The organism is Bradyrhizobium sp. SSBR45G, assembly GCF_030159255.1.
Lineage (GTDB): Bacteria > Pseudomonadota > Alphaproteobacteria > Rhizobiales > Xanthobacteraceae > Bradyrhizobium.
In genome coordinates, this window is the sequence record NZ_BSCT01000036.1 from 1 (window position 1) to 57195 (window position 57195).

The following is a 57195-nucleotide window of genomic DNA, read 5'->3' on the forward strand; positions in this document are numbered from 1 at the left end:
ATGATGCTAAAACTATCTTAGCGCCTATGGGGTCAAGCCCGGGACGACGGCGGAGGGTGGCGTGGACATCACTCATCTCATTCGCAATCGATGCAACGCGCAGCCCCCGCACGACGCTCACTTCGCCGCCACGAAGAAGAAATCCTCGCGTCCCGGCGGCGAGCCGTAGGTGAAGGGCTGCTGGCGCTGCTTGGTCGCCGCCCAGACGTCGTCGCGGACGATGTCGAACAGCTTGCGCACCTCGAGGCGCGGCTCCTTGATGGTGCGGGCGAGCGCGGTCGCGAACGGGCTGTTGCCGTTCTCGCCGTCGAGCGCGGTGGCGCCGTGCTTGGCGGCGTAGACCACCATCATGCCGGCGCCGGGCTCGATGTTGGAGAAGCCCTTGTCGACGAGCTTCAAGGCCAGCGTCTGCTTCATGCCAGGCGCAAACGGGTTGTCGCGGCAGGCATCGAGGATGACGAGCCGCAGCTTGCGCGCGGCGCCGACCGCGGCCAGCACCTGCTCCAGTGCGACCGCCTCGGTCTCGGCATCCTTGTCGGCGGCGAGCTTCGCATCAACAGGCACGAGATAGTTGACCCCGCCGATCTCGAAGCCGTGCCCGGCATAATAGACCACGGCCCAATCGGCCTTCTCGGCCTCGGCCTCGAAGCTGCGCAGCGCAGCGAAGAACTTGTCGCGCGACAGATCATTGGCGAGCATGACCGACTGGAAGCCGAGCCCGCGCAGGGTGTCGGCGATCAGCCTGGCGTCGCGCGGCGGGTTGGGCAACACGTGCACCGACTTGTAGTCGCCATTGCCGATCACGAGCGCGACCCGGCGCACCGTCGCCGACGCCCCCGGCCCTTGCGGACTCAGCGCCGCAAGCCGGTCCCGCGCCAACTTGCGCGCATTGGCGACGTCGATCTCGTCGAACGGCATCAGCGCGAACGCCGCCGAGCGATAGTCCGCGCGCGCCTGGGCGAGATCCCGCCTGCGCTCGAACAGCTGGCCGCGATCGGCATGGGCGCGGACATTGTTGGGGTTGAAGGCGAGCACCGTGTTGAGGTCCTTCAGCGCGGCGTCGAGATCGCCCTTGGCGAGAGAGGCCTCGGCCCGCGCGCACAATGCCCCCTGATGTTTCGGGCTCCTGGCGAGCACCGTGTTGCAGGCCGCGAAGGCATCGTCGAACCGGCCCATCGCGGTCAGCGTCTCACAGCGGTGGAACGGCGCGGTCGTCGCCTCGGAATCGATCTTGCCGGCTTCGTCGAAATCGGACAACGCGCCGTCAAAGTCCTTCATCAGGGTTCGCACGTGACCGCGGTTGGAATAGGCCACATACATCTTCGGCGCGTAGCGGACGGCCGCGTTGAAATCGTCAAGCGCGCTCTGCAGCGCGCCGTGGCGCAGCTGGATCGTGCCCCGGTTGTTGTAGGGAGCGGCGAACGTCGGCCGCTTCTGAAGGGCGAGGTTGTAGTCGGCGACGGCGAGGTCATCCTCGCCCTTGCGCTGATGGACGATGCCGCGGCGATCGACCAGATAGGCATTGTCGGGGTCGGCGGCGATGGCGGCCGTAAACGTCTCGATCGCCTTGTCGAAATCGAGCTTCGTCATCGCCGCACTTGCGCTCACATCGAGCGCCATCGCGAGGTCCTTGCCGGTCAGGCCGCCGCGGGAGATCAGCCGTTCGCACGCCTCCACCCGCGCCTTGGGCTGGATGCTGGCATTGGAGTTGATGCTGGTATCGGCCGGCCGGGTGCGGCAGGTGACGAGGTCGTCGGTCAGCAGCGGACCGGCCGCAGCCGGCGTGGCGAAAGCAACCAGGAGCAGCAACGAGGCAAGTCGGGGCATGTGCGCGGCGAATCTCGAATGGAGCTGGCGGGACATCGATTGGTCGAACGAACTGCGCTCCGGTTCGAGCCGGGCCAGCGGGCCCGGCAGCGCGGCCCGCCGCGGGGGACCGGGCGGCGTTCACGCAGTCGTGTGGCCGCTCCCGTAACGCCGCCGGGGATGCAACGTATCTTGCGACAGAGGCCCGGCCGGGCCAGTGTTTCGGCCGGCGAAATGAGACACAGATAACCCAAACCGAGGATCGAACATGCGCCTCACCCGCTCCCTTTTCCTGAAGACGGCCGTGCTCGGCGCCATCGCCGCCGCCGGCATCCTGGCGTGGCAGCCCCTCCATGCCGCCGAGGAGGCGGTGGTGATTCCGCCGCCGGCGCAGGATCAGCCGGCGTCCGACGGGCTCGAGACCGCGGTGGTGGCCGGCGGCTGCTTCTGGGGCGTCCAGGGCGTCTACCAGCACACCGCCGGCGTCGTCAGCGCGGTGTCCGGCTATGCCGGCGGCACCAAGGCGACGGCCGACTACCGCACGGTGTCGAGCGGCAGCACGGGGCATGCGGAGTCGGTGCAGATCAAATACGACCCGAAGAAGATCTCCTACGGCAAGATCCTGCAGATCTTCTTCTCCGTCGTGCACGATCCGACCCAGCTGAACCGCCAGGGCCCGGACTCTGGCCCGCAATATCGCTCGGCGATCTTCACCACCTCGGAGGCGCAGAAGAAGGTCGCAGAGGCCTATATCGCCCAGCTCGACAAGGCCAAGCTGTTCGGCAAGCCGATCGTCACCAAGGTCGGCAAGCTCGAGGCGTTCTACCCGGCCGAGGACTATCACCAGGACTACCTGACGCTGCACCCGAGCCAGCCCTATATTGCCTATAACGACCTGCCGAAGATCGACAATCTCAAGAAGATCTTCGCCGAGAACTACATCGAGAAGCCGACGCTGGTCGGCAACGCCAAAGCCACCAACTGAGGCGATCGACCGGAACCGACGCGCACAATGACAGGGGCGGACCATTCGGGTCCGCCGGAGGGATGAAGAATGAGCGACACCAAGACGAGCGACAAGGTCGTGAAGAGCGAGGCGGAGTGGCGCAAGGAGCTGTCGCCGATGCAATACGCCGTGCTGCGCGAGAAGGCGACGGAGCGTCCGTTCTCCGGCGAGTACGAGCATGAGCATCGCGCGGGCACCTATATCTGCGCCGGCTGCGGGCAGACCCTGTTCGAATCCGACGCCAAGTTCGATTCCGGCTGCGGCTGGCCGAGCTTCACCCAGCCGGCCAAGGAGAGCCATATCGACGAGGAGACCGACACCACCCACGGCATGGTCCGGACCGAGGTGCTGTGTTCGAAATGTTCGGGTCATCTCGGGCACGTCTTCCCGGACGGTCCGGGGCCGACCGGACTGCGCTACTGCATCAACTCGGCGGCGCTGAAGCTGAAGCCGCGCTGAGGTGCACCTGGTTCCTCCCGGCGCCGCTCATCGGGCGGTACCGGGGGGCCACCAGGCCCCGAGCCGCCGCTTCGGGGCGGTCAAAATCGGTCACAATGCGCGAGATTTTCGCCGTGCGCAGCGGCCTCTCCTGCATTCACAAGTTGCAGATCAATTAAGTTGTTGAAAAAATAGGATATTTCATCAGAGCCCGAAGCAGGCCAGATTTACGATGTGAGCCGGCAGGATTCGCATTTCTGTCAAATCGGCCTATATTAGGGGCCGTAACTGACATGCAGGGCCGGGCCGCCTGGAGCGGCAAAATACCGCCCTCCACCCCCGCAAACGCTGGCGCGATTGCCAAGCTGGATCGTTCGAAAGCTCGCGTCAGCGTTCTAAGCCGACAAGAAGAGGTCTCAGACCATGCGTCCACTGCGTCCGTTCAACTTCAACACCTCTGCCGAACTGTTTCCCGCCGCCATTCGCAAGAAGAAGCGGGCGGGCTTTGCCTATCGGCGGTTCGGCACCGCGGCTGAGGCCGTGCGCTTCGCCATGGAGGAGTTGCCCGCGGATTCGCTGAATGGCGCCTATCTGCAGGTCGAGGAAGCCCGGTTCGACCAGAACGGCATCCGCACCCTGTATGAGAGCGAGGCATTTCCGCTGCCGCGCCGCGCCGTCGAGGACAAGGCGCCCGACGCCGATGCCGCCTGACGGCCGCCAGACCATCAGACGACACCCTGCCCCGCCTCGAGCGGGGCAGTTTTTTTCTGGGGCCCTTTTAATATTAGCTTCTGGCGCTCGTTACCGGGGCTGGGTATCCAGCCACCGCCTCAGGATCTTGGCGTTGCGCATGTTGGCGCGGAACAGCACGTCGAACGCGTCACCCGCGATCGGGACCATGCCGATGACGCCCTCGACCGCGACGTTGCCGAGCATGCGGGTGATGACGTGCCAGGGCGCGCCGAGCGCACGGGCCTCGCGCACCAGCCACAGCGACAGCGCAGTCGCGATGAGGTCGCCGACCACCGGGATCAGGCCAATGATGCCGTCGAGGCCGTAGCGGATGTTCGTGCCGGGCACGACGAAGGCGACGTCGAGCAGCTTCGCCACCGCCTCGAGCCGGGCAATGCGCTGCTCGCGGGTCAGGTTGCCGAACGGATTGGCGGTGTTGAAGTCGAAGCGCACCCCGCCGGGTCCGACGAAGGCGCCATTGAACGAGGACTGGAACGGCCCGTGCGGAATCTCGCGCCCGTCCTGGTCGATGACCGGACCACGTGCCTCGTTGGCGTCGAATTGCGCCTGGGAGGCGCGCCCGGACGCGCGACGGGACGAGGTCGGAATGTGATCTTGCATACCCATCACATAGAAACGCACAGGCCCGGGCACAAGTTGCGTCGGATCGTCGCCGGAATCGGGCTATCGGCCCCTGGCGCCGGTCGGGGTCAGCCCGAAGCGGCGCCTGAAGCAGCGGTTGAAGTAGGACAGGTCGTTGAAGCCGCAGGCAAACGCAATATCGCTGATACGACCTCCGCCCGCCAACATGTCCATCGCCTTGCGCAGGCGCAACTCGTTCAGCCGGGCGGAGAAGCCCGCCCCGGCCTCGTAGAGCAGGTCGTTGACGTAGCGCTCCGACAGGCCGGCGGCGGTCGCGAGCTTCTGCGCCGAAAAGTCCGGCTCGGCAAAGCGCGCGTTCAGGATCGCGAGCACGCCGGTCAGGCGAACGCTGCGCAGCCCCCCGCGCCGGGCCTTGAGCGCGACCTCGCCGCGCACGCCGAGGCCCAGGGCGACCAGGTCGAGCAGGTGCTGGGCGACGGCCGTGCCCGCTTCGTCGGCCGCGGCGGGCCGGGCGAGCAGCAGCTCGCTATAGTCCATGGCAAGCGAAAGCGCCCCGCCCGGCTCCAATTCCTGTCCGACCAGATCGTCGACATCAGGCACCATCGATCGCAACGTCATCATCGGCAGGTGCACGTTGACGAAGCGCTTGTGGCTCGCACCGTCGGCGCTGAAGAACGGCTCGTCGAGCTTGAGCAGCACCATGGCGCCCGGCCGAAGCACGAATTCGCGTCCGCGATGAACGACCATCGCCTCACGGCTGCCGGCGTTGCGCGCCAGGCAGTAACGGTCGTCATTGGTCGCGAGGACCTGGCGCCGCTCGCGTCTGACACGGGTGAAGGTACCGTCGCAACGGCCGAGCAACGTCGTGCCGATATGGATCGCGTTCATTGCGGCGCGAAATGGCACGTCCTCGGCGGGATCAAGTTCACCGGTGTTGGAGAAGTGCTCGAACAATTCGGCAAAGCACAAGAAGCGCTGCCTGTCGTCGAGCGCTTTCGGCAGCATGTCGGTCGACAGCACTTTCCTGACAATGGTCATCGAAATCGGACCCGGAAATGCGAAAACTCAAAATCAACGCAGTCATTGTGGCAGCAGCGGGATGAACCGCGGCTGAAGTCCAGGGAGCGTCGGGATGGCAGAGGAGAGCGCCGATCAGTCCAAATCGTTCGCCCGTTGATGCCGATTAGTCCAAGACAGCGCCAACCGGTTCAACTAGCGATGCGGACGGACGCACGCCAACGTGCGCTGCGGCCTCCACCTTCCACGTCGAACGACCATGAGTGCGAGGAGAGATCGAAAATGACCATGTCTTCCGCGACTCGCAAGCTCGGCGCAGGCGCCGCTTTGGCGGCCTGTCTAGGGATCGGCTATGCGCTGGGGGCTCAGCCGCACATGACCGAGACCATTGCCCTCCTGCAATCCGCGCGGGCCGAGCTGGCGCAGGCGACCCCGAACAAGGGCGGACATCGCGAGCGCGCGATGGGACTGATCGATCAGGCCATTGGCGAGGTGCGCGCCGGCATCGCCTTCGCCGCCGGCGGTTAGCTCATTCAGCTTCAGGGAGATCATCGATGCGGACCATTCTCACCAGCGCCCTGCTGATGGCGGCGATGAGCGCCAGCGCATCCGCGCTGCCGCTGGCCTCGATCCAATCCCGGCCGGAGCCGGCCGTCATTCAGGTGGCGGGCGGGTGCGGCCCGGGCTGGCACCGCGGGCCCTATGGCGGCTGCCTGCGCAACTTCGCCAATCCGGCAGCCCACGCCTGCCCGCGCGGCTTTCACATCGGCCCGGGCGGCCGCTGCCGCGGCAACGGCCGATAGGCCCCCATGCGCGCCTACGCCGCTGGCGGCTCGGTGACGACCGCCGGCGGCGTCTCGTCGACATAGATGTGCACCAGCCAGGACGACACCGTCGCCGGAATGAAGCCGACCAGGCCGTACAGGATCCATTGGACGGCCCCGTTTTCCGAGCCGTGCGATGCATAGTTGAAGCCGGCGAGCAGGAAGGCGATGCCGCCCACGATCAGCATCCGCGCAACCGGCGGGATGCGCCGGACGTGGAACAGGATGTCATCGATCGCGCACATCATCAGCGCCGGCAGGAAGCCGAACAGATAGCTGAACTGCAGCGAGGTGACGAACACCTTGAACAGCTTGGCGACCTCACCCGGATTCGTATCGGTCCAGTAGCCGGACATGTAGGTGGTGACCAGCAGCAGCGCGAACCCGCCGAGCGCCGGCCCGACGGCAACGAAGATCAGATATCGCTTCATGCCAAACCTCCTGGCTCGCCGATCAGGCAAGCGCACAAAGCGCGTGCCGACTGCTCAGTCCCCCCACACCGCAAAGGCGTCGTTGAAGGCGCGCTCGCCGGGGGCTCCCTTCTCGATCGCGATGATCGCCCGGCGCTGGTTGCTGTAGACCAGGGGAACGTCGAACCAGGAACGCTCCTTCAGGAGCTGCACGTTGCGGGTCCGGTCGGCGTCGACATTGGACAGGCCGACCAGGAAGAAGCCGTCGGTGACCTTGACCGCGAGGCCGGCCAGCGGCGTGCCGCGCGCCTGCTCGTTGGATTTCATCAGGATGCCCGGCACGTTGCCGACGCCGCCGCCGGTGAAATCCTGCGGCAGGATGAAGGTCAGCTCGGCGGTGTGGCTCGCCGGCAGCGAGGTATCCGTGTTGCGGCGGAACGACATCGTCATCTTGAACTTGCGATCCGGAATGTCGATGTCGGCGCGCACAGCGATGTCGGCCTTCTGCGTGCCCGTGGCCTTGATCTGCTCAGTGCGCCAGACCACCGAGCCGAGATATTGCTTGCCTTTCGGGTCGGCCGGATCCTCGTCATAGAGCACGACCTTCTGGGCCACCGGCGCAATCTGGTCCGAGGATGGCGATTGGCCGACGCGGTCGGTGATCTTCGGCTTGCTCAACGGCGCGCCGGTGTCCTTGGGCGCCTCGACCGTCGAGGACGATTTGAACAGGCCCGTGACGGCGCCGACCAGCGGCCGGCCCCACAGAATTCCGGCGCCGATCAGAATCAGCACGATGCCGGCGGCAATCGCGGCCTTGAACGGGAACGTCGAGCCGGATCGCTCCGGCTTCTTCTTGGCCTCGCGCTCCGCCGCGGCCCGCGGACGGGTCGAGGTGGCCGGCACCGAGTATCGTTCGGCCTCCTGGACCGATTCGTCGTAGGAATAAGGTGCCTCGGGCAATGGTGGACGATCATCGTCGTCCTCGAGCCGGTCGAGGTCGGTCGCCGGAACATTGGCGTAGGTCTTGCGCGCGGCACGATTGGCCTGGGCGGTGGCCTTGCCGAGATCATCGACATCGGCGGTGATGTCGCGGAAACCGCGCATCGACGGCGTCGACGCAGCGGGGATGTTGTTGTCCTGGCCCCGTCGCGGAGCAGCCGGACGCTCGCGTAACTGCGGTGCATCCGGGGCTGCGGCCTGGGCCGGCTGCGGCCGCGGCGGCGTGGCGGGTGCTGCGGCTGCAGGAGGCGGCTCGGCTGGCCGTGGGGAGCGGGCTGGACGGGCCTCTGCCGGCTCGGCACCGAGTGGCGGACGCTCGTTGCGAGGAGCGGGAGGTGCAGCAGCCGGTCGCGGCCGCGGGGCGGGAGCCGCCGCCGGATCGGACGTCGCCCCGGGCTGAGCCGCGGGCGTGGCCGGAGCCTCCGGATTGCGCGCGCCGGCCCGGCGCAGCGCATCGCCCGGACGGGCAGCGCCGCCCGACGCCCGCTGCGCATCGCGGGCGCGCTGGGCCGCTTCAGCCTCGACCTTGCGGACCGCCTCCTCGAGCGACAGCCGCTCGCGCGTGATCTCGGATTCGCTGAGCGGCGGCTGCACGCTGCGCAACTGCGCGATCAGCGCCGCGCGAGCCCGCTCGTAAAGCGCGCGCCGGCTTTCGCCGGGAGCGTTGGGGTCCAATCCGGCAATGGCACGGGCTATCAGCGGGTAGTAGTCGGCCATATCAACTCAATTCGCGGGCTTCGCTGTCGGGTCCCTTCACGCCTCGAAAGGATTCTGGACCAGAATAGTATCCTCGCGTTCGGGGCTCGTGGAAAGCAGCGCAATTGGGCAACCCACCAGTTCCTCGATGCGCCGGACGTATTTGATGGCCTGGGCCGGCAGGTCGGCCCAGGAGCGCGCGTTCGCCGTCGGCTGCTTCCAGCCTTCGATGGTCTCATAGATCGGCTCGACCCGGGCCTGTGCGCCCTCGCCTGCCGGGAAATGATCGATCTCCTTGCCGTCCAGCCGATAGCCGGTGCAGACCTCGATCGTGTCGAAACCGTCGAGAATGTCCAGCTTGGTCAGTGCAAGACCGTTAATGCCGCAGGTCCGCACGGCCTGGCGAACCAGCACCGCGTCGAACCAGCCGCACCGACGCGGCCGGCCGGTGTTCGTTCCGAATTCCCGGCCCCGCTCGCCGATCTTGCGGCCGGTCTCGTTGTCCTGCTCGGTGGGAAAAGGTCCCTGCCCGACCCGGGTCGTGTAGGCCTTGCACAGGCCGAGCACGTAGCCGATCGCGCCCGGTCCGAGGCCGGCGCCGGTCGCGGCCTGCGCGGCCACCGTGTTGGACGAGGTCACATAGGGGTAGGTGCCGTGATCGACGTCGAGCAGCGCGCCCTGGGCGCCTTCGAACAGCATGCGCTTGCCCTCGCGGCGCTTGATGTCGAGCAGGCGCCAGACCGTTTCCGCATAGGGCAGCAGCTTCGGCGCAAAGGCGGTCAGCTCGCGCAGGATCTGCTGGCCGTCGATCTGCTCGAGACCGAGGCCGCGGCGGAGCGCGTTGTGATGGGCGAGCAGGCGATCGATCTTGTGCGGCAGCGTATCGAGATCGGCGAGGTCCATCAGGCGGATCGCACGGCGGCCGACCTTGTCCTCATAGGCCGGGCCGATGCCGCGGCGGGTGGTGCCGATCGCGGTGGCAGCGCTGGCGGATTCGCGCAGCGCGTCGAGCTCACGGTGCAGCGGCAGGATCAGGGTGACGTTCTCGGCGACGCGGAGATTGTCCGGGCTGATGGCAACGCCCTGTGATTGCAGCTTGCTGACCTCGTCAAGAAAGGCCTGGGGATCGAACACGACGCCATTGCCGATCACCGACAGCTTGCCGGAGCGCAGCACGCCGGACGGCAGCAGCGCCAGCTTGTAGGTCGCACCGTTGATGACGAGGGTGTGGCCGGCGTTATGGCCGCCCTGGAAGCGCACGACGATGTCGGCCTGCTCCGAAAGCCAGTCGACGATCTTGCCCTTCCCCTCGTCACCCCATTGGGCGCCGACGACGACGACGTTAGCCATGCGCAGCTCTTTCCTCTGCCAAGATCCAAAACAGCACGATCGGCTCTACGAATATCGCTTCCGATGAAGGGCCAGCCTGGCCAATCATGCGCCCAGCCCAAATCGCGGCCGGGACCGCTCGCTTGCGAGGCGACCCACCGGATAAAGGAAGCCGCCGGGCTAGGCAAGCAAGAACGGGCCTTCGGAGCACACAACAGCGCCACCAAGCCTTTGATAAGCCCCAAAATTTCATGCCGCCCCGGCTGCGGATCGGGCGGCCCGGCCATCCGCTTCTGGCGGCGCATTGATCCGGGCATGCCCATTCAGCACTGGAACGGCGGCGAATCTGCGATCGAAGCTGCAACCCCGGCAGCCCCGGCTGCTCGCTTCAGCACCGCGCTGTCAGGTCCGGATACAGCCGTCGACAACCTCGATGATACGATCGCAGCGCCGCGCCAGATCGAGGTTGTGGGTGACCAGCAGGAAGCTGGTGCCGACATCCCGGTTCACCTGCCGCATCAGATCGAACACGGCCTCCGCCGACTTGGTGTCGAGGTTGCCGGTCGGCTCGTCCGCCAGCACCAGATCGGGGTTCATCGCCAGCGCCCGCGCCACTGCGACGCGCTGCTGCTGGCCGCCCGACATGTTGGTCGCGAGGTTGTCGGCAAATTTCGCCAGACCGACCTGGTCGAGAAGCCGGCCTGCCCGGGCCTCGATCTCCGGACTCGGAAAGCCGCGATCGACCAGCAGCGGCATCATCACGTTCTCCTTGGCCGTGAAGGCGGAGATCAGAAGATGAGACTGGAAGATGAAGCCGATCGTGTGCCCGCGGAGATGAGTGAGCTCGGTATCGCTGAGCGCGGCGGTGTCCTGGCCCTTGATCGTCAGCCGGCCGGAGGTCGGCCGGTCGAGCAGGCCGACGATGTTGAGCAACGTGCTCTTGCCCGAGCCGGACGGACCGATCAGCGCAACGAACTCTCCGCTGTCGACCTCCAAATCGATGTCATGCAGCACCTCGGTCTCGTTCGGCAGACCGACATTGTAGGCCTTGCAGACCTTCTCCAGGCGCAACAGGGCCTCAGCCACGGATCGCCACCACAGGATCGAGCTTGGCCGCGCGCAACGCCGGCGCGGTGGCTGCGAGCAGGCCCGTCACGGTCGCGAGCAGCGCCGTGATCACGAACAGCCGGCGCTCGAGGATCAAGGGAAACAATTCCGAGCCGTCAGCCTGGCGCTGCACGGCATGCCAATACATCAGAGCCCCCGCGCCCAACGCGGCGCCGAACAGCGAGCCGATGAAGCCGAGCATCCCGCCCTGCAGCAGGAACACGCGCAGGATCCGCCCGCGCGAGGTGCCCATCGCCCTGAGGATGCCGATCTCCTTAGAGCGCTGGATCACCGAAACGATCAGCACGGCGGCGATGCCGAACGCGACCGAGAGCCCGACGAACACCCGGATCAGGGTGTTGGACGTCTCCTGCGCGCGTACCGCCGTGAAGAACTGCGAATTGGTCTTGATCCAGCTGTCGGCCTTGACGAGATTGGCCGCCTGGATGCGCTGCGCGATGTCCTCTGCCGCGTAGATGTCGTGCACGGTGATGTCGATCGTGGTGACGCCGCCGACCATGCCGAGCAGCGACTGCGCGGTACGCAGCGCGACATAGGCCGCGCGCTGATTGACGCCCTTGTTGCCGAGGTCGACGAGGCCGGCCACCGTCAAGACACGGTTGGCGCCGGAGGCCGCCTGGACGTTGAGCTTGTCGCCGACGACGGCGCCAAGGTCCCTGGCCAGTTCGGTGCCGATGATGATGGTCTCGCTGGTCAAACGCGGCTCGCCGGCCACGATGTAGTCCGGCACCTTCACGATGGTGAAATAGCTTTCCGGCTCGATGCCGGACAGCGTCACCGCACGGCTGGCGTCGCCACGAATCGCAAGGGCGGAGCCCGAGATGGTCGGCGACACCGCAGCGACCTCCGGCATCGCCAGCATCTGGTCGCGGATCTTGGGCCACTGGTCGATCGAGATCACGCGCTGGCTCGGACGCTGCACAATGGCGTCCTCGATGACGCCATTGCCGTTCCGCAGCGGACGCGCGACCTGGTCCGGCGTGAGCAATTGAATCTGCGGCTGCGACGTCAGCACGCGCTTGATGAAATTCGCCTCGAGGCCTGCCAGCATCGCCGACATGAACACGATGACGGCAACGCCGATCGCGATGCCGACGATGATGAACAGAGTCTGCAGCCGGCCCTCGCGCAGGAAGCGCACCGCCGCGATCCACTCGAACGGAATCCAGCGATTCACGGCAGCACCGGACGCAAGCGCTGGCCGGTCACGACACCGGAATTGGCAGGCGCCGCAACGTCGCCGGCGCTCAAGCCATCAACGATCTCCACATGGCTATTGCCGCGGATGCCGACGCGCACCGGCTGCTTGACGGCGCGCCCGTCCTTGACGCCGAGCACCCAGGGCCGTCCCGAGGTGAGATCATGAACCGAGCGCACCGGCAGCTCCAGCGCATCCTTGCGCGAGGCGACCTCGATATCGACCGACACCGTCATGTCCTGGCGCAGATAGTCCGGCGGATCCTTCACCGTCAGCTTGACCTGCACCGAGGCGCGCGAGATGTCGACGCCGGGATTGATGTAGCTGACGACCGCGGCGAAGCGGCGGTCGGGATAGGCGTCGGCCGAGGCCAGCGCGGTCTGCCCCAGCGCCAGCTTGCCCAGATTGCGCTCGTCGATCTGCAGCACCAATTGGACATCCCCCGCGGGTGCCAGCACCAGCAGCGCCTTGCCGGCCTGTGCCACGGTGCCCTTCTCGACATTGCGCGTGATCAGCACGCCGTCGCGGGGGGCCGAGATGGTCGCGTAGCCCAGCCGCGACTGCGCGGTGTCGAGATTGGCAGCTGCCTGGTTCAGCTGCGTCTCGGCCATGACGTAGTCGCTGCCGCCGGGGCTCGCCGTGAAGACCTGGAACTCGGCTGCACGCTTCTGTGCCAGCGCGACGTCGAGCGTCTTCTGCGCCTCGTCGAGCGCCGCCCGCGTCGCGTAGCCATTGTTTGTCAGTTGCGAGGTGCGGTCATAGGTCTGCTGCGCATTGAGCAAGGTCGCCTGGGCCTGGCGCAGCGCTTCCTTCGCCGAGGGCAGGGTCAGCTCGGCGAGCTGCCGCATCCGCGCCTCGGCCTGCGCCACCTGCCCCTGGGCCTGCACCACCGCGGCCTTCAGCTCGCGCGCTTCGAGCGAGATCAGCGGCTGGCCCTTGATGACCCGCTGGCCCTCAAGCACCAGGACGTCCTCGACGGTGCCGGTGATCTGGCTGCCGATCTCGACGCGAAACGGCGTTTCGACATGGCCGCTGACGACGACCGTCTCGACCAGATCGCCGCGCTGAACCTGATCGACCACGATGGCTGGGCCAAGCATGACGCGGACGCTCTGCCAGCCGCCGAGACCCAGCAGCGCCACCACGGCAAGCGCGAACCAGCGATGCGCCCAGAGCGTCGACCACGCGGTATGAACAAGGCTTGTCCTGGTGCGGGGTGCCGGAGCTGCGGCTTGATCGGCCATGGTCGTCAATACAGAACCCTTCGATACGGAGGGAGCCCGGCGACAGGCCGGAACCATCCTTCACGGAATGATGACGCGGCCGCCAGCCCGCGGCGCGCTGCAGGCAAGCTAAGTGATCGTGGCTGCGGGGATGTTGCGCTAGGTCAACCGCGGCGCGATCGTTCATGCAAATCAAACGGGGTCGCCATGACACGCGATCCACGAACATGAACGGGCGCATGTGAGCACTGATAGCACCCCCGGCCTGCACCGGTTCTGGCGCCTCTCGCCTTCACAGGCGAGCGAGGCCCTCGGCTGCGGCCTCGACGGCCTCACCGAGGCCGATGCTGAACGACGGCTGCAGCGCTACGGGCACAATGCCGACTCGCCGTCGCATGTCGTGGGTCCGCTGCGTGCCGTGCTCCGCCGTCTGCTCGAACCGCTGTCGTTGATCCTTTTGGTGGCCGGCATCATCTCGATGGTGACCGGAGACGAGATCGGCGGCGCGATCATCGTTCTCATCCTCACGCTGTCGATCGGGCTCGACACGGTTCAGGAGGGGCATGCCGTCAAGGCCGCCGAAGAGCTGCGCCGCTCGGTCGCCCTGAAAGCCGAGGTCAAGCGCGATGGCGCCTATCGTGAAATCGACGTCGACGCGGTCGTGCCCGGAGACCTGCTGCGGGTCCGCGCCGGCGACATCGTCCCTGCCGACGCACTGATCATCGAGAGCAAAGCGTTCACCGCCGGCGAGGCTGCGCTTACCGGCGAGCCTTATCCCGTGACGAAACAGGCCAGCCTTCCGAGCGATGAAAACGACACGTCGAATGCGCTGTTCCGGGGCTCGGTGGCGCAGACCGGCGAAGCCGTCGCCATCGTGGTCAATACCGGGCCGAACACGATGTTTGGCGCGGCAGCCTCGGCGCTCGCCGAAACGCAAGGGCGCACGCCGTTCGAGCGCGACCTTCATGAGTTCGGCCTCGTCATCGCGCGGCTTACGTTGGCGCTGGTCGTCATCGTGCTCGCCGTCCGCGTCGTGTTCGGCCGCCCCGTGCTCGACTCGCTGCTGTTCTCGGTCGCGCTCGCGGTCGGATTGACGCCCGAACTGCTGCCGATGATCACGACCGTGACCTTGTCGCGCGGCGCGCTGCGCATGGCCAAGCGCAAGGTGATCGTGAAGCGGCTCGCTGCGATTCACGATCTCGGCGCCATGTCCGTGCTGTGCACCGACAAGACGGGAACGCTGACATCCGCCGAGATCACGCTGGCGCGCAGCGTCGCGCCCGACGGCAGCGATGCGAGCCGCCCGGGCGAGCTCGGCGCCATTGCGGCGACGCTGGGCGGCGACCGCGGCTCACTCGACACCGCCCTGATGGCCGGTGCCGCGCAGGCGGCTGCTGGATGGAGCCTGGGCGGACAGCAGGCCTTCGACTTCTCGCGCCGGCTCGGCTCCGTGCTGGCGATGCGCGGCGCCGACCAGATCCTGATCGTCAAGGGCGCGCCCGAAGCGGTGATCGTGCTGTGTACGCAGCAGCGGCGCGGCGAGACGATCGAGCCGATGGACGAGACTGCGCACGCAGCCGTGCGCGAGCATGTTCGCGTGCTCGCAAGTGAAGGCCTGCGCACCGTCGCGATCGCGTCAAAGCCCTGGAGCGGTGCGCCGCGCGAGATCGAGACCGATGACGAGCAGGAACTGATCTTCGAAGGACTATGCGCCTTCGCCGATCCGCCCAAGCCGACCGCGGCAGCCGCCATTGCGCAGCTGGCCCGCGCCGGCATCGCGCTGAAGATCCTGTCGGGCGACGATCCCGTCGTGGTCAAACGGCTGGCCGGCCTGGTCGGGCTGAAGGCCGACCGCGTGCTGTCGGGCAGCGACATCGCCGAGCTCAGCGACGACGCGCTCGCGGTGCAGGTGCGATCCGCCGACGCCTTCGGTCGGCTCGCGCCCGATCAGAAGTCGCGCATCGTCAAGGCGCTGCAGGCCTCGGGCGAGGTCGTCGGCTTCCTCGGCGACGGCATCAATGATGCCCCGGCGCTGAAGGCCGCCGACATCGGCCTGTCCGTCGACGGCGCCACCGGCGTCGCGCAGTCGGCCGCCGACATCATTCTGCTCGCGTCAGATCTCGACGTCGTTGCCGACGGCGTCGAAGAAGGCCGGCGCACCTTCGCCAATATCCTGAAATATGTCCGGATGGGCGCGAGCTCGAATGTCGGCAACATGCTGTCGATGGCCGCCGCATCGATGGTGCTGCCGTTCCTGCCGATGCTGCCGACGCAGATCCTGCTCAACAACCTGCTCTATGATCTGTCGGAGCTCGGCATTCCCTTCGACCGCGTGAGTCCGCAGGCCACGGCGCGGCCGCAGCGCTGGGACATGAAGCGGCTGATGCGCTTTGCCGCGATCATGGGTCCGTTGTCGTCCGTGTTCGACTTCCTGACCTTCGGCGCGCTGCTCTATCTGTTCCATGCGACCCCCGATGAGTTCCGCACGGCCTGGTTCCTCGAATCCATGGCGACCCAGATTCTCGTCATCTTCATCATCCGGACCAACGCGCGACCATGGAGCAACCGGGCGGATCCCATGCTGACGGCGTCGTCGCTGGTCGCGCTGGTCGTCGCGCTCGGCCTGCCCTTCACGCCGGCTGGCGCCTGGTTCGGCTTTGTCGTACCGCCCGTCATCGTGCTTGCCACCATCGCGGCGCTCGTCGTTGCCTATCTGGTCTGTGCCGAGGGGCTCAAATCGCTGGCCGTGCGATCCGGACGCCGGACGCAACGAGGCGGGGCGCCCCATAATGCGGGGCCTTGACGACGATCATCGCTGCATAGTCGCGATGCATCTGCCCTCTTGATAGGCAGCTGCATTTGGTGTCTGTCGAGAGCGCCGGGGAGGAACAGCGGCCTGGAGCGCCGGGCCGTTCGCCGCGGCGCACGAACCGGGACCAACACCGCCGCATGTCCGCCGCCGATCCCACCGCGTCCACCGCGCCCGCGCGCGCCTGGATCGCGAACCAGCCCTACGTGCTGCTCAGCATCACCGCATTGTGCTGGGCCGGCAACGCCATCGTCGGCCGGCTCGCCGCCGGCCACATCCCGCCGGTGACGTTGTCGTTCCTGCGCTGGTCGCTGGCGTTCCTGCTGATCCTGCCGCTGGCCTGGAAGCAGCTCCGCCAGGACTGGCCCGCCATCCGGTCGCGGCTCGGCATCATGATTGCGCTGTCGGTGACCGGCATCGGCGCCTTCAACACACTGCAATACTGGTCGCTCGAATACACCCAGGCCCTCAATACGCTGCTGCTGCAATCCGGCGGCCCGCTGATCGTCGCCCTATGGTCGCTGCTGCTGCTGCGCGTGCATCTCACCCTGGCGCAGGCGATCGGCATCATGCTGTCGATGGTCGGCGTGCTGCTCATCCTGACGCGCGGCCATCCAGCGGCGCTCGCCGACATCAGCTTCAACAAGGGCGACCTGATCTTCCTGGTCGCGATGGCGGTGTTCGGCTTCTACTCGGTGCTGACGATCAAGCGACCGCAGATCCATGGCCTGTCGATGGTCGCCTTCACCTTCGGATGCGGCGCGGCGAGCCTCATTCCGCTCCTGATCTGGGAGCTCAACACGCGCCCGGTGATGACGTTCGACACCCGGAACCTGCTGTCCCTGCTCTATGTCGCGATCTTTCCCTCGACCATCGCCTATCTCTGCTTCAATCGCGGCGTGCTGCTGATCGGCGCCAACCGCGCCGCGCCGTTCTTTCATGTCGTGCCGGTGTTCGGCTCGATCATGGCGTTCGTGTTCCTCGGCGAGCAGCCGCAGATCTTCCATGTGATCGGCTTCGCGCTGGTGCTGAGCGGCGTCTACGTCGCCTCGCGCAAGCAGGCCACGTGAGAGAGTCACGGCGAAGAACGGCTAGTTGGCGGCCTTGAGCGCCATGCCGATGGCCATCAGCGATACCAAGCCGATCAGCAGGAGCCGCAGTCGCGCAGGGGATGCGCGGTTCGCAAGGCGTGCGCCGAGATCGGTGCCGAACGCCAGTCCGATGATCACCGCAACCAGGACCGGCCAGGACGGCAGAGCGCCGTGCTGCCAATAGATCCAGGCGGATGGAATCGTCGTGGGCACCAGGGTTAGCGCCAGACTGATCATCTGGGCGCGATGCTGGGGCATGCCGAGCACCGCGCTCAAGCCAACGACGGTCGCCAGCCCGCCGCCGATGCCGAGAAAGCCAGACGATAGGCCGGCCGCACTGCCGACCGCCAGAAGTGCAAGCCAGCCTGGATCAGCCGCAGCATCCGCCGTCTTGGCCAGTCCCCGGTCCGATGACCGGCGCAGCAGCAGCACGTCGAGCAGCAGCAGGTAGATTACGTAGGCCCAGCGCAGGATGCCCGCGGCCGTTCCATTCGCAATGAGCGCGCCGATGACGCCGCCCAGCAGGAAGCCTAGTCCGAGCCATAGCAGCACTACCAGCGGCGCCCGGCTGCCTTCATCCCAATAGCGCTTGATGCCGGCGGCGCTCGTCGGCGGGATCTGCGCGACCAAAGAGAGCCCCTGCGCGGCGTGCTGTTGCGCGCCGAGCAGCAGCACCGCGAACACGACGAGGCCGCCGCCGGGACTCACACCGAGCAGGCCCGAAGTGAATCCGCTGATCAGGCCGGTGCCGAGACCGCCGATGAGATCAAGGACATTCATCATCGCGACCCCCCGAATGCTGCCGCGCGCCGAAGCCGCGGATCATCGTCTTGGCGCAAGGCCCGCCAGCAGCGCCTCCAAACCTGCCATCGCCTCGGCCGACGAGAACGGCTCGCCCCACAGCCGCTGCAGCACGAAGCCCTGAAACATCGCGACCATGGTGCGGGCGATGCTGCGCGGATTGACGGCGCGGTCGACGACGCCGAGCCGCTGGCCGCGTTGCAGCAGTTCGGTGACCAGGGCGATCGGCCTGCGGATGCCGTCGGCGACCTGCTCGCGGATCGCGTCATCCCGCAGCGCCTCGGCCCACAGCTGCAAGGCAATGCGGCGACTGCGCAGCCCGTCCTCCTTCTGCATGTCCGCCAGCGACGCGCGTGCAATCGCCCGCAGTCCTTCGAGCGGGTCCGGAATGTCGCGCGCGGCGGCAAGGAGGCCGGCATCGCGGTCGTGCCGGTGCTCGCCGATCGCCTGGATCAGGTCCTCCTTGCTGGCGAAGTGGCCGTAGATGCAGCCCGCACTCAGACCGGATTCGGCGATGACGTCGGAGATGGTGGTCTGATGGAATCCCTGGCGCGCGAAACAGGCTTCGGCGGCCTGCAGGATCTCTCCGCGACGCGCGGCCATCGTCGCCGGTTTCAGCTTCGGCATGCGCAACTCCTGCCCGGACGGCTGGACCCATAAGCGGCGCTCACATATAAAACGAATATTCGTTTTGTAAAGACGTTCCGTCGCCTTCCGACATGGCGGCAATCCGCCGGGCGCTCTTGTCCCGGGCGCCATTTCGGGCACAACCTCTGCTTCACGAGAGAAGCCGAATCCTTGCCCGCCCCATCCCCGCCACCCTCGCTGTTCGCCTGGCTCAACAACCAGCCCTACCTGCTGCTCACGCTGGCCTCGCTGTTCTGGGCCGGAAACATCGTGCTTGCGCGCTATGTGGCCGGCCATGTCCCGCCGCTGACGCTGTCCTGCATCCGCTGGATCGGGACGTTCCTGATGCTGTGGCCGTTCGCGCGGGCGCACCTGGTCAGGGATTGGCGGACGCTGCTCGCCCACTGGCCTTTGATCCTGCTGTTCTCGCTGACCGGCTTCGCCATCAACAACGCGCTGTCCTATTGGGCGATGCAGTATACGCAGGCGCTCAATGGGCTGCTGATCCAGTCGTCGACGCCGCTGTTCGTCGCGCTATGGTCGCTGCTGCTGTTCGGCGTGCGGCTGACGCCGGCGCAATTCGCGGGAATTGCGATGTCACTCGTCGGCGTGCTGGTGATCCTGCTGCGCGGCGATCTCGGCGCGCTGGCCGCGATCCAGTTCAACCGCGGCGATCTGATGTTCGCCGGCGCGCTGCTGGTGTTCGGTCTCTACTCCGCCGCCATGACGCGCCGGCCGGCGGTGCACCAGCTGTCGCTGATCTCATCCTGTACGGCCGTCGGCGCAGTGCTGCTGCTGCCGCTGGCCGTCTGGGAATATTCATCGGGCTTCGTGCTGCAGTTCGACCTGCTGTCCATCCTGACGCTCGGCTACGTCGTGGTGTTCGCCTCGACGCTCGCTTATCTGTTCTTCAACCGGGGAATCGGCCTGATCGGGCCAAACCGCGCCGCGCCGTTCCTGCACCTCGTGCCCTTGTTCGGCTCGGTGCTCGCGATCCTGCTGCTCGGCGAGGAGCTGAAGCTGTTCCACCTCCTAGGCTATGCGCTGGTCATCGCGGGCGTGATCATCGCGTCCCGCACCAGGGGCGCCAAGGCCGCGTGAGCGCCGGCAAGCCCTGACCGGCGCTTTCGCAGGCGCCCGCCGCTGCTCCGGCTACGCCGTCCGCACCTTCGCCATGAAGCCGTCGACCGCCTGCTGCAGCAGGCCCGACTGGCTGTCGAGCTCGCGGGCGCTGGAGAGCACTTCGGAGGCGGCCATGCCGGTCGCTTCCGCGGCCTTGGTGACGCCGCCGATATGCGTGCTGATCTCGTTCGAGCCGGCGGCGACCGACTGGATGTTGCGCGCGATCGCGCGCGTCGCATCGCCCTGCTGCGCGATCGAGGTCGAAATCGAGTTGGTGATCTCGCTCATCTGCGCAATCGTCTGGGTGATGCCGCTGATGGCGGCGACCGCGTCCTGGGTCGAGGTCTGCATCGCTGCGACCTGCGCCGAAATCTCCTCGGTCGCCTTCGCGGTCTGGTTGGCAAGCGCCTTGACCTCGGAAGCGACGACGGCAAATCCCTTGCCGGACTCACCGGCGCGCGCGGCTTCGATGGTGGCGTTGAGCGCAAGCAGATTGGTCTGGGCCGCGATCGAATGGATCAGCTTGACGACCTCGCCGATCTTCTCGGCGCCGGTCGACAGCACCTGGACGGTGGCATTGGTGCGCTCGGCATCGCCGACCGCCTTGCTCGCGATCTCGCTGGACCGGGCGACCTGGCGGGAAATCTCGTTGACCGAGCTCGACAGCTGCTCGGCTGCGGACGCCACGGTGCCGACATTGTCATTCGCGCTCTGCGTGGCGGCGCTGACGGTGGAGGCACGCGAGCTGGCATCGCTCGCGGTCGAGGTCATCGACTGCGCGGTGTGCTGCATGCCTTCGGCGGCCGAGGCCACCGAGCGGACGATGCCGTTGACGCTGCGCTCGAAGTCGGCGGCTAGGTTCTGCATCGCCGCACGCCGCTCCGCCTCGGCGCGCTGCTGGGTCGCGGCCTCCGCATGCTCGAGCTCGCGCATCCGCAGCGCGTTGTCCTTGAAGATCTGGACGGTGGCCGCCATCCCGCCGATCTCGTCGCCGCGGCCGACGCCGGGGATCTCGCCGTCGAGCTTACCGTCGGCGATCTCGCGCATGCGGACGCCGAGGCGATTCAGCGGCACGCTGATGCTGCGGCTGATCAGCCAGGCGATGCCGCCGGCGATGACCGCGATGCCGGCGCAGGCCATCCACATCAGCCACTTCAGCGGCTTCATCTTGGCGTCGAGATCGTCGACATAGACGCCCGTACCCACGAACGTGTTCCAGCCCGGAATCATGACCGCATAGGAGATCTTGCGGGTCGGCTGCTCCTGGCCCGGCCTGAGATATTCGTAGCGCAGGGTGACTTCACCGTCCTTGGCGACACCGTCGCGCAGCTCGACGACGAGCTTGCGGCCATTGAGCTCGAAATCGATCACATTCGAGCCGCGCTGCTTCGGGTCCTGGGACAACACGACGTTGCCGTCCATCGTGTAGGCGAACAGATAGCCCATCCCCTTGTCGAAGGTCATCGTGCTGCCGCGCTTGACGAACTCGTCGATCGCGGCCTCCTTCGTCATCCTGCCGCCGTCGACCTCCTTGATGAGGCCGATGGCCATGTTGCGTGCGGTCTCGACGATCGCCCGGCACTGTTCGATGCGGGCGTTGACCATCTCCTTCTGCATGAGATTGCCGGCGAACGTCCCGGCCGCGGCGAGGCCCAGCAGCGCGACACCGACGACGATGGCAAGCTTGGGGGCAATCTTCAGATTGTTCAGCAGCACGCAAGCAACTCCGCCCGATCGAAATCCGCGACCCGTCAAGATCAACGGCGACAAATTGATCGGATGTTGGTTAGGGTTCGGTTGCGAACGATCTCCGTAGAAATCCGGATCAGACCGTGCTGACGGACTCCTGGGCCGTGGCAGAGGAGGATACCGGCCGCAGCGGCGCGAACTCCTCGGCGGTCAGCGTCTCCTTGGCGATCAGCAGCGCAACGCCGCGCTCCAGATCCTGGTGGTGATCTTCGAGGATCGCCCGGGCGCGCACGCCTCCTTCCGCGATCAGGTCCCGCACCGCCAGATCGATCTCGCGCCCGGTGATGTCCGCCGCCGACACGATCTGATCCTGCGGCTGCAGGAACGACACTTGCGGCCGCGGCGCATAGGTGCGCTGGCCGACTTTCGCATCCATGCCGTATTTGGTGACCATCTCGATGGCGATCTCGGTGGCGCGCTGCAGATCGTCGGCGGCGCCGGTCGAGACGTCGCCGTCGAAGATCAACTGCTCCGAGGCACGTCCGCCCATCAGCACGGCGATCCGGTTCTTCAGCTCGCTGACCGCGAGCAGGAAGCGGTCCTCCGTCGGCCGCTGCATCGTGTAGCCGAGCGCGCCGACGCCGCGCGGAATGATCGAGACCTTCTGCACCGGATCGACGCCGGCGAGATTGGCCGCGACCAGCGCATGGCCCATCTCATGATAGGCGACGCGCCGACGCTCGGCGGGATTGAGCACGCGGCTCTTCTTCTCGATACCGGCGACGATGCGCTCGATCGCGGCCGTGAAGTCGTCGAACGTCACGTCGTGGCCCTTGCGCCGGGTCGCGGCGATCGCCGCCTCATTGATCAGGTTGGCGAGGTCGGCACCGGTGAAGCCGGCCGTCAGGGCCGCGACCTTGTCGAGATCGACGCCGTCGGCGACCGTGATCTTGCGAACATGCACCTTCAGAATGGCAAGCCGCCCGCTTCTGTCGGGGCGATCGACCAGGACCTGACGGTCGAAGCGGCCGGCGCGCATCAGGGCGGGATCGAGAATCTCCGGCCGGTTGGTCGCGGCGAGCAGGATGACGCCGGAGCTCGGATCGAAGCCGTCGAGCTCCGCCAGCAACTGATTGAGCGTCTGCTCCTTCTCGTCGTAGCCGCCAAACTGCCCGCCGCCGCTCCGGCTGCGCCCCAGCGCATCGAGCTCATCGATGAAGATGATGCAGGGCGCGGCCTTGCGCGCCTGCTCGAACAGATCGCGCACCCGCGCAGCACCGACGCCGACGAACATCTCGACGAATTCCGAGCCCGAGATCGAGAAGAAGGCGACGCCCGCCTCGCCAGCGACGGCGCGCGCGAGCAAGGTCTTCCCGGTGCCGGGCGGGCCGACCAGCAGGATGCCCTTCGGCACATGCGCGCCGAGCCGGCCATAGCTCTTCGGGTCCTTGAGGAACTGCACCACCTCCTGCAGCTCGAACTTCGCCTCGTCGACACCGGCGACATCGGCGAAGGTCACCTTGGTGTCGGTCTCGACATAGACCTTGGCGCGCGACTTGCCGATCGACATCAGCCCGCCAAAGCCCTGGCGGTCCATCACCTTGCGGCCGAGGAACACCCAGATCAGATAAAACATCAGCGCCGGCACGATCCAGGCCAGCAGCGTCTGAATGACGCCGCCGGAGGGAACGCCGGTCACGGTGACGCCCTTCGTTGCCAGCTTCTCGGCCAGCGGCGGATCGACCCGCGCGGTGACGAACGAGGTCTTGCCGTCCGGCTGCTTGTCCTTGAACTTGCCCTGGATGGTGTCCTGGCTGACCGAGACCTCGGCGATCTTGCCCTGCTCAACCAGTTGCTCGAACTGGCTGTAGGGGATGGTCTCGACGGTGTTGTAGGTCGTCAGCAGCCATTGCAGCAGCAGCATGCCGACGCCGGCGAGGAAGATGTAGCCGACGGCGATGGCCTGCTTGCGGGCGTTCGGATCGGATTCCATATCGAGCTCGCTCCAGTCCGGTGCTCGTGCGCGCGAAGGTCTCTGGCGGATAGCAGGCTCGCTTGCAGGCGGCTTGTTCTGGATCAAGGCGCGCGACTCGGCCTCACGTCAGGCCGCTGCGCCATCATCGCGCGCGAGCTGCTCCAGCGCATCCCGAACCGCTTCCACCAGGTCCAAGGCGACCGGCGACGGGCTGCGCTGCGGCGGGAATACGGCTGCGAACTCGAAATCGATGTGCGGCAGGAACGGCCGGCTCACGACGCCGCGGTTCTCGAACTCGCGCGCGGTGAACGGATCGGAGAGCGAGATTCCGAGCCCCGACGACACCATGCCGCACATGATTTCGGACAGCGTCGTTTCGACACGAAGGACCCGCTGAACATCCGCGCGATGGAAGACCTGGTCGATGAGGTGGCGGCTCGTCGAGCCTGCCGACAGCGAGATGAATGTCTCGCCCTCGAAGTCACGCGGCACCAGCGATGTCTTGGCCGCGAGCCGATGCCCACTCGGCAGCACCGCGACGCGCGCCAGCGCCGGCAATTTGATGCTCGGCAGGCCGGCATGGGCGATCGGCACCTCGGCAAAGCCGACATCGCATTGCGCGTTCAGCACCCAGTCGATCACGATGGGCGAGATCACGCCGAAGAAGGCGAGGTTGAGGTTCGGCCGCTCCTGCAGGAAGCGACCGGCGAGCCGCGGCAGATAGCCGTTGGCGAGAGCGGGGAGCGCGGCGATGCGCAGCGTGCCGGTGCGCCGGCCGCGGATTTCCTCTGCGGCGGCCGCAATGCGATCGAGACCGACGAAGGAGCGCTCGACCTCCATGTAGAGCGCGGTCGCTGCCGCACTCGGCACGAGGCCGGTGCCGCGCCGTTCGAACAGCTCCATCTTGAGCAAGGCCTGCAGATCGCGCAGCAGCCGGCTGACGGCCGGCTGCGTCACCGCCATCAGCTTGGCGGCTTCCGTCACGCTGCCGGTCAGCATCATCGCCCGGAAGGCTTCGACCTGCCGCGAATTGATCCGGGCCATGCGCTCCATCCATAATATTTCGGCATGGAGAGGGTGCCATTATTCATTGGACGATCAAAGCCTCCACTGCGATCTTTTTCAGCAGGGTGAGGGATGGCTCGTTTTTTAGGCTGCCGGCTCGGGTTATTGGATGCCGACAGCTGCACGATCGCTCCGTTCTCCCCGGCGGTCATGAAATACCGCCGTCATCGGCAACCTGGGAGATCCGTCCTTATGAAGCACCTTCACCTTCTGGCCGCGGTCAGCATCGCCGCCCTGGCCTCCACGTCCCAGGTCTGGGCGCAGCAGAAAACCCTTTATGTCGCCGGCTATGGCGGCTCGTTCGAGAAGACCATCCGCGAGGAGGTGATCCCGCCGTTCGAGCAGGCCAACGGCGTCAAGGTCGAATATGTCGCCGGCAACTCCACCGACACGCTGGCCAAGCTGCAGGCGCAGAAGGGCAACCAGCAGATCGACGTCGCCATCGTCGACGACGGTCCGATGTATCAGGCGATCCAGCTCGGCTTCTGCGACAAGGTCACCGGACTGCCCGGCGATCTGCTGGACGTCGCGCGCTTCAAGGACGACAAGGCCGTCGCCATCGGCCTCGTCGCCACCGGGCTGATGTACAACAAGAAGGTGTTTGCCGAGAAAGGCTGGGCGGCGCCGACCTCGTGGAACGATCTCAAGGATCCGAAATACAAGCAGCTGCTCGTCATTCCGCCGATCAACAACACCTACGGCCTCAACGTGCTGCTGATGCTGGCGAAGATGAACGGTGGCAGCGAGAGCAATGTCGATGCAGGATTCAAGATCTTCAAGACCGACATCAATCCGAACGTGCTCGCCTATGAACCGTCGCCGGGCAAGATGACCGAGCTGTTCCAGTCGGGCCAGGCCGTCATCGCGGTGTGGGGCTCGGGCCGGGTGCAGAGCTTCGCCAATACCGGCTTTCCGGTCGACTTCGTCTACCCGAAGGAAGGCGCCGTCAGCCTGCTGACGACGGCGTGCCCGATCGCCAAGCCCTCGGTCTCGCCGCTGGCCTCGAGCTTCATCAAGCTGCTGCTCGATCCGAAGATTCAGCTCACGATGCTCAAGGAATACGGCTATGGCCCGGTGGTGAAGTCCGTCGTGGTGCCCGAGGGCATCGGCGCGATGGCGCCGATCGGCGAGCGTGCCGCCAAGGTCTATGCGCCGGACTGGAGCGTGGTCAACGACAAGCGCGAGGAATGGACCAAGCGCTGGAATCGCGAGGTTGAGCGCTGAGCTGCAGCTTCTTCTCGCCCTGGGCACTCCGCTCCCTCTCCTCGCAGGCGGAACGCTATCGCATATGGCGCTCGACGTGTTGGATCCCTCTGTTCCCACGCCGTCATGGCCGGGCCTGTCCCGGCCATCCACGTCGTCCAGCGCACTCGGAACGACGTGGATGCCCGGGACAAGCCCGGGCATGACGGAGCGACACATTGGCAGGCGCTTCTGTCGTGGTCCGACGATGTCATCAAATGCGATAGCCTTGCCGCAGGCCGGGACTGAAGAAAAGCAGCGCGATGCATGGCCACTTGAGTCGGCAAGCTTTTAGTTACGGATCCACCCGCATGTCACTGCTCGAACTCGATCGGGTCGGCAAATCCTTCGGCCCCAACATTGCCGTCGAAGAGTTCAGCCTCGCCGTCACCAAGGGCGAGTTCATCTCGTTCCTGGGACCGTCGGGCTGCGGCAAGACCACGACCTTGCAGATGATCGCGGGCTTCCTCGATCCCTCGCATGGCGCGATCCGGCTCGAAGGCAGGGATCTCGTCGCGGTGCCGCCGGCCAAGCGCGGGCTCGGCATCGTGTTCCAGAGCTACGCGCTGTTTCCGCACATGACGGCGGCCGAGAACGTCGCCTTCGGCCTGGAGATGCGGAAAGTCTCGCGCAGCGAGCGTGAGGAGCGCGTGCGCGCCGCGCTCGCGCTGGTCGGGCTCGCCGGCTACGAGGGCCGCCATCCGCGCCGCATGTCGGGCGGCCAGCAGCAGCGCGTCGCGCTGGCGCGGGCGCTGGTGATCCGCCCGAGCGTGCTGCTGCTCGATGAGCCCTTGTCCAATCTCGACGCGCGGCTGCGCGAGGACATGCAGATCGAGCTGCGCCAGATCCAGCGCAATCTCGGCACCACCACCATCCTCGTCACCCACGACCAGATCGAGGCAATGTCGTTGTCCGATCGCATCGTGGTCATGAGCAAGGGGCGGATCGAGCAGATCGGCACGCCGCAGCAGGTCTATGAGCAGCCGGCTTCAGCCTTCGTCGCGCAGTTTCTCGGCAAGACCAACGAATTCGCGGCGGCTGTCGATCGGACCGTGGCGCCCGCGAAACTCGTCGCCGGCGGGTGGAGCGCACCGGCGCCGGCCGGCGTCACGGGGGCCGTCACCGTCAGCGTGCGCCCCGAGCGAATCAGCTTCGGCGATGCCGGATTGGCGGCACGCATCACCAGCCGCATCTTCCAGGGCAATCACTGGCTGTTCCAGTGCGACACCGAATGCGGGCCAGCGATCGTGATCCGGCAGAACGACGGCCAGGGACAGCCGGAGCATGGCGCGGCCGTGCATCTCGCCTGGCGCGCCGCGGACATGAGCCTGCGCTCAGCGGGAGGCGCGGCATGAGCGCGGTGATCAGCGCCGATCCGCCGTCGGCAGGCGAGGCCCGCGCGGGCCTGACGCTGGCGCTGCCGGCCTTGATGCTGTTCACCGGTGTCGTCGTGATCCCGCTGGCGATGACGGTGATGCTGTCGTTCCACGATTGGGGGCAATACAAGGGCATCGAGCCGGTCTTCATCCTGAAGAACTGGCGCGAGATCGTCGAGGATCCCTATTACGCCGAGATGTTCTGGCGCACCTTCCGCGTGGCCGCGCTCGCGACCCTGATCACGGCGGTGTTCGGCGTGCCCGAGGCCTACATCCTCAACCGCATGCAGGGACCATGGAAGGGACTCTTCCTCCTGGTGATCATCGGCCCGCTGCTGATCTCGGTGGTGGCGCGCACGCTCGGCTGGGCGTTGCTGTTCGGAGGCAACAACGGCCTCGCCAACAAGCTCCTGATGACATCAGGCCTGATCGACTCGCCCGTCAAATTCATGTTCACCGAGACCGGCATGGTCGTCGCGCTGGCGCACGCGATGATGCCGTTCATGGTGCTCGCGGTGTGGACCGCGCTGCAGCGGCTGGATCCGCAGATCGAGAACGCCGCGCTGTCGCTCGGTGCCGGCTCGCTCACCGTGATGCGCCGCATCGTGCTGCCGCAGATCATGCCGGGCGTGCTGTCCGGCGCCATCATCGTGTTCTCGTTGTCGGCGAGCGCTTTCGCGACGCCCGCGATCATCGGCGGCCGCAGGCTCAAGGTGGCGGCGACGCTCGCCTATGACGAGTTCCTCAACACGCTGAACTGGCCACTCGGCGCTGCGGTCGCCGTGCTGCTGCTGATCGCGCTGATCCTGATCGTGGTCGGCTCCAACACGCTGATCGAGCGCCGCTACCAGGAGATGTTCCGATGAGCCGGAACGGCCCCCTGGCGCTGATCTTCCACACGCTGTTCGTCGTCTTCATGGTGGCGCCGATCGTGGTCGTGTGCTGGGTCGCGTTCACGCCCGACGGCTTTCTGTCGATCCCGCTGACGAACTTCTCGCTGCGCTGGTTCAGGGCGCTCGCCAACTATCCCGAGTTCGTCCACGCCTTCGGCGTGAGCCTGTGGCTCGGCGCGCTGTCGTCCTGCATCGCGCTGTTGTTCGCGGTGCCGGCGGCGCTGGCGATCAGCCGCTATCGCTTCCGCGGCCGCGATGCCTTGTCGGCGCTGTTCCTGTCGCCCTTGATGATCCCGCATGTCGTGCTCGGCATCGCCTTCCTGCGCTTCTTCACCTCGGTCGGCATCGGCGGCACCTTCGTCGCGCTGGTGATCGCCCATGTCGTCGTCGTGTTTCCGTTCGCGCTGCGGCTGACGCTCGCGTCCGCGACCGGCATGGACCGCTCGGTCGAGATGGCCGCGATCTCGCTCGGCGCCGACGGCTGGACCATGTTCCGCCGCGTCACCCTGCCCGCCATCCTGCCCGGCATCGTCTCGGGCTGGATGCTCGCCTTCATCCAGTCGTTCGACGACCTGACCATGACCGTGTTCCTGGCGACGCCGGGCACAGAGACGCTACCGGTGCGGATGTTCCTCTACATCCAGGACAACATCGATCCGCTGGTGACATCGGTGTCGGCCAGCGTCATCGCCATCACCATGACCGTCCTGATTCTGCTCGATCGCATCTACGGGCTCGACCGCGTGCTGACAGCCAAAGGCGGCGACGCAGGACGATAGGAGACACTCCGATGAAAGACTATGACGTCGCCATCGTCGGCGGCGGCCTGCTCGGCTCCGCTATTGCCTGGGGATTGGGACGGCTCGGCCAGCGCGTCGCCGTGCTCGACGAGGGCGACATCGCCAAGCGGGCGTCGCGTGCCAATTTCGCGCTGGTGTGGGTGCAGAGCAAAGGCCTGGGCATGCCGGCCTACACCGGCTGGACCGTGCGCGGCTCGAAGGCGTGGCCGAAGCTGGCCGAGGAGTTGAAGGCGCAGACCGGCCTCGACGTCGTGCTGCAGCAGAACGGCGGCTTCCATCTCACCTTGGGCGAGGCGGAGTACGAGCAGCGCAGCCAGCTCGTTGCGCGCATGCACAATCAGACCGGCGCGGCCGACTATCGGATGGAGATGATGCCGGCGGCAGACGTGAAGAAGATGCTGCCGCTGATCGGGCCGGAGGTCTCGGGCGGCAGCTTCTGCCCCTATGATGGCCACGTGAATTCGCTGCGCACCTTCCGCGCGCTGCATGCCGGCATGAAGGCGTTCGGCGTCGACTATCTGCCGGAACGTGCGGTCAGCGCGATCGTGCGCGATGGCAACGAGTTCAGGCTGGCGACGGCGCAAGGCGAGATCCGCGCGGCCAAGGTCGTACTCGCGGCCGGCAACGCCAACGCGACGCTGGCCCCGATGGTCGGCCTGTCGGCGCCGATGGGTCCCACACGCGGCCAGATCGTCGTGACCGAGCGCACCATGCCGTTCCTGCCGCATCCGCTGACGACGATCCGCCAGACCGACGAGGGCACGGTGATGATCGGCGACAGCAAGGAGGATGAGCTCGACGATCGCGTCCAGAACCATCCGATCAACGCTGTGATGTCCGATCGCGCCCAGCGCACGTTCCCGCATCTGGCGCGGCTCAACGTCGTCAGGAGCTGGACCGGCATCCGCGTGATGCCGAAGGACGGCTTCCCGATCTATGAGCAGTCGGAGACGCATTCCGGCGCCTTCGTCGCCTGCTGCCATTCCGGCGTGACCTTGGCCGCCAACCACGCCTTCGAGATCGCGCGGATGGTGAAGGACGGCGCGCTGGACACGGAGCTGGTCGGCGCGTTCACCGCCAAGCGCTTCGAGACTGCGGCAGGAGCCGGCGGCAGTGGCTACTACTGAGATCGCGGCGAACGCCGCCACGGAGACGACGATGTTCAAACGCGCAGACGGTGATAGCAGGCGATCGGTGACGATCCATGTCGAGGGCCAGGCGGTCGCCGCGCGCGAAGGCGACACGGTGTCGGCGGCGCTGCTCGCCTCCGGCCTCGACGTCAGACGCGCGACGGCGGTCAGCGGCGCCAGGCGGCTGCCCTACTGCATGATGGGCGTATGTTTCGACTGCCTCGTCACCATCGACGGCGTCGGCAACCGGCAGGGCTGTCTGGTGCCCGTCGCTGAGGGCATGCAAATCGAAATCCAGAAGGGCAAGCGGGAGATCGGCAAATGAGCGCGGCGCCCAAACGTGATCAATACGACGTCGTCATCATCGGCGCCGGCCCGGCCGGCCTTGCGGCGACAGCGGACGCCGCCGGCGCAGGCCTGTCGACCTTGCTGCTCGACGAGAACGCGGGTCCCGGCGGCCAGGTCTGGCGCGCCATCAATTCGACGCCGGTGAAGGAGGAAGCACTGCTGGGGACCGACTACTGGTCCGGTGCCGAGATCGCCAAGGCTGCACGCGACAGCGGCGCCGAGATCATCCACCGCGCCACGGTGTGGAGCCTGGACCGCAACCTCGAAATCGGTGTGTCGGTAGGCGGCGGATCTGCCTTCATCAAGGCCAGGCGCGTCATCATCGCAACCGGCGCGCAGGAACGTCCGTTCCCGATCCCCGGCTGGACGTTGCCAGGTGTGATGACAGCGGGCGCAGCACAGACGATGCTGAAATCTTCAGGTCTCGTGCCGGATTGCCCCACCGTCATTGCTGGGCAGGGACCTTTGCTGTGGCTGCTTGCCGCACAGATTCTGCGGCTCGGCGGCCGCATCGACCGTGTGCTCGACACCACCCCGCGCGCCAACTACATGGCCGCGCTGCCACACGCTTTCGGCTTCGTGACCTCGCCCTATTTCATGAAGGGACTCGCGATGATGCGCGAGGTGCGCGCCAAGGTGCCGGTCACGGGCGGCGTGACGGAGCTCGCGGCCGCGGGCAACGGCAAGCTCGATGCCGTCAGCTATGTCACGGCGGGCGGCAAGCGCGAGACGCTGTCGGCCGAGCTTTTGCTGCTGCATCAGGGCGTGGTGCCCAATGTCAACCTGGCGATGGCTGCCGGCGTCGAGCATCGCTGGAACGAACTGCAGCTATGCTGGACTCCCGTGCTGGATGCGCTCGGTAACAGCTCGATTCCAGGCATTGCGATTGCTGGCGACGGCGCGGGCATTGGCGGGGCGCAGGCGGCGGTGTGGCGTGGTCGCGCTGCGGCAGGCAGCGCGATCAAAGCCTCCCGGTCCAACGCCAAGGTGTCTGATGTGTCCGCGCAGTTGCGACGCGCCGAGCGCGGTCGCGCCTTCCTTGATACGCTGTTCCAGCCGGCGAAGCAGTTTCGCATTCCGCAGGGCGACACCATCGTGTGCCGCTGCGAGGAGATCACCGCCAAGGATGTGCTCGACTCCGTCGCGATCGGCGCGACCGGGCCGAACCAGCTCAAGGCCTATCGCCGCACCGGGATGGGTCCGTGCCAGGGCCGGCTGTGCGGCCTGACCGTCACCGAGCTGATGGCGGAGGCGCGCGGCAAGAGCCCGCAGGAGATCGGCTATTATCGGCTGCGCGCGCCGGTAAAGCCGATCATGCTGTCCGAGCTCGCCAACCTGCCGAAGACCGAAGAGGCCACCAAGGCCGTGGTGCGCGGATGACGGTGCGCAAGGATGCCATCATCGTGGGTGGCGGCATCCACGGCTGCTCCACCGCGCTGCATCTCTGTCTCGCCGGCTTGAAGCCGGTGCTGATCGAGAAGGACTATGCCGGCCGCCACGCCTCTGGCGTCAATGCCGGCGGCGTGCGCCAGCTCGCGCGCGATGTCGCCGAGATTCCCTTGTCGATCCGCTCGATGGGACTCTGGGAACGGATCGGCGAGCTGGTCGACGATGATTGCGGCTTCGAGAGCTACGGCCAGGTGCTGGTCGCGGAGACCGAGGCGGAGCTCGACGCCTGCCGCGTCCGCGTCACCGACCTCAACGAACGCGGGTTCACCCATGAGGAGCTGATCGACGGCGCCGAGTTGCGCCGCCTCGTGCCGGCGGTGGCCGAGAGTTGCCCGGGCGGCGTGGTGTCGCGGCGCGACGGCGCCGCTCAGCCGGCGCGCACCACCACTGCGTTTCGCCGCAAGGCGGAGCAGCTCGGCGCCACGATTCGCGAAGGTATGCCTGCGACCAACATCCGTAAGGACGGCAAGCTCTGGCTCGTCGATGTCGGCACTGACACCTTCGCCGCGCCGGTGCTCGTCAATGCGGCCGGCGCCTGGGCTGGCCGCGTTGCGGACCAGTTCGGCGAGACCGTGCCGGTCGAGACCATCGCGCCGATGCTGATGATCACCTCGCCCGTCGCCCACTTCATCGATCCCGTCGTCATCCTGCGCGGACGAAAATTGTCGTTCAAGCAGTTCCCGAACGGCACGGTGCTGATCGGCGGCGGTCACCTTGCCATCCCCGATCAGGACCGCAACGAGACGGTGCTCGACTGGCGCAAGCTGTCAGAGAGTGCGCGCACCGTCGCCGAGCTGTTCGAGGTGATGCGCAGCGCGACCATCATGCGCGCCTGGGCCGGCATCGAGGCGCGCATGCGCGACGACATTCCGGTGTTCGGCCCGAGCGCCGTGCATGACGGGCTGTATCACCAGTTCGGCTTCTCGGCGCACGGCTTCCAGCTCGGCCCCGGCGCCGGCGCGGTCATGGCCGAGCTCATCGTGCACGGCGGCACCCAGACCCGCATCACTGGTCTCAGCATCACGCGCTTTCAGAATTCCCCCCCTTCATCAACGACATGAGGACATGATGACCATCACCCGCAAGATCCGTTCCGCCATCCATCACCGCATCGTCGAGGCCAACGGCTTCGTCTTTGTCGGCGGCACCATTGCCGATGACACGTCGGTGTCGATGGGCGAGCAGACCCGCAACATCCTCGGCAAGATCGACGGCTTCCTGAAGCAGGCCGGCACCGACAAGACACGCGTCGTCTCAGGCCAGATCTTCGTCACCGATCTGTCGAAGAAGAAGGAAATGGATGCGGCCTGGACCGAGTTCTTTGGCGACGATCTGCCGACGCGGGCCACCGTCGGCGTGGCCGATCTCGGCGGCGGGGCGCTGATCGAGATCGTCATCACCGCGATCAAGGGCTGACCGCAGCGGGATCAGGCCGGCCCGCCTTCGCGAGGCCGGCGCGATTCATCCTGGGATCATTCCAGATCGATCGGCTGATAGGAGCCGGACTTGTCGAGCTGGGTGCCCCAGACCTTGTGCAGGGCCTGATGATCGCCACGGCTCAGATTGAGCGAGGCGCCGAGTCCCATGTCGAGATTGCGGGTGTTTTCCAGCGCCTCGACCAGCCGTTCGGTGTCGAGCTGCGGGCCGCAGCGCCTCAGCGCATCGATCAGGAGATTGGCCGCGATGTAGCCTTCGAGCGAGATGTAGTCGGGAGTCTCGCCGGGAGATGCCTGCGCCAGCGCCGTCTTGAAGTCGAGCACGGTGCTCGAATAGCCCGACACGGCCGGCACCGCCTGCGTCACGATGACGTTCTCGGTGAAGCGCGGCCCCAGCATGGCAAGTTCCTGCGCAAGCGCGGTGGCGCCGACGATCGACATGTTGGTGTAGATCATGCCGGGAAACAGGTCGCGCGTCTTTTCGATGAATTTTGCCGCGGGCCGAGTCGTCCCGACCATCACGATCGCGCGGATCGGCACCTTCTGCGCCTTGAGCTGGGCGACCGCCCCGTCCATGTCGATCGAGTTGCGGGTGTAGACCAGACGCAGGATCGACGCGTCGCTGAGGCCGGCCGCGCGGTAGGCCTTGGCGACACCCGCGAAGCCCTGCTCGCCAAGATCGTCATTCTGCCCAAACACCGCAATCTGGTTCGGCCTGATCTTGCGTATCTTCAGCAGATAGCGCACCGCGGCGTCGGCTTCCTCCACGAAGCTCGGCCGGTAGTTGAAGACGTAGCGATCCGGCGGATCGTGCCGCACCACGCTGCCGCCGGTGAACGGCGCAAAGAACAGCACGCGGCGTTCGAGCGCGAACGGGACTGCGACCGCCGCGGTCGGCGTGCCGAGATTGCCCAGGAAACCGAACACCTGCTCCCTGTCCCAGAGCAGCTTCATCGCATCCGGTGTCCGGGTCGGCTCGAAGCCGTCGTCCGCGGCGATCAGCTTGAGCATCCGGCCATTGACGCCGCCGCTGGCATTGGTCCGCGCGAAGGCGACCTCAATGCCGCGTTTGTAGCTCTGCCCGTTCTCCTTGGCGCTTCCCGTGTAGGGAATGACCATGCCGAAGCGGATCTCCTGATCGGTCACGCCGCGCACGGGGCCGGACGCAGCAGGCCTGATCGCGCCCGTCGCGGCAACAGCAGCCGGCGCGGCGGGCGCCGTGGCCGGCGGCGGCGCGCTGACGCTTCGCTCGAGCTCAGTGAGCTGGCGCTCGACCAGCCTGCAATCGGCGCGCCCGCCATTGACCGCGGCACGGCCCTCGGCGACGTTTCGCTCGAATTCTCTGGCGAGCTCGTTCAGATCGTTCGGATTGGCCGCGGCCTCGCGGATCGCCTGTTGAAACTTGCCGAGGATCAGCTGCACGCGACGGGGCGCGATGCTCGTACAGGCCTGAGACGAACCGATGATCGGACCGACGCGGCCGGCCAGCTCCCGGACCAGGCTCACATTGTCGGCCGAAACGGCCGCGCTGACGCTTCCGGCCAGCACGACGGCAGAAAGAACCGCTGCGCGATGCGAACGCCGCGTGATGCACGAGGCGAAGGATGAATTTTGCATCTTGTAGACTGAGGCCTCCGTTCCTGTCCGCCGATCGACACGCGCAGACGGGACGCAAGAATGAGGCCGGCCGAGACGACCATGGGGCACGGTAATTCGGATATCGTCATGACGATTTGGAATGCCGGAAACGTTGAGAAAGAATCAGCTCGGCATGCACGGCGAACCGCCGGTCATGTTCTGCACTGAGGGCTCGTCACCAAAAGCCTGTCTTTCCAGTCTCCTGCCGTCGCAACCTTCCGAACGCCGCCGATCGACACCTGCGTCCGCGTCTGGGGCGAAGACACGGCAGCCGGGCATCTACGACGGCTTTAAGTTCGGATGAGGGCAATCTCGACTCATTCAAGCCGCAGCTGCGTCGGACCGGATGAAGCAATGTCCGGAGCCTGGCGTCCGAGCCTCGACGGCTGCTGCGGCCCGATCTTAAGTTGATAGGACGATCGCGATGATGCGCAACGCGAACCGACGGCCGCGCATCGGATGACTCCACCGCAGATCGGCTAGCCTGACGGGCTCATCACGATCGCCTTGTCCTTCGGCCAACGAACTCGCCACGCGAACGTGATCTCCTTCGTCTCGCCGGACTTGGCATCAAGCACCCACTCGGTCACGCCGCGCCGGTCGCGGACATTGCTCGCCGTCGGAGTCGTCGTACCCGGCAGCATCTCGACAACGATCTCCTCGTTCTCGCTGACCGGCAGCTGATCCTGGATCGCGACCTTGACCGGGAAGTCATGCGCGTTGCGGACCGTGGTCTTGAAGGCGCGCTCGTCGATCTTCGCCGTCGTCATGATCAATCCGGCCGAGCCTTCGTTGCGCTTGAGCACGATCCGCTCCACCTTGACCTTGTCGTCGGCGCCGAAGCCGAGCCGGACCGTCTCGTCCTTGCCGGCCGCGGCCAACCTCGATGTGCCGACAAACATGCCGTCGCGATAGATCGAGACCTTGCCCGGCAGCAGCGGCGCGTCCTCCGCCTGCGGGAAGTTCGCTTCGAGATAGGCCGTGGGATCCACCACCGGAGCAGCGCGAATGATCAACTCGGGTGCGATCGTCGTCGTCGAGATGCGCAGGCTCTTGGCGCCGTCATTGGCACTCACGGTGACTCGCCCTGTAAGGCGGAAAGCGGTCTGGAATGCGCTGACGTCAGCGACTGTTTGCTGCTCGATGGCCTTGTCCGCGGCGTCCCCGAAGCTGGTTCCTCCTCCAAAATGGAACTCCTGCGCGCGGCTCTCCGCGACTCCCCTTGCCGCGCTGACAGCCGGACGCTGCGGCATCGGCGGCGGAGGCGGCGGCGGATATTGCGCGATCACCGTCCTGAGCTCGGGCGCGCTGCCGCCGCGGCCCGTGCGCACCGTCGAGACCGAGAGCGCGACGTCGGACCAGTCTTCACCCGTGCTCTGCTGGATCTCGGCGCGGCGCACCAGCTCCAGGGCAGGCTTGCGGTCCTTCGCCGAGGTCTCGAGACGGGCGTCGTAGAGCGGCACCCAGCGGGCGTTGCGCACTGCGTAGGTCACGCGCAACGTCGCCTTGGTCGCAGCCGCGGACGACAATTCGATCTGCACCTCCATCCTGCTCGGCGGCTTGGCCGCACGATCCGCCTGCAATCGCGCGATCTCGCGATCGATCTCGCGCTGCTTGCGCTCGGCGTCACGAATGGCCGTGTCGGCCTGGCCGACCTCCTCTGCCACCGCGGCGAAGGCGTTGCGCCACTCCGTGATCGGGCGAGCCTCGCCTTTCTCGCCCAATCCGGCTGGAGAAGATTCGGCGAACCGTTCAGCAAATTTCTTGCGCGCGAGCGCGGCGGCGATCGCGCCGTCGTAGTTGGCGCGCTCGTCCTTCAACGCCTCGATACGCTTGTCGATGTCGGGCAGGTTGACCGGCGGCGCCGCGCGCGGCGGCTTGGCGTCGACGGTGCCGATCACGAGCTTCGCTCCGGCCTCGCCCTCGACGCGCAACGATGAGGCATCGAGCCCAAGCGGAAAATCCTTGGCGATGGCCGTGGTCTCGCCGGCGGGAAGATCGAGCGAGATGATCCGGGTCACGGTCGCGCCATCGGGATACACGGTGACGGCGTCGACGATGGAGGTCGCATCGAGGTTGGCAGCGCGGCCAGGCGCTGTCAGGGCCGCTCCGAGCATCAGACCCGTGGTGACAAGGCCGATTTTTCGTATCGTCATCGCTCTCTCCGCACTCCCAGCACCCAGCAGGACCGGATCGACCGGTCCTTTGCACGGCTTTAGACGCGAGCAGAGAAGGCCCGGTTCAATCGAAGCTCCGGGAAGATGATCATGCGAATGCCGACCAGAAAAAAAGAGGCAGTACGGCGATCAGGCCGTACTGCCTCTTTTGGTTGGACCGAACAGTTGGCGCGATCAGAACGCCAGCGCCTTGGCCTGCTTGACCTGCGGCAGCGCCTGGATCTTGGCGAGCAGCTCGGCCGGCACCGCGCCGTCGATCTCGACCAGCGCGATGGCGTCGCCGCCGGCCGCGACGCGGCCGAGGTGGAAGGTCGCGATGTTGATCTTGGCGTCGCCCAGCAGGCTCGCGAACTTGCCGATGAAGCCAGGCTTGTCCTCGTTGGTGACGTAGATCATCGACTTGCCGAATTCGGCATCGACACGGATGCCCTTGATGTCGACGAGACGCGGCTTGCCGTCGGCATAGACCGTGCCGGACACTGCGCGCTCCTGCTGTCCGGTGGTGACCGCGACCGAGATCAGGCTCTCATAATCGCTCTCGCCGGCGCGCAGCACCTCGTCGACGATCATGCCGCGCTCCTTGGCGATGACCGGCGCCGAGACGACGTTGACCTCGCCCAGCATCGGCCGCAGCAGACCGGCGAGAACCGCCGAGGTCAGCGCCTTGGTCTTCATCTCCGCGACCTGGCCCTCATAGGTGATCTGGATCTTGGTGATGCTGCTCTCGGTGAGCTGGCCCGCGAACGAGCCGAGCTTCTCGGCGAGCGCGATGAACGGCTTCAGCTTCGGCGCTTCCTCCGCGGTGATCGAGGGGAAGTTGATCGCGTTCGAGATCGCGCCGGTCAGCAGATAGTCCGACATCTGCTCGGCGATCTGCAGCGCGACGTTCTCCTGCGCTTCCGTGGTGGAGGCGCCGAGATGCGGCGTACAGATCACGTTGGGATGGCCGAACAGCGCGTTGCTGGTCGCCGGCTCCTCGGCGAACACGTCGAGGGCTGCGCCCGCGACATGCTTGCTGTCGAGCGCCGCGAGCAGCGCCTGCTCGTCGATCAGGCCGCCGCGCGCGCAATTGATGATGCGCACGCCCTTCTTCGTCTTGGCAATGGCGGCCGCGTCGATGATGTTGCGGGTCTTGTCGGTCAGCGGCGTATGCAGCGTGATGAAGTCGGCGCGCTTCAGCAACTCGTCGAGCTCGACCTTCTCGACGCCGAGATCGCGCGCGCGCTCCTCGGTGAGGAACGGATCGAAGCCGATCACCTTCATGCGCAGGCCCTGCGCGCGGTCGCAGACGATCGAGCCGATGTTGCCGCAGCCGACCACGCCGAGCGTCTTGCCTGTGATCTCGACGCCCATGAAGCGGTTCTTCTCCCACTTGCCGGCCTGGGTCGAGGCGTCGGCCTGCGGGATCTCGCGCGCCAGCGACAGCATCATCGTGATCGCATGCTCGGCGGTCGTGATCGAATTGCCGAACGGCGTGTTCATCACGATGATGCCCTTGGCGGTCGCCGCGGGGATCTCGACATTGTCGACACCGATGCCGGCGCGGCCGATCACCTTGAGCCGCTTGGCGCGCTCGATGATCTTGGCCGTGGCCTTGGTCGCCGAGCGAATGGCAAGGCCGTCATAGTCGCCGATGATGTCGGCAAGCTTGTCCTTGTCCTTGCCGAGATTGGGCTGGAAGTCGACCTCGACGCCGCGATCCTTGAAGATCTGCACGGCAGCCGGCGACAGCGCATCGGAAATGAGAACTTTGGGCTTGGTCATGACGATGGTCCTTCACGCCTCTCGCGAGAGAGGGGCAGCGCAGCGCGCCGGAATGGGATGAAGTGACGGAAACCGTAGGGTGGGCAAAGCGCAGCGTGCCCACCGTCTTTCGCGTCAGGTGGCGTTGATGGTGGGCACGGCGCGTTGCGCCTTTGCCCACCCTACGCAGCTGATTTCCGTCATTGCGAGGAGCTCTTGCGACGAAGCAATCCAGGCTCTACTTCCCAGCTCTGGATTGCTTCGCTTCGCTCGCAATGACGGCACAACGAATGTGCGTCAGGCAGCCTTCGGCAGCGCGGCCTTCGCTTCCGCGAACGCCCAGTCGATCCACTGCGTCAGCAGCGCGACATCGCTCGCTTCGACCGTGGCGCCGCACCAGATGCGCAGGCCCGCCGGCGCATCGCGATAATGCGCGAAGTCGAAACCGGCGTTCTCCTTCTCGACCAGCGCCACCAGCTTCTTGGCGAAGTCAGCCTGGGCATCGGCCGACAGCGACGTGATCGCGGGATCGACGACCTTCAGACACACCGAGGTGTTGGAGCGGATCGCGGGGTCCTGCGCCAGGAAATCGATCCAGGGCGTCCGCGCCTTCCAGTCAGCCAGCACCTTGGTGTTGGCATCGGCGCGCGCGATCAGCGCCTTGAGGCCGCCGATCGACTTGCCCCAGTTCAGCGCGTCCAGATAGTCCTCGACGCACAGCATCGACGGCGTGTTGATGGTCTCGCCCTCGAAGATGCCGGCATTGAGCTTGCCGCCCTTGGTGAGGCGGAAGATCTTCGGCAGCGGCCAGGCCGGCTTGTAGCTCTCGAGCCGCTCCACCGCGCGCGGCGACAGGATGAGCATGCCATGCGCGGCCTCGCCGCCGAGCGCCTTCTGCCAGGAGAAGGTGACGACGTCGAGCTTCGGCCAGTCCAGCGGCTGCGCGAAAGCCGCCGAGGTGGCGTCGCAGATCGTCAGGCCTTCGCGGCTCGCGCTGATCCAGTCGGCATTCGGCACGCGCACGCCTGACGTGGTGCCGTTCCAGGTGAAAACCACGTCGGATGCGGGATCGACCTTCGAAAGATCCGGAATCTCGCCATAGCCGGCGTGCAGCTTGGTGACGTCCTTGAGCTTGAGCTCCTTGACGACGTCGCTGACCCAGCCCTCGCCAAAGGACTCCCAGGCGATGGTGGTGACCGGCCGCGCACCGAGCAGCGACCACAGCGCCATCTCGACCGCGCCGGTGTCGGACGCCGGCACGATGCCGATCTTGTAGTCGGCCGGCACTTCGAGCACGTCGCGCGTCAGCTCGATCGCCTGCTTGAGCTTGGCTTTGCCGACCTTCGCGCGGTGCGAGCGGCCGAGCGGCGCGTCCTTGAGATTTTCGGAGGTCCATCCGGGGCGCTTGGCGCAGGGGCCGGAGGAGAAATGCGGCACAACAGGCCGCTGCGAAGGCTTCGCTGCAGTCATCGTCTATCCTTCCAGATAGTAAGCCTCCCGTTGGGGGGAGGTGTCCCGCCGCGGTGATTACGGGAAGGGCTGTTCCTCGTCAAGGAACTTCGCACGCGCCCGTCGGCGCGTTCACGCAGTCGTGCTGGCATACAAGAGGATGCGGTTCATTCGGGAGCAGCGCCGAGCGGCGCCTGTCCGCCGGGCGGGCGATGCAGGAAGGTCATCGAGGCGTAGGCGCCGACCCAGGAGCCTATGGCGGCAAAGACCACATAGACCCAGTTCTCGGTGTAGCTGATCACGGCGAATGACGAGAGCATGTACCAGATCGAGCTCCAGGTCGCCGCGGACAGACGCCGCTTGGCAACGACCGCCGTGGTGAACATGACGTAGACCGCGTCTGTTGCCGCGGTTGCCAGCACGACGCCAACGGCTGTCACTGGATTGATCCCGGACATTGTTCCGCCCTCCATCTTCGTTGTGCCGCAGCATGCGACGTCATTGTCTCGTCAGATGCATCCATGCACAATGAAGCCATCTGCACGCGCCGAACAACAAGGATAGAACAATGGAACGCGTCTGTCTCGGGAGGAGCTCCCTCGAAGTCACCCGGCTCGGCCTCGGCACAGCACCGCTCGGCGGCCTGTTTGAGCAGGTCAGCGACGCCGATGCCGAGGCGACGATCGCGATGGCGTGGTCGCGCGGCGTGCGCTTCTTCGATACAGCGCCGCTCTACGGCTTCGGCCTCGCCGAGCAGCGGCTCGGTGCGTTTCTGCGCAAGCAGCCGCGCGACAGCTATGTCATCTCGACCAAGGTCGGCCGCCTGCTGCGCCCGGACCCGACGGCATCGGCGGAAGATCCGCACTACAAGGGCACGCCGCCGCTGCGGCCGCGCTTCGACTATTCCTATGACGGGGTGATGCGCTCGGTCGAGGAAAGCCTGGTCCGGCTCGGTCTCGATCGCATCGACATCCTGCTCGTGCACGACCCGGACGATCATTACGACGAGGCCGTCAGCGGCGCCTTCCGCGCGCTGCAGCGGTTGCGCGACGACGGCAGCATCAAGGCGATCGGCGCCGGCATGAACCAGTCCGAAATGCTGGCGCGCTTTGCCGAGGCCGTTCCGGTCGACTGCTTCCTCTTGGCGGGCCGCTATACCCTGCTCGATCAGGGCGCGCTGACCACGCTGCTCCCCATGTGCCAGAAGCAGAACGTCGCCATCCTCCTCGGCGGCATCTACAACAGCGGCATCCTGGCCAATCCGCACGGACCGGCCAAGTTCAACTACGAAGACGCCGATGCCGCCCTGGTGGCGCGCGCGCGTCAGCTCGACGCGCTGTGCAGGCAGCACGGCACAGAGCTCAAGGCGGCCGCGATCCAGTTCTGCCTCGCCCATCCCGCCGTCACCGTCGGCCTGCAGGGCGCCCGCAATGCGCAGGAGGCGGCCGACAATGTCGCGATGGCGCAGGCAGCGATCCCGGCCGCGTTCTGGCGTGCGCTGCGCGCCAGTCATCTGGTCGATGCGCGCGCGCCGCTGCCGGGAGACGGGCGATGAGCGGGGCGATCGATGCGCACCAGCATTTCTGGGATCCGGCGCGGGCCGACTATCCGTGGATGGCGGGCGATGCGCTGGCGCCGATCCGCCGCCCGTTCGGTCCTGCCGATCTCGCCCCTCTGCTGGCCGAGAACGGTCTCGACAGCAGCATCCTGGTGCAGACCCGGTCGTCGCTCGACGAGACCGCCGAGTTCCTCCGAATCGCCCACGAGACGCCGTTCATCGCCGGTGTCGTCGGCTGGGCCGACCTGACCGATCCGCGGATTGGCACCACGATCGACCGGCTGCGCAGCCTGCCCGGCGGCGACCGGCTGGTCGGCATCCGGCATCAGGTGCACGACGAGGCCGATCCGGACTGGCTGTCTCGCAACGATGTCCAGCGCAGCCTCGCCAGCGTGTTCGCCCACGACCTGACCTATGATCTGCTGGTCCGCACCCGTGAGCTGCCCGCGACAATCGCAACCGTGCGGGCGTTTCCGGACGGACGCTTCGTGCTCGACCATGCCGCCAAGCCGCCGATTGCAACCGGCTTCGATCAGGCCTGGGCCGATCGCATCGCCGAGCTCGCGGCTTGCGGCAATGTCTGGTGCAAGGTCTCGGGGCTGGCGACGGAGGCGGTGTGGACCGACTGGGATGCCGAGCGGTTGCTGCCCTATGTTGCGCATGTGGCGCGCTGTTTCGGCGAGGATCGGCTGATCTTCGGCTCGGACTGGCCGGTCTGCCTGCTCGCCGGCAGCTATGGCGCGATCAAGCAGGCGCTCGAGCAGTGCCTGGCCGGGCTCGGCCTTGGGGTTCGCGACAAGGCGTTCGGACCGAACGCGATGGCGGCCTACCGGCTGCCGCAATAGCAGCAGCTATCAGAACCGCATCACCATGCCGAAATGGCTCTTGGCGAAGCCGAGCCGCTCATAGAACCGCTGTGCGTCGGCGCGGCTCTGGTGCGTCATGAGTTCGATCAGGTTGCAGCGCCGGCGGCGCGCCTCGCCGATCGCCCATTGCAGCAACTGCTCGCCGATGCCGCGGCTGCGGCGATCAGAGGCGACCCGGACATCCTCGACCAGCGCCCGCGATGCGCCCTGCGAGCTCAGGCCTGGCAGGATGCACAGCTGCAGACAGCCGACCACCCTGCCCGCCTCCTCGGCGACGACGAGCGTGATGTTGGCTGCCTGCGAAATCGCCGCGAATGCCTCGAAATAGGAGTCCGGCAAAGGCTCCTCGAGGCGCTCGCGCGCCCGTCCGAGATGATCGTCCGCCAGCATCGCGACGATGGCCACGACATCCTCGCGCTGCGCGGGCCGGATTCGAATCGAGCTTGGGGTCATGATGTTCTTGCCGATCGAGGCACCGGAAACGAGCCGACTTGCGTCCCGTCGTCGCCCAGGTCAGGCGATCTAGAATTTGTAGCCCACGCCGGCACGGAACGAGTTGAGCGTCACCGACGTATCCTTGACCGACAGGAACTTGACGTATTCCCACTCGCCACGCGCAAACAGACCGCCCCACACCATGTATTCGAAGCCGAGGCCGCCGGTCCAGCCGCCGACGAAGCTGTTGGAGCGCTGTTCGGCGTAGGTCGTCGAGAGCGACGGGATGCTCGTCGTGGTGCTCTGAGGAATGGTGACGGTGACACCTCCGACCGTTGCAGTGGTCGAATAGTCATCCTGCAGACTGACCGAGGTCGAGGCCGAGCGCGAGACCTCCATCCGGCCCAAGGCGACGCCACCGAACACATAGGGAAGGAAGCTGTCGCCCGCCCAGCCGATGCGGCCGCGCAGCGTGGTCACATCCTTGATCCTGAGCATCGCCGACGAACTCACCGACGTATTGTAAGTGTAGGTATGGCCGCTGGGAGGGCTCACACCAGTCGGATTGACGATGCCGAGCGCCAGCCCGCCACTCGTGGAGCCGACCATCCGGTTGTAGTAGTTGTAGTTGAGCTCCAGGCCGAAGACCGTGTCCTCCCACTGGAAATTGCGCCCGACGAATCCGCCAAATCCCGTCCCCTGGACGTGGGTCTTGTTGAGGACGGACCACGACGACGTCGGGCCCTGCAGAACGCTGTTGCGGAAGATGTAGTTGGTCAGGGACAGTGCGCTGCGGCTGAAATCGATATCCGACGTCGCGTAGCCGAGCTGGCCGCCGACGTAGTACCCGTCCCAATTCGTGCGCGCGCTGCTCACGCCCTCCGTCAGGCCGCCCCTCAGGATCGGAAGGTCGGACAAATCAGCGGCCTGCGCGGCCGAAGCCATGCCACAGACTGCAACCGCCACCACGAGACCACGCATCGCAACGCTCCAAATCAGCTACTTGAACTCTCAAACGCGATCATCGCGCGTTAACCTTAATCATTGGTTGCCTCGCGGCCCGGCGCGGCAATTCTTTTACCGGCATGCCCATCGAACGGCCGAACACGCAAAGCAAAACGGCGCGGAATATCCGCGCCGTCTGCCTTCATTGCTGTGATGAGGATCGCTCGGCTCAGCCCTTGCGGATCAGCGGCGGCATCGGGGGCGGCGGCGGATTGTCGAAATTCCAGCGCACGCCGAGCTTCAGGTCGTGCGAGGTGATGTCCTTGAACTTGAAGTTGTTGCCAGTGGTGGTCCCGGTGTAGGTCGAGAGCACGCCGGTCTGTCCCTGACCAAGATCGACGTAGCTATAGGCCAGCTCGAGCACGAGGTTCGGGTTGACGTTGTAGGCAAGACCCGCGTGAGCCGCCCAGGCGAGGTTCCACTTCGATGACGTCGGTGCCGTCGCGAAGCTCGTGGTCGTGAACGGCAGGTTGTTGATGCCCGTGTCGGTGAAGTTCGAGATCGTGACCCGCGAGCCGCCGACGCCGGCGCCGACGAACGGGGTGATGCACCACCAGGTGCCGAGATCGACATAGGCGTTGGCGAGCACCAGCCATTCGGACTTGCTGGCCGTGTAGTTGTCGATGCCGCTATAGGGCACGCCACCGGCAGTCGCGTTGAAGCGGTCGGTCGCCTTGAAGTTCGAATTGCCGCGATACTGGCCGGTGACGTCGGCGCGGAACCAGCTGTTGAAGCGATAGCCGACGCCGACGCCGTAGATGCCGGCGGTGTCGAACGCGGACGTCTGCTCGAACGAGGTCATCGGCGTATAGGCCGACTCGCGGCTGTAATGAACGTCCTTGACCTTCTGATTGCTGAAACCGATGTCGCCGCGCAGATACCAGCCACCGAAATCCGCTGCCGGCGGCGGCGCGTAGACGGGTGGGGGCATAATCGGCATGTCGGCCGCGAAGGCCAAAGTGGAAAACAGAGAGGCCGCTCCGGCGGCGATCAAAGACTTAACGCTACGCATTGGCTTCGTCCCTTTGGCCGGTGAGGCGTTCGGAAATGGGCCCCACATCACAACTGACGGCTGTACAATCGCACCAAATACTTAAGCAGCGCTTAACCCTAATAATTAGGGTTGATATTTCATGAGCGCGCGGGAGCCGTTAATTGCTGCGCAACTGTTCCTAACAAATGGTTAGCCCCGGCCCGGTCGTCGCGCGGCGCGGTGGGGACTAATTAGTTCGATCGAACTTTCGCCGCGCTGCAGGCGCCCAACTCGTCCGGGCCGATCGGACCCGCGGGCGGACCCGGGCCAACAAAAAAACCGCCATCAGATGATGGCGAGTGTTGCCGGGCAGACGGACCGCTGATGACTATGCGGCAGCGGCGGCGGCGTTGCCGACCGCGGTGACGATCTCGTCGACGACCTCCTCGACCAAGCTGCGGTCGTCGCCCTCGCCCATGACACGAATGACGGGCTCGGTCCCGGAGGAGCGCACCAGCAGGCGGCCGTGGCCGTTGAGGCGCCTCTCGCCGGTGTCGATGGCCGCCTTCACCTCGTCGGCGTCGAGCGGCTTGCCGCTGCGGTAGCGCACGTTCTTGAGGATCTGCGGCAGCGGATCGAACTTGTGACAGACTTCGGAGACGGGGCGGCGCGACCGCTGCACCGTCGCCAGCACCTGCAGCGCGGCGACGAAGCCGTCGCCGGTCGTCGCGTAGTCCGAGAGAATGATATGGCCGGACTGCTCGCCGCCGAGATTGTAGCCGTCGGCCAGCATGCGCTCGAGCACGTAGCGGTCGCCGACCGGCGTACGCACCAGCTCGAGTCCCTGCCCCTCCAGGAAGCGCTCGAGGCCGAGATTGGACATCACGGTCGCGACGATGCCGGGACGCGCCAGTCGGCCGTCTTCCTTCCAGCTCTGGGCGATCACGGCGAGCAGTTGGTCGCCGTCGACGATATGGCCGCGCTCATCGACCAGGATCACGCGATCCGCATCGCCGTCGAGCGCGATGCCGATGTCAGCGCGCATTTCACGCACCTTCCGACAAAGCGCCTCCGGCGAGGTCGAGCCGCATTCCTTGTTGATGTTGAAACCGTCCGGCTCCACGCCGATCGAGATCACGTCGGCGCCGAGCTCCCACAGCGCCTCCGGAACGACCTTGTAGGCCGCGCCATTGGCGCAATCGACCACGACGCGCAGGCCGTCGAGCGACAGATCACGCGGCAGGGTGCGCTTGGCGAATTCGATATAGCGGTCGTGCACGCCGTCGATGCGGCGGGCCCGGCCGAGGCTCGCGCTCTGCGCCAGCTTCTTGTCCAGCGATTCATCGAGCAGCTGCTCGATCTGCCTCTCGACATCGTCCGACAGCTTGAAGCCCTGCGGCCCGAACAGCTTGATGCCGTTATCCTCGAACAGATTGTGCGAGGCCGAGATCATGACGCCGAGATCGGCGCGCATCGACTTGGTCAGCATCGCGACCGCCGGCGTCGGCATCGGGCCGACCAGCAGCACGTCCATGCCCACCGACGTGAATCCCGCCACCATGGCGTATTCGATCATGTAGCCCGAGAGCCGCGTATCCTTGCCGATCACCACACGATGGCGGTGCTCGCCACGCTGGAACAGAAGACCTGCGGCCTGTCCGACCTTGAGCGCGAGTTCCGGCGTGATCAGGCCGTTGGCACGGCCACGAATCCCATCGGTCCCGAAATAGTTACGGCTCATATCACCCCCAGCAACAGCTTCTGGATTTCGTTACCGGTGGCGCGAATCACGAAGCGAGCCTGTCCGGTCGGCCCGCGGGTTATAGTCGCCTTAAAGCTAAGATGGCTTCAAAAAATGTGATGAATCATTACCACGAAACCGCCACCGTAGCCGCAAGCCATTGTTAATATTAATTTTTCATGCCCAGAGCACATCGCTCGCAGAGCGAGCATGCGGCACTGCGAAGGCCGCTCTGCGGGAAAGCAGACGGCCCGCAATTGCGCTCATTGCGCCGCGAGCCCGGCCTCCCGCATCGCGCGCCGACGCTGGCAGAGTCTCCGCATGCCGAAGCCGGATTTGGCAGCCGTCGCAAAGATGGTAGAGGACTGCCAGCCCAAGAAGCGAGACCGTTGGTGGGGGAGCCGAGACCGCGATGAAACACGTCACCTGCATTGAAGACCTGCGCCTGCTCCACAAGCGCCGCGTCCCCAAAGCCTTCTTCGACTACGCCGACCGCGGCTCCTATGCCGAGGAAACCTTGCGCGCGAACCGCGACGATCTGCAGAAGATCAAGTTTCGCCAGCGCATCCTGGTCGACGTCTCCAAGCGCGACCTGTCGACGACCATCCTCGGCGAGCCCTCCTCGATGCCGCTGATCCTGGCCCCGGTCGGCCTGCTCGGCATGCAGCATGGCGACGGCGAAATCCACGCCTGCCGCGCCGCGCAGGCCGCCGGCATTCCCTTCACCCAGAGCACGATGTCGATCTGCTCGATCGAGGATATCGCAGGCAGCGTCGAGAAACCGTTCTGGTTCCAGCTCTACGTCATGAAGGACCGCGGCTTCATCAAGGCCCTGGTCGAGCGCGCGATCGCGGCCAAGTGCACCGCGCTGTGCCTGACGGTCGACCTGCAGGTGATCGGCCAGCGCCACCAGGACATCAAGAACGGCATGAGCGTGCCGCCGGAATGGACGCTGTCGAAGCTGTTCGACTTCGCCACCAAGCCGGCCTGGGTGCAGGGCGTGCTGCAGGGCAAGCGCCGCACCTTCGGCAACATCGCCGGCCATGTGAAGAACACCGAGGATCTCACCAAGCTCTCGGCCTGGACCGCCGCGCAGTTCGACACCTCGCTGAACTGGAAGGACGTCGACTGGATCCGCTCGATCTGGCCGGGCAAGCTGATCATCAAGGGCATCCATGACATCGAGGACGCCAAGCTCGCGGTCGAAACCGGCGCGCAGGCGATGGTCGTCTCCAACCATGGCGGCCGCCAGCTCGACGGCGCACCGTCCTCGATCCACGTGCTGCCGGGGATTGCGGAAGCGGTCGGCGACAAGATCGAGATCATGTTCGACGGCGGCATCCGCTCCGGCCAGGACGTGATGCGCGCGCTCGCGCTCGGCGCCAAATCCTGCATGATCGGCCGCGCCTACGCCCACGGCCTCGGCGCCGGCGGCCAGGCCGGCGTCGCCAAGGCCATCGACATCATCCGCAACGAGCTGCTGACGACGATGGGCCTGTGCGGCGTCAACACCGTGGCCGAGATCGACCGCAAGGTGCTGGCGGATTAGTTCGAGAATCGGCGAGCAAGGTGCTCGGACTAATCAGCTTACGCGCCCCCGACTGCCACCATGCAAAAGCTGTCGTCCCGGACAAGCCGTGACGCGCGTCAGCGCGGCGCGGCGCTGATCCGGGACCCATACTCCGCGGCCCTCGTGTTGGGCGAAAGGCCAATTGCCACTGCGCCTCAACTCCTCCCTGGGGGTATGGGTCCCTGCGTTCGCAGGGACGACACCGTTAACGGAGACGCAGTTGAGCGCACAGAGAAGGGCAGCTCACATCGGCGGCGTGATCCCGTCGCGGCCGACGCTGACGCGGCTGGCCTCGAATGAGCCGTCGGGCAGCGGCTTGATGGTGGCAATCACCTTGGCGCCGGCCTTCAGCTCGGACTTGTCGCCGGGCACGAAGGTCACGATCGGCGTATCCAGCGTGATATCGACCCGCTTCTCGCCGCCCTTGTACTTGACGAGCAGCGTGTGACCGTCCGTCGAGACCGAGCTTTCCGCCACGGTGGCGTTGGTCATGCTGGAGTTCGGCTTGAGATCCCAGGGCCGCGAGCCCTCGCCGGTGCCGCGCATGGCCTCCGGGAAGATGTGGATCTCGACCGCCTTCGGCGCGCCGTCCGGGCCGGGCACCGTGGTGGCGCCGATGAACGATCCAGGCTTGATATCGGAGAGCTCGGCCTTGACGACACCGCTCACGCTGATGTCGCCGGCCATATGCAGCTTGAACAGCTCTCCACTGCGGGCCTTCACCGTCATCGTATCCGCATCGATGCTCTCGATGGCGCCGCGGACCCGTGTCGGCACCGGGGCCTGCTGGCAGATCGCGAGAACGGACGTCGCCGCAACCATCGCGAGCGCGACGACAGGACGAATCAGAAGGGGGCGGACCAACATGCTCGGGCTCCAGGATTGAGGCGAAAGCTCCGCGCTTCATAGGCCGGACGCGGACGCATGAGGAGAGAAACGCCCGGTCTCGGCGCTTATTCCAGCTTCAAGCCTTTGTGAGATCGGCCTCGACCAGCGCGCGCAACTCGGGTGTCACCTGCGGACAGCGGCCGAACCACAATTCGAAGCCGCGCACGGCCTGATGCAGCAGCATGCCAAGCCCGTCCGCGGTGCGCAGCCCCCTCGCCCGCGCTGCCGCGAGCAGCTGCGTCTCCAGCGGGACATAGACGAGGTCGGCGACGACGGCGTGCGGCGACAGCAGCGCGACATCGAGCGTGAGCGGCGGCTGGCCATGCATGCCGAGCGAGGTGGTGTTCACGAACAGGCCCGCCCGCGGCAGCAGCGCGCCGACGCGGTCCCAGCCTTCGGCGGCGACGCGGCTGCCGAACTGATCGGCCAGCGCCTGGGCGCGCGCGGCGGTGCGGTTGATGACGTGAACGCGGCCGATGCCGCGCCCCAGCAGCCCGAACACGACGGCGCGGGCCGAGCCGCCGGAGCCGAGGACCAGCGCCTCGTCGGTCCGGTCCCAGCCGGGCGCTGCGGCATCGAGATTGCCGATGAAGCCTTCGACGTCGGTGTTGGTCGCGCGCAAGACGCCATGCTCGTACCAGAGCGTATTGGCGGCGCCGACCGCGCGGGCGCGCGCGTCCGGCTCGGTCAATTCGAGCACGCGCTCCTTATGCGGAATCGTGACATTGGCGCCCACGAAGCCGTGCTGGTGAAGATGCGTGACGAAATCCGCCAGCTCCTCGGGCGGCACCGCCTCGATGGTGTAGCCGCCGGGAATGCCGAGCTGGTGCAGCCAATGATGATGGATCAGCGGCGAGCGCGAATGCGCGGCAGGCCAGCCGATCAGGCACGCGGCGCGGGATTTGGCAGCGACGGTCATGGCGGTGACATCGGACAAGCTCCGGCCGGAGTCAATGCTCCGGAACCGGGCAAGGGGATGGGGACGGCTGTCGGCCGCGATCCGGGCGAGGATACGGCGTCGGCTTCAGCTCGCCGCCAGCCCGTCGGCGATCTCGTCCCGCGGCGCCTCTTTGCCCTTGATGTCGGCGACCGCCCGCTCGATCGTCTCGCGGTAGCGCACCAGCGGCGGCCGCACACCATGCGTCAGCAGCGCCCGCCGCACGGTCGGCGAGGCGCCGGTGATGAACAGGCGGATGCCCTGCCGCTTGGCCTTGGCGGCGACGCGGCTCATCGCGTTGGCCGCCGTCGAATCCAGGAACGGCACCGCGGCGAAGTCGACCACGAAGGCCTTGCGGCGGTCGGCGATGGAGTCGAGCACGGTGCCGACGGTCGAGGCCGCGCCGAAGAAGAACGCGCCGGTGATGCGATAGACCAGCACGTCCTTGTCGGCGCTGAGCTTGGAATTATAGGGCACGCGCGCGCCATCCTCGAAGTCGGCGCGGTCCTCGGCGGCCAGCGGCGAGCCGTCCTCGACGCCGGTCATCTGCGCCATGCGGTTGATGAACAGCACGGCGCCGAGCGCGAAGCCGACCAGGATGCCCTCGGTGAGATCGCGGAAGATCGTGAGCCCGAAGGTCGCGAGCAGCACGGTGGCGTCGCCCCAGGAGGAGCGGACCAGGGTGGCGAATTCGTGCTTCTCGGCCATGTTCCAGGCCACGATCACGAGCACGGCGGCCAGCGCCGACAGCGGGATGTAGCTCGCCAGCGGCGCGGCGATCAGCATGAACACCAGCAGGAACACGGAATGCAGCATGCCCGACACCGGCCCGCGCGCGCCGGCGCGCACATTGGTCGCGGTGCGCGCGATGGTGCCGGTGACGCAGATGCCGCCGAACAGCGCCGAGCCGACATTGGCGAAGCCCTGCGCCACGAGCTCGCAATTCGAGCGATGACGGCGGCCGGTCATGCCGTCGGCGACGACGGCCGAGAGCAGCGATTCGATCGCCCCGAGCAGCGCGAAGGCGATCGCGTCGGGAAACACCGCCTGGATCTTGGCGAGCGACAGCGCCGGCAGCGCTGGCGCGGGCAATTCGCGCGGAATGCCGCCGAACTTTGTGCCGATGGTTTCGACCGGGAGATGCAGCGCGTAGGTGAAGACAGCCGCGACCACGACCGCGATCAGAATGCCGGGCCAGGTCGGCCGCAGCCGCTTGAGCCCGACCATGATCGCGATCGACAGCGCGGCCAGCGCGACCGCGGAGACGTTCGCCGTCGGCGCGCCATGCGCCAGCGCCGTGAGCTTTGGGATCAATTCACCCGGCTCCTTGGCCGTCAGCGTGATGCCGAACAGGTCCTTCAGCTGGCTGGCGAAGATGATGACTGCGATGCCCGCGGTGAAGCCGACCGTGACCGGATAGGGGATGAACTTGATGTAGGTGCCGAGCCTCAGATAGCCGGCGATCACCAGCATCACGCCCGACATCATCGTCGCGATCAGCAGGCCATCGAGACCCTGGCGATCGACGGTGGCGGCGACCAGCACGATGAAGGCGCCTGCGGGGCCGCCGATCTGGAAGCGGCTGCCCCCGAGCAGCGAGACCAGGAAGCCGCCGACCACGGCGGTGTAGAGACCGCGGCCCGGCGAGACGCCGGAGGCGATGGCGATCGCCATCGACAGCGGCAGCGCGACGATGGCGACCGTCAGGCCCGACAGCGCGTCGGCGCGAAGATCGCCGAGGCCATAGCCCTCGCGCAGGACGGTGAGAAGTTTCGGGGAATAGAGCTCGGCGAAGGTCGGCTCATGATGTCCGACCCGCCCCCGCGTGCCGTGCTCGCTTGCGATGCTCATGTCCATCACGCTCCCGTCGCCTCATCCGGCCGCCCTGCAGCCCATGAGGCGTCTCACACGGGGCGCCGAGGTGCCCCGTGCCGCGCGATACGCGTCAAGACGCGCTATCGCGCGCAGCATCAGTTTGACGGCCCACGCGGTTGGGCGGCCCCGGGTCCTTCAGGCGAACGCCACGCCCGCCATCCTCGCTGCGGGCATGCTCGCCGATCAGATCCACGCCCGCACGATTGAGCGCATCGATGACCTTGGTCAGCGAGTCCACGACGCCACGGACGTTGCCCGTAGAGGCTTCCATCCGCTGGATCGTCGGCAGCGACACGCCGGCCAGCTCGGCCAAGGTTTTCTGATCTATCCCGAGCAGCGCACGCGCTGCCCGCATCTGGAACGACGTGATCACGATGGCCTCAAGTAGCACACACCATAATTGATGTATGAAACAAAGACAATGATGTAAAATACATCACTCGCCCATACGAGGCAAGCTGGAACTCGGCCACCGGCCTGTCCCCGCACGGCGCGGCCACCCGGAACGCCAAACGGCCCGCCATCCCCCTGGGGTATGGCGGGCCGGTGATGGTCAGATCGGAGGCGGGGTTCAGGCCGCGTCGCGATGCGAGGCGATGATGTGGTCGGCGGCGCGGCCCGTCACTTCGGCCATGTGGTCGAACTGGCGGGTGAAGCTGCCGGCGCCAGCCGTGGCCGAGCGCAGTTCCACGATCAACTCGCCGATCTCGGCTTCCGGCATCATCGCCCGCACGCAATCCCAGCCCGGCCAGCCGTCACGGGTGTCGAACGACAGGATCTGGCCGCGCCGTGCCGAGAGGATCGCGTTGATCTTCGCGGTGGCGTCGGTCGGACAGACGATCTCGACGGTGTGGATCGGCTCCAGCAGCACCGGCTGGCACTGCGGCAGGCCCTCGCTGACGCCGACACGCGCCGCGGTCCGGAACGCGAGATCGGACGAATCGACGCTGTGATAGGAGCCGTCCGTCAATGTCACCGCGACGTCGATCACGGGGAAGCCCAGCGGACCGCGCGTGAGCGCGTCGACGACGCCCTCCTCCACCGCCGGGATGTAGTTGCGCGGCACCGCGCCGCCGACCACCTTCTCGGTGAACTGGAAGCCCTCGCCGCGCGGCAGCGGCTTGATGTCGAGCACGACGTCGCCGAACTGGCCGTGACCGCCGGACTGCTTCTTGTGGCGGCCGCGCTGCGTGATCGGCTTGCGGATGGTCTCCTGATAGCCGATCGCAGGCGTGTGCGATTTGACGTTGACGCCGAAGCGGTCGCGCAACCGTTCCAAGGCGACGCGCAGATGCATCTCGCCCTGCCCCCACAGCACCGTGTCATGGGTGCGCGGGTTCTGTACCATCGTCAGCGACGGGTCCTCCTCGTGGAGCCGCTGAAGGGCCTGGCCGAGCTTGACGTCGTCCTTGCGGTCGACGGCGGCGATCGAGATCGCCAGCACCGGCGAGCACGGATCGATCCTGACCAGCGCCTGTGGCGCAACCTTTCCGGTCGCAACCGTGTCGCCGGTCCTGACCGCATCGAGCTTGCCGAGCGCGATCGTCTCGCCGGCCTCGACGCCAGCGCGCTTGCTGTCATGCGCGCCGGTCGCGGCGAGAATGCCGGACACGCGCGCCACCTCGCCCGAGGCGGCATGCAGCGTGGCGCCGTCGTCGAGATGGCCGGACAGCACGCGGGTCAGCGAGAGCTTGCCGCCATGTTGCAGATGCAGCGTCTTGAAGACGTAGCCGAGCGCCTCCTTGGTGTCCTTCACGCCGAGCCGCTGGGTGGTCTCAGCGATTCCGGGCGCCTCGTGGCGCAGCGCCTTCATCAGCCGGAGCACGCCGTTCTCACGCAGCGCCGAACCGAGCAGCACCGGGCAGATCAAACCTTCGCGCAGCTCGCGCGCGAGATCGTCGAACACGGCGTCGCGCGGCGGCGGGATATCCTCCAGCAGCTGCTCCATCAACGAATCGTCGTGATCGGCGAGCTTCTCCAGCATCGAGAAGCGCGCCTCCTTCTCACGATCGAGATTGCCGCCCTCGAGATCGATCACCTCGCTCGCCTTGTGCTCGCGATAGATGAAGGCGCGCTCCAATGCGAGATCGACGAAGCCCTCGATCAGCTCGCCGTTCCAGATCGGAATCTGGCGCAGCACCAGCGGCACGCATGAGGCCGGCTGCAGGGTTGCGAGCGTCTCACGGATGCGCGCATTGGCGCGGTCGATCTTGTTGAGGAACAAAAAGCGCGGAATGCGCAGCTCCTCCAGCTCGCGCAGGATGATCTGCAATTGCGGCAGCTTCTTCTCGTCGGCCTCGCACACCACGATCGCGGCATCGACGGCCGGCAGCGCGGCGCGCATGTCGTGGATGAATTCGATTGAGCCGGGACAGTCGAGGAAGGTGTAGCTGTCGCCCATGAAGGTGGCGGTCGCCGCCGTCATCGCGACGCTCATCTTGTGATGCCGCGCCTCCGGACTGGCATCGCCGACGGACGTGCCGGCATCGACGCTGCCGGCGCGCGGGATCGCGCCGGTTCGCGCCAGAATCGCCTCAAGCAGAGTGGTTTTACCGCTTTGGAAAGGGCCCACCAGCGCGATGCACCGTGGACCTCGGGGACTTCTCAGATCTTGTCCCATTCGCCGCCTCCTTGTTGTGGAGCTCGGCCCTTGATTGGGTCGGCAAAGCCGAATGCTCTGCCTCGTCTGCCGCTTTGGCAAGCAGGCTGGCGGCGAAAAACGTTGCTGCAGTGCAAGCGAGGCGTCACTCTTCCCGCACAATTGCGGGAAGAGTGGCCGTTCACGGCAAAGAGACGATCAACGGCCGGGACGCAATTCGAGGCTTTCCAGACCGGCCGAGACGCTGAGGCCGACCTGGCCCTGCACGCTGAGCGGCTGCAGTGCGATCGAATTGGCCGAGCCGCCAACCAGCACGTTGCCGCCGAGGCCGACGCCGACCGAGGCCGAGCCCTGCGCACCGGCATAATCGCCGGAGAGATCGCCCGGCCCGAGCCGCGCGACCGGGGCATAGACCACCCAGGCGAGCAGCGATTCCTGGGTGATGCCGAGATCGAGGCCGACCTTGCGGATCGTCGCGACATAGCGGTCCTCGGGAATGCCGTCGGCGCGCAGCACGCAGCCGAGATGGGTCACCGAGCCGACGATGAATCCGACGCTGGCGCCGCCGCGGCATTCGAGGACACCGACCCGCACGCGATCTTGCGCCTGGGCGGCGCCCGCGATGCAGAGGACAGCAGCAGTGAGCCCAGCGAGGATGGTCGAGCGCATGAATAAACTCCGGCTGAAATGAAGATGCGATGCAGACCCCGCCGATCGGACTGATGATCACGGGCGATCACATCTATGCCACAAGGCTTACACCCGCACCAGAATAGACGCGCCGTTCATCTGATCCGCGGACGTGACGACATGAACGGCGCGCCGCTGGTGCAAGGCATTGTCGTGAACGAAATCGAGGATCGTCGCGGCGCGCAATGGTCAGCGATAGAACCGCGAGAAGTAGGACGATGACCGGCTCGGGCTCGGATGCATCGGCAGCAGCGGCACCAGTTCGACCTCGGTGATTCCTGCCGCGAGGTTGAGGCCGGTCTGGCCCTGCAGGCTGATCGGCTGCAGGGCGGCGGAGCGGTCGGAGTCGCGCACCAGGAAGCTGCCGCCGAAGCCGACCAGCGCGGCGGCATTGGCGGCCAGCCCGCCGTAGCGACCGCGCAGCTCGCTGCGGCCGAAATCATTGACCGGTGCGTTGACCGCCCACGCCATCCGGGTCTCGTCCGTCAGCCCGAGATCGAGGCCGTAGCGGCGGACCTTGGCGACATAGCGCTCGGGCTCGCGGCCCTGGCTGCGAAACACGCAGCGCAGGCGGGCCTGGGACATCACAAGCTTGCCGGCGGTGCGGCGTCCTTCGCATTCGAGCACGCCGGCGCGCATCGGCCGGTTGGCGTGGGATGCCGCTGACAGCGCGACCGACACAAGCAACACGATCGACAGCAGAAGCAGCCGCATCGAACTCCAACCCTACGCCACTGAACTTGACGCTCGGACAAAAGAAAAGCGCCATGTTCAAAACATGGCGCTTTCCGGGGCAGAATCCGACTGTCCGAAATTCGGACCGGTTGTTGCCCGATTACCTCAAATTACCGCAGAAGCGCTGGATACGCTTGCAGGCGTCCTCGAGGTCCGAAGTCTTGGTCGCGTAGGAGATACGGAACGCCGGGCCGAGGCCGAACGCCGAGCCCTGCACGACGGCAACGCCCTCGGTTTCCAAAAGCTCGGTGACGAAGGCCTCGTCGTTGTCGAGCACCTTGCCCGACGGCGCGGTCTTGCCGATGGTGCCGGCGCAGGACGGGTAGACATAGAAGGCCCCCTCCGGCCGCGGGCATTCGATGCCGTTCGCCTGGTTCAGCATCGACACGACGAGATCGCGGCGCTCCTTGAACACCTTGTTGTTGGCCGGAATGAAGTTCTGCGGGCCATTGAGAGCTTCCACCGCCGCCCATTGCGCGATCGAGCACGGGTTCGAGGTCGACTGCGACTGGATCGTCGCCATCGCCTTGATCAAATGCGCCGGACCGCCGGCATAGCCGATACGCCAGCCGGTCATGCAATAGGCCTTGGAGACGCCGTTCACGGTCAGCGTGCGGTCATAGAGCGACGGCTCGACCTGCGCCGGGGTCGTGAACACGAAGTCGTCATAGACCAGGTGCTCATACATGTCGTCGGTCATGATCCAGACATGCGGATGCTTGACCAGCACCTCGGTGAGCGCCTTCAGCTCGGCCTTGGTGTAGGCCGCGCCGGTCGGGTTCGACGGCGAGCACAGGATCAGCCACTTGGTCTTCGGCGTGATCGCCTTCTCCAGCGCCTCCGGCTGCAGCTTGAAGCCATGCGCCGCGGTGCAGACCACCGGCACCGGCTCGCCGCCGGCCAGCGCCACCATCTCCGGATAGCTGACCCAATACGGCGCCGGGATGATCACCTCGTCGCCCGGATTGATGGTCGCCATCAGCGCATTGTACAGCACCTGCTTGCCGCCGACGCCGACGATCACCTGGTTCGGCTTGTAGGTGAGGCCGTTCTC

The 57195-nt window shown here is 66.4% G+C and carries 51 protein-coding genes (1 of these 51 only partly in view); 20 read left to right on the forward strand and 31 right to left on the reverse strand.

Annotation, left to right across the window (positions count from 1 at the left end; all coding sequences use genetic code 11):
* Positions 1-117: 117 nt before the first annotated feature.
* Positions 118-1827 carry a caspase family protein gene (locus tag QQL87_RS29915; RefSeq protein ID WP_284422724.1) on the reverse strand — a complete coding sequence of 570 codons (1710 nt, stop codon included), beginning with the start codon at positions 1825-1827 and terminating at the stop codon, positions 118-120.
* Positions 1828-2074: 247 nt separating this feature from the next.
* On the opposite strand from QQL87_RS29915, the gene msrA reads away from it, so the two are divergent.
* The 3 genes from msrA (at position 2075) to QQL87_RS29930 (ending at position 3961) form a co-directional block, all read left to right on the forward strand.
* Positions 2075-2791: a peptide-methionine (S)-S-oxide reductase MsrA gene (gene msrA, locus QQL87_RS29920; RefSeq protein WP_284422723.1), complete on the forward strand. Its 717-nt coding sequence runs from the start codon at positions 2075-2077 to the stop codon at positions 2789-2791.
* A gap of 69 nt (positions 2792-2860) precedes the next feature.
* On the forward strand, positions 2861-3271 hold the full coding sequence (gene msrB, locus QQL87_RS29925) for a peptide-methionine (R)-S-oxide reductase MsrB (RefSeq protein WP_284422722.1): 411 nt from the start codon (positions 2861-2863) through the stop codon (positions 3269-3271).
* A 402-nt stretch (positions 3272-3673) separates the two neighbouring features.
* Positions 3674-3961 (forward strand): hypothetical protein, encoded by a 288-nt coding sequence (locus QQL87_RS29930; RefSeq protein ID WP_172112344.1) that lies wholly within the window; start codon positions 3674-3676, stop codon positions 3959-3961.
* Between the two features lie 90 nt (positions 3962-4051).
* Here QQL87_RS29930 and QQL87_RS29935 read toward each other — a convergent pair whose 3' ends face one another.
* Entirely contained in the window at positions 4052-4603 is a 552-nt protein-coding gene (locus tag QQL87_RS29935) for a DUF4112 domain-containing protein (protein WP_284422721.1), read from the reverse strand.
* A gap of 63 nt (positions 4604-4666) precedes the next feature.
* A complete protein-coding gene (locus QQL87_RS29940; protein WP_284422720.1) occupies positions 4667-5623 on the reverse strand; it encodes a helix-turn-helix domain-containing protein in 957 nt (318 codons plus the stop codon).
* A gap of 261 nt (positions 5624-5884) precedes the next feature.
* On the opposite strand from QQL87_RS29940, the gene QQL87_RS29945 reads away from it, so the two are divergent.
* Complete coding sequence (locus tag QQL87_RS29945; protein WP_284422719.1) at positions 5885-6130, forward strand: hypothetical protein; 246 nt, start codon at positions 5885-5887, stop codon at positions 6128-6130.
* 26 nt (positions 6131-6156) lie between these two features.
* The gene (locus QQL87_RS29950) at positions 6157-6405 is read left to right on the forward strand and encodes a GCG_CRPN prefix-to-repeats domain-containing protein (protein ID WP_284422718.1); all 249 of its coding nucleotides are present in this window, start codon (positions 6157-6159) and stop codon (positions 6403-6405) included.
* A gap of 14 nt (positions 6406-6419) precedes the next feature.
* Here the strand turns inward: QQL87_RS29950 and QQL87_RS29955 are convergent, their stop codons facing one another.
* The 6 genes from QQL87_RS29955 to QQL87_RS29980 form a co-directional block, all read right to left on the reverse strand.
* Positions 6420-6857, reverse strand: coding sequence for a DUF5413 family protein (locus QQL87_RS29955; protein ID WP_284422717.1), 438 nt, complete (start codon positions 6855-6857; stop codon positions 6420-6422).
* A 54-nt stretch (positions 6858-6911) separates the two neighbouring features.
* Positions 6912-8552, reverse strand: coding sequence for a hypothetical protein (locus QQL87_RS29960; protein WP_284422716.1), 1641 nt, complete (start codon positions 8550-8552; stop codon positions 6912-6914).
* Between the two features lie 36 nt (positions 8553-8588).
* Positions 8589-9881, reverse strand: coding sequence for an adenylosuccinate synthase (locus QQL87_RS29965; RefSeq protein WP_284422715.1), 1293 nt, complete (start codon positions 9879-9881; stop codon positions 8589-8591).
* A 381-nt stretch (positions 9882-10262) separates the two neighbouring features.
* Positions 10263-10946: an ABC transporter ATP-binding protein gene (locus tag QQL87_RS29970; RefSeq protein WP_284422714.1), complete on the reverse strand. Its 684-nt coding sequence runs from the start codon at positions 10944-10946 to the stop codon at positions 10263-10265.
* Complete coding sequence (locus QQL87_RS29975; protein WP_284422713.1) at positions 10939-12165, reverse strand: ABC transporter permease; 1227 nt, start codon at positions 12163-12165, stop codon at positions 10939-10941. The genes QQL87_RS29970 and QQL87_RS29975 overlap by 8 nt, the downstream gene beginning before the upstream one ends.
* Positions 12162-13430, reverse strand: a complete 1269-nt coding sequence (locus QQL87_RS29980; protein ID WP_284422712.1) for an efflux RND transporter periplasmic adaptor subunit — start codon at positions 13428-13430, stop codon at positions 12162-12164. Before QQL87_RS29980 ends, QQL87_RS29975 begins: the two co-directional genes overlap by 4 nt.
* A gap of 220 nt (positions 13431-13650) precedes the next feature.
* Between QQL87_RS29980 and mgtA the strand changes: the two genes are divergently transcribed.
* Positions 13651-16212: a magnesium-translocating P-type ATPase gene (gene mgtA, locus QQL87_RS29985; RefSeq protein WP_284422711.1), complete on the forward strand. Its 2562-nt coding sequence runs from the start codon at positions 13651-13653 to the stop codon at positions 16210-16212.
* A gap of 146 nt (positions 16213-16358) precedes the next feature.
* Entirely contained in the window at positions 16359-17288 is a 930-nt protein-coding gene (locus QQL87_RS29990; protein ID WP_284422710.1) for a DMT family transporter, read from the forward strand.
* 21 nt (positions 17289-17309) lie between these two features.
* Here QQL87_RS29990 and QQL87_RS29995 read toward each other — a convergent pair whose 3' ends face one another.
* Entirely contained in the window at positions 17310-18089 is a 780-nt protein-coding gene (locus QQL87_RS29995) for a sulfite exporter TauE/SafE family protein (protein ID WP_502871238.1), read from the reverse strand.
* A gap of 42 nt (positions 18090-18131) precedes the next feature.
* A complete protein-coding gene (locus tag QQL87_RS30000) occupies positions 18132-18737 on the reverse strand; it encodes a TetR/AcrR family transcriptional regulator (protein WP_284422708.1) in 606 nt (201 codons plus the stop codon).
* A 171-nt stretch (positions 18738-18908) separates the two neighbouring features.
* On the opposite strand from QQL87_RS30000, the gene QQL87_RS30005 reads away from it, so the two are divergent.
* Positions 18909-19838, forward strand: coding sequence for a DMT family transporter (locus QQL87_RS30005; RefSeq protein WP_284422707.1), 930 nt, complete (start codon positions 18909-18911; stop codon positions 19836-19838).
* 51 nt (positions 19839-19889) lie between these two features.
* On the opposite strand, the gene QQL87_RS30010 is transcribed toward QQL87_RS30005, so the two are convergent.
* From QQL87_RS30010 to QQL87_RS30020, 3 genes are all read right to left on the reverse strand, one after another.
* Positions 19890-21575 carry a methyl-accepting chemotaxis protein gene (locus QQL87_RS30010; RefSeq protein ID WP_284422705.1) on the reverse strand — a complete coding sequence of 562 codons (1686 nt, stop codon included), beginning with the start codon at positions 21573-21575 and terminating at the stop codon, positions 19890-19892.
* 109 nt (positions 21576-21684) lie between these two features.
* Entirely contained in the window at positions 21685-23541 is a 1857-nt protein-coding gene (gene ftsH / locus QQL87_RS30015) for an ATP-dependent zinc metalloprotease FtsH (protein WP_284422704.1), read from the reverse strand.
* Positions 23542-23649: 108 nt separating this feature from the next.
* Positions 23650-24567 carry a LysR substrate-binding domain-containing protein gene (locus tag QQL87_RS30020; protein ID WP_284422703.1) on the reverse strand — a complete coding sequence of 306 codons (918 nt, stop codon included), beginning with the start codon at positions 24565-24567 and terminating at the stop codon, positions 23650-23652.
* Positions 24568-24780: 213 nt separating this feature from the next.
* Here QQL87_RS30020 and QQL87_RS30025 point away from each other — a divergent pair, with 213 nt between their 5' ends.
* The 9 genes from QQL87_RS30025 (at position 24781) to QQL87_RS30065 (ending at position 33242) form a co-directional block, all read left to right on the forward strand.
* A complete protein-coding gene (locus tag QQL87_RS30025; RefSeq protein WP_284422702.1) occupies positions 24781-25812 on the forward strand; it encodes an ABC transporter substrate-binding protein in 1032 nt (343 codons plus the stop codon).
* A 329-nt stretch (positions 25813-26141) separates the two neighbouring features.
* Positions 26142-27185 carry an ABC transporter ATP-binding protein gene (locus QQL87_RS30030; RefSeq protein ID WP_284422701.1) on the forward strand — a complete coding sequence of 348 codons (1044 nt, stop codon included), beginning with the start codon at positions 26142-26144 and terminating at the stop codon, positions 27183-27185.
* A complete protein-coding gene (locus QQL87_RS30035) occupies positions 27182-28072 on the forward strand; it encodes an ABC transporter permease (RefSeq protein WP_284422700.1) in 891 nt (296 codons plus the stop codon). The genes QQL87_RS30030 and QQL87_RS30035 overlap by 4 nt, the downstream gene beginning before the upstream one ends.
* Complete coding sequence (locus QQL87_RS30040; protein WP_284422699.1) at positions 28069-28878, forward strand: ABC transporter permease; 810 nt, start codon at positions 28069-28071, stop codon at positions 28876-28878. Before QQL87_RS30035 ends, QQL87_RS30040 begins: the two co-directional genes overlap by 4 nt.
* Positions 28879-28889: 11 nt before the next feature.
* The gene (locus QQL87_RS30045; RefSeq protein ID WP_284422698.1) at positions 28890-30026 is read left to right on the forward strand and encodes an NAD(P)/FAD-dependent oxidoreductase; all 1137 of its coding nucleotides are present in this window, start codon (positions 28890-28892) and stop codon (positions 30024-30026) included.
* A 31-nt stretch (positions 30027-30057) separates the two neighbouring features.
* Positions 30058-30354, forward strand: coding sequence for a (2Fe-2S)-binding protein (locus tag QQL87_RS30050; protein WP_284422697.1), 297 nt, complete (start codon positions 30058-30060; stop codon positions 30352-30354).
* The gene (locus QQL87_RS30055) at positions 30351-31757 is read left to right on the forward strand and encodes an FAD-dependent oxidoreductase (protein ID WP_284422696.1); all 1407 of its coding nucleotides are present in this window, start codon (positions 30351-30353) and stop codon (positions 31755-31757) included. Before QQL87_RS30050 ends, QQL87_RS30055 begins: the two co-directional genes overlap by 4 nt.
* Positions 31754-32887 carry an NAD(P)/FAD-dependent oxidoreductase gene (locus QQL87_RS30060; RefSeq protein WP_284422695.1) on the forward strand — a complete coding sequence of 378 codons (1134 nt, stop codon included), beginning with the start codon at positions 31754-31756 and terminating at the stop codon, positions 32885-32887. Before QQL87_RS30055 ends, QQL87_RS30060 begins: the two co-directional genes overlap by 4 nt.
* A 7-nt stretch (positions 32888-32894) precedes the next feature.
* Positions 32895-33242, forward strand: coding sequence for a RidA family protein (locus QQL87_RS30065; protein WP_284422727.1), 348 nt, complete (start codon positions 32895-32897; stop codon positions 33240-33242).
* A 56-nt stretch (positions 33243-33298) separates the two neighbouring features.
* Here the strand turns inward: QQL87_RS30065 and QQL87_RS30070 are convergent, their stop codons facing one another.
* From QQL87_RS30070 to QQL87_RS30090, 5 genes are all read right to left on the reverse strand, one after another.
* A complete protein-coding gene (locus QQL87_RS30070; protein ID WP_284422694.1) occupies positions 33299-34879 on the reverse strand; it encodes an ABC transporter substrate-binding protein in 1581 nt (526 codons plus the stop codon).
* Between the two features lie 500 nt (positions 34880-35379).
* Complete coding sequence (locus QQL87_RS30075; protein WP_284422693.1) at positions 35380-37056, reverse strand: mucoidy inhibitor MuiA family protein; 1677 nt, start codon at positions 37054-37056, stop codon at positions 35380-35382.
* Positions 37057-37251: 195 nt separating this feature from the next.
* The gene (gene serA, locus QQL87_RS30080; RefSeq protein WP_284422692.1) at positions 37252-38841 is read right to left on the reverse strand and encodes a phosphoglycerate dehydrogenase; all 1590 of its coding nucleotides are present in this window, start codon (positions 38839-38841) and stop codon (positions 37252-37254) included.
* Positions 38842-39117: 276 nt separating this feature from the next.
* Positions 39118-40290, reverse strand: coding sequence for a phosphoserine transaminase (locus QQL87_RS30085; protein ID WP_284422691.1), 1173 nt, complete (start codon positions 40288-40290; stop codon positions 39118-39120).
* 146 nt (positions 40291-40436) lie between these two features.
* On the reverse strand, positions 40437-40727 hold the full coding sequence (locus QQL87_RS30090; RefSeq protein ID WP_284422690.1) for a hypothetical protein: 291 nt from the start codon (positions 40725-40727) through the stop codon (positions 40437-40439).
* Between the two features lie 110 nt (positions 40728-40837).
* Between QQL87_RS30090 and QQL87_RS30095 the strand changes: the two genes are divergently transcribed.
* Complete coding sequence (locus tag QQL87_RS30095; RefSeq protein WP_284422688.1) at positions 40838-41824, forward strand: aldo/keto reductase; 987 nt, start codon at positions 40838-40840, stop codon at positions 41822-41824.
* Positions 41821-42672 carry an amidohydrolase family protein gene (locus tag QQL87_RS30100; RefSeq protein WP_284422687.1) on the forward strand — a complete coding sequence of 284 codons (852 nt, stop codon included), beginning with the start codon at positions 41821-41823 and terminating at the stop codon, positions 42670-42672. The genes QQL87_RS30095 and QQL87_RS30100 overlap by 4 nt, the downstream gene beginning before the upstream one ends.
* Before the next feature lie 9 nt (positions 42673-42681).
* On the opposite strand, the gene QQL87_RS30105 is transcribed toward QQL87_RS30100, so the two are convergent.
* From QQL87_RS30105 to glmM, 4 genes are all read right to left on the reverse strand, one after another.
* Complete coding sequence (locus QQL87_RS30105; RefSeq protein ID WP_284422686.1) at positions 42682-43146, reverse strand: GNAT family N-acetyltransferase; 465 nt, start codon at positions 43144-43146, stop codon at positions 42682-42684.
* A 69-nt stretch (positions 43147-43215) separates the two neighbouring features.
* Positions 43216-44109 carry an outer membrane protein gene (locus QQL87_RS30110; RefSeq protein WP_284422685.1) on the reverse strand — a complete coding sequence of 298 codons (894 nt, stop codon included), beginning with the start codon at positions 44107-44109 and terminating at the stop codon, positions 43216-43218.
* 193 nt (positions 44110-44302) lie between these two features.
* The gene (locus QQL87_RS30115) at positions 44303-45145 is read right to left on the reverse strand and encodes an outer membrane protein (protein ID WP_284422683.1); all 843 of its coding nucleotides are present in this window, start codon (positions 45143-45145) and stop codon (positions 44303-44305) included.
* A gap of 349 nt (positions 45146-45494) precedes the next feature.
* Complete coding sequence (glmM, locus tag QQL87_RS30120) at positions 45495-46847, reverse strand: phosphoglucosamine mutase (protein ID WP_284422682.1); 1353 nt, start codon at positions 46845-46847, stop codon at positions 45495-45497.
* Between the two features lie 412 nt (positions 46848-47259).
* Here glmM and QQL87_RS30125 point away from each other — a divergent pair, with 412 nt between their 5' ends.
* Positions 47260-48396 (forward strand): alpha-hydroxy acid oxidase, encoded by a 1137-nt coding sequence (locus tag QQL87_RS30125; protein WP_284422681.1) that lies wholly within the window; start codon positions 47260-47262, stop codon positions 48394-48396.
* 264 nt (positions 48397-48660) lie between these two features.
* On the opposite strand, the gene QQL87_RS30130 is transcribed toward QQL87_RS30125, so the two are convergent.
* The 8 genes from QQL87_RS30130 to QQL87_RS30165 all read right to left on the reverse strand — a co-directional run.
* Positions 48661-49239 (reverse strand): hypothetical protein, encoded by a 579-nt coding sequence (locus QQL87_RS30130; RefSeq protein ID WP_284422726.1) that lies wholly within the window; start codon positions 49237-49239, stop codon positions 48661-48663.
* Positions 49240-49381: 142 nt separating this feature from the next.
* On the reverse strand, positions 49382-50224 hold the full coding sequence (locus tag QQL87_RS30135) for a shikimate dehydrogenase (RefSeq protein WP_284422680.1): 843 nt from the start codon (positions 50222-50224) through the stop codon (positions 49382-49384).
* Between the two features lie 105 nt (positions 50225-50329).
* On the reverse strand, positions 50330-52093 hold the full coding sequence (locus QQL87_RS30140) for a SulP family inorganic anion transporter (protein ID WP_284422678.1): 1764 nt from the start codon (positions 52091-52093) through the stop codon (positions 50330-50332).
* A gap of 94 nt (positions 52094-52187) precedes the next feature.
* Positions 52188-52490 carry a helix-turn-helix domain-containing protein gene (locus QQL87_RS30145; protein WP_284422677.1) on the reverse strand — a complete coding sequence of 101 codons (303 nt, stop codon included), beginning with the start codon at positions 52488-52490 and terminating at the stop codon, positions 52188-52190.
* A 198-nt stretch (positions 52491-52688) separates the two neighbouring features.
* Entirely contained in the window at positions 52689-54737 is a 2049-nt protein-coding gene (locus QQL87_RS30150; RefSeq protein ID WP_284422676.1) for an elongation factor G, read from the reverse strand.
* Positions 54738-54914: 177 nt separating this feature from the next.
* Entirely contained in the window at positions 54915-55385 is a 471-nt protein-coding gene (locus tag QQL87_RS30155) for a DUF992 domain-containing protein (protein WP_284422674.1), read from the reverse strand.
* A 210-nt stretch (positions 55386-55595) separates the two neighbouring features.
* On the reverse strand, positions 55596-56120 hold the full coding sequence (locus tag QQL87_RS30160; RefSeq protein WP_284422673.1) for a DUF992 domain-containing protein: 525 nt from the start codon (positions 56118-56120) through the stop codon (positions 55596-55598).
* A 121-nt stretch (positions 56121-56241) separates the two neighbouring features.
* Positions 56242-57195, reverse strand: the 3' portion of a protein-coding gene (locus QQL87_RS30165) for a pyridoxal phosphate-dependent aminotransferase (protein ID WP_284422672.1). 249 nt of this gene lie beyond the right edge of the window; only the last 954 of its 1203 coding nucleotides appear in the window; its start codon lies beyond the right edge, outside the window; its stop codon occupies positions 56242-56244.

Excerpts from the sequence above, each read along its gene's own strand:
- QQL87_RS29940 (WP_284422720.1), bottom strand. The coding sequence starts at position 5,623 with ATGACCATTGTCAGGAAAGTGCTGTCGACCGACATGCTGCCGAAAGCG.
- QQL87_RS30150 (WP_284422676.1), bottom strand. The coding sequence starts at position 54,737 with ATGGGACAAGATCTGAGAAGTCCCCGAGGTCCACGGTGCATCGCGCTG.
- serA (WP_284422692.1), bottom strand. The coding sequence starts at position 38,841 with ATGACCAAGCCCAAAGTTCTCATTTCCGATGCGCTGTCGCCGGCTGCC.
- QQL87_RS30125 (WP_284422681.1), top strand. The coding sequence starts at position 47,260 with ATGAAACACGTCACCTGCATTGAAGACCTGCGCCTGCTCCACAAGCGC.
- QQL87_RS30000 (WP_284422708.1), bottom strand. The coding sequence starts at position 18,737 with ATGCCGAAGCTGAAACCGGCGACGATGGCCGCGCGTCGCGGAGAGATC.
- QQL87_RS29955 (WP_284422717.1), bottom strand. The coding sequence starts at position 6,857 with ATGAAGCGATATCTGATCTTCGTTGCCGTCGGGCCGGCGCTCGGCGGG.
- QQL87_RS29945 (WP_284422719.1), top strand. The coding sequence starts at position 5,885 with ATGACCATGTCTTCCGCGACTCGCAAGCTCGGCGCAGGCGCCGCTTTG.
- QQL87_RS30030 (WP_284422701.1), top strand. The coding sequence starts at position 26,142 with ATGTCACTGCTCGAACTCGATCGGGTCGGCAAATCCTTCGGCCCCAAC.
- QQL87_RS30085 (WP_284422691.1), bottom strand. The coding sequence starts at position 40,290 with ATGACTGCAGCGAAGCCTTCGCAGCGGCCTGTTGTGCCGCATTTCTCC.
- QQL87_RS30035 (WP_284422700.1), top strand. The coding sequence starts at position 27,182 with ATGAGCGCGGTGATCAGCGCCGATCCGCCGTCGGCAGGCGAGGCCCGC.
- QQL87_RS30135 (WP_284422680.1), bottom strand. The coding sequence starts at position 50,224 with ATGACCGTCGCTGCCAAATCCCGCGCCGCGTGCCTGATCGGCTGGCCT.
- QQL87_RS30095 (WP_284422688.1), top strand. The coding sequence starts at position 40,838 with ATGGAACGCGTCTGTCTCGGGAGGAGCTCCCTCGAAGTCACCCGGCTC.
- QQL87_RS29960 (WP_284422716.1), bottom strand. The coding sequence starts at position 8,552 with ATGGCCGACTACTACCCGCTGATAGCCCGTGCCATTGCCGGATTGGAC.
- QQL87_RS29995 (WP_502871238.1), bottom strand. The coding sequence starts at position 18,089 with ATGAATGTCCTTGATCTCATCGGCGGTCTCGGCACCGGCCTGATCAGC.
- QQL87_RS29935 (WP_284422721.1), bottom strand. The coding sequence starts at position 4,603 with ATGCAAGATCACATTCCGACCTCGTCCCGTCGCGCGTCCGGGCGCGCC.
- QQL87_RS30130 (WP_284422726.1), bottom strand. The coding sequence starts at position 49,239 with ATGGTTGCGGCGACGTCCGTTCTCGCGATCTGCCAGCAGGCCCCGGTG.
- QQL87_RS30040 (WP_284422699.1), top strand. The coding sequence starts at position 28,069 with ATGAGCCGGAACGGCCCCCTGGCGCTGATCTTCCACACGCTGTTCGTC.
- QQL87_RS30070 (WP_284422694.1), bottom strand. The coding sequence starts at position 34,879 with ATGCAAAATTCATCCTTCGCCTCGTGCATCACGCGGCGTTCGCATCGC.
- QQL87_RS30100 (WP_284422687.1), top strand. The coding sequence starts at position 41,821 with ATGAGCGGGGCGATCGATGCGCACCAGCATTTCTGGGATCCGGCGCGG.
- QQL87_RS30075 (WP_284422693.1), bottom strand. The coding sequence starts at position 37,056 with ATGACGATACGAAAAATCGGCCTTGTCACCACGGGTCTGATGCTCGGA.
- QQL87_RS30160 (WP_284422673.1), bottom strand. The coding sequence starts at position 56,120 with ATGCGGCTGCTTCTGCTGTCGATCGTGTTGCTTGTGTCGGTCGCGCTG.
- ftsH (WP_284422704.1), bottom strand. The coding sequence starts at position 23,541 with ATGGAATCCGATCCGAACGCCCGCAAGCAGGCCATCGCCGTCGGCTAC.
- QQL87_RS30090 (WP_284422690.1), bottom strand. The coding sequence starts at position 40,727 with ATGTCCGGGATCAATCCAGTGACAGCCGTTGGCGTCGTGCTGGCAACC.
- QQL87_RS29990 (WP_284422710.1), top strand. The coding sequence starts at position 16,359 with ATGTCCGCCGCCGATCCCACCGCGTCCACCGCGCCCGCGCGCGCCTGG.
- QQL87_RS30045 (WP_284422698.1), top strand. The coding sequence starts at position 28,890 with ATGAAAGACTATGACGTCGCCATCGTCGGCGGCGGCCTGCTCGGCTCC.
- QQL87_RS30110 (WP_284422685.1), bottom strand. The coding sequence starts at position 44,109 with ATGCGTGGTCTCGTGGTGGCGGTTGCAGTCTGTGGCATGGCTTCGGCC.
- QQL87_RS30050 (WP_284422697.1), top strand. The coding sequence starts at position 30,058 with ATGTTCAAACGCGCAGACGGTGATAGCAGGCGATCGGTGACGATCCAT.
- QQL87_RS29950 (WP_284422718.1), top strand. The coding sequence starts at position 6,157 with ATGCGGACCATTCTCACCAGCGCCCTGCTGATGGCGGCGATGAGCGCC.
- QQL87_RS30115 (WP_284422683.1), bottom strand. The coding sequence starts at position 45,145 with ATGCGTAGCGTTAAGTCTTTGATCGCCGCCGGAGCGGCCTCTCTGTTT.
- msrA (WP_284422723.1), top strand. The coding sequence starts at position 2,075 with ATGCGCCTCACCCGCTCCCTTTTCCTGAAGACGGCCGTGCTCGGCGCC.
- QQL87_RS30105 (WP_284422686.1), bottom strand. The coding sequence starts at position 43,146 with ATGACCCCAAGCTCGATTCGAATCCGGCCCGCGCAGCGCGAGGATGTC.
- glmM (WP_284422682.1), bottom strand. The coding sequence starts at position 46,847 with ATGAGCCGTAACTATTTCGGGACCGATGGGATTCGTGGCCGTGCCAAC.
- QQL87_RS30025 (WP_284422702.1), top strand. The coding sequence starts at position 24,781 with ATGAAGCACCTTCACCTTCTGGCCGCGGTCAGCATCGCCGCCCTGGCC.
- QQL87_RS30065 (WP_284422727.1), top strand. The coding sequence starts at position 32,895 with ATGACCATCACCCGCAAGATCCGTTCCGCCATCCATCACCGCATCGTC.
- QQL87_RS30140 (WP_284422678.1), bottom strand. The coding sequence starts at position 52,093 with ATGAGCATCGCAAGCGAGCACGGCACGCGGGGGCGGGTCGGACATCAT.
- QQL87_RS30155 (WP_284422674.1), bottom strand. The coding sequence starts at position 55,385 with ATGCGCTCGACCATCCTCGCTGGGCTCACTGCTGCTGTCCTCTGCATC.
- QQL87_RS29915 (WP_284422724.1), bottom strand. The coding sequence starts at position 1,827 with ATGCCCCGACTTGCCTCGTTGCTGCTCCTGGTTGCTTTCGCCACGCCG.
- QQL87_RS30060 (WP_284422695.1), top strand. The coding sequence starts at position 31,754 with ATGACGGTGCGCAAGGATGCCATCATCGTGGGTGGCGGCATCCACGGC.
- QQL87_RS30055 (WP_284422696.1), top strand. The coding sequence starts at position 30,351 with ATGAGCGCGGCGCCCAAACGTGATCAATACGACGTCGTCATCATCGGC.
- msrB (WP_284422722.1), top strand. The coding sequence starts at position 2,861 with ATGAGCGACACCAAGACGAGCGACAAGGTCGTGAAGAGCGAGGCGGAG.
- QQL87_RS29930 (WP_172112344.1), top strand. The coding sequence starts at position 3,674 with ATGCGTCCACTGCGTCCGTTCAACTTCAACACCTCTGCCGAACTGTTT.
- QQL87_RS29965 (WP_284422715.1), bottom strand. The coding sequence starts at position 9,881 with ATGGCTAACGTCGTCGTCGTCGGCGCCCAATGGGGTGACGAGGGGAAG.
- QQL87_RS29980 (WP_284422712.1), bottom strand. The coding sequence starts at position 13,430 with ATGGCCGATCAAGCCGCAGCTCCGGCACCCCGCACCAGGACAAGCCTT.
- QQL87_RS30020 (WP_284422703.1), bottom strand. The coding sequence starts at position 24,567 with ATGGCCCGGATCAATTCGCGGCAGGTCGAAGCCTTCCGGGCGATGATG.